The sequence below is a fragment of the Bradyrhizobium sp. F1.13.3 genome (assembly GCF_040548265.1).
GTDB lineage: Bacteria > Pseudomonadota > Alphaproteobacteria > Rhizobiales > Xanthobacteraceae > Bradyrhizobium.
In genome coordinates, this window is record NZ_JBEPRI010000006.1 from 114,528 (window position 1) to 170,876 (window position 56,349).

Here is a 56,349-nt window from a genome sequence, read left to right on the forward strand (position 1 = left end):
CGTGACGAGGCGAATAATCCGCGCCACGGCAGACGGGATCGGCGCGATGATTGGCACGGTGAACATCGGCTGAAGCTCGCGCGCGGCTTCGCCCAGCGGCCCGCCACCGATGATGACCGCCTCTGCGCCATCCTGCGCGATGCAGGCCTCGACCGCACCGGCGAGAGCCGCGCGCAGCCACGCCGGATCACGCATCAAGTCTTGCGGATCGCCCTTGGCGAAGCGGGCGCCGGTGTAATGCGATCGCAAACCCAGCGCTTCCGGCAGAGCGTCGATCTTCGCTTCCAACAGCGGTGTCGTGGTCGCCACGCCGAAGCGGCGGCCGTTCTCGGCGGCTTCCAGCATCGAGGACTCGCCGATGCCGACCGCGGGCAGTTTCATCGCGGCCTTGATCCCCGCCAATCCGGGATCGCCGAACGCCGCGACGATGATACCGTCGCATGCATGCCGGTTCGACTGCGCGATCTCGAGAACTTCGGTGGAAGCTGCATCCAGCGCATCCGGCGTCACGATCATTTGCGGCGCGCGCGTTGCGGTCGCGCCGTCGACGTCGAAGCCGTCCACGGCGGCCGACTTCGCGATGGCGACCATCATCGCTGTGGTCGCCACGGAACTGTTCGGATTGATCAGGAGAACGCGCGCGCGACGATCGGAATTTGGGCCCATCCCCTGCTATACTAGGCCGCTCGCACCCCCGCAACGAAAGCGCTGACCTCGGTTTCCAGCGATTGCAGCTTCTGCGACAGCCGGCCGCTCGATTGCAGCACGAGGCCGGCGGCCTGGCCGGTCTCCGCCGTGGCATCAGTGACGCCCGAGATGTTCTGCGAGACCTGGTCGGTGCCGGAGGCGGCCTCCCTTACGCTGTGGGCGATCGCCGCGGTCGCGGCGCCCTGCTCCTCGACGGCTGCGGCGATCGACGAGGAAATCTCGTTGACCTCCATGATGGTCTTGCGAATGCTGTCGATGTTGCCGACCACCTGGTTGGTCTCGGCCTGGATCGCGGTGATCTGCGCGCCGATCTCGTCGGTCGCCTTCGCGGTCTGGCTTGCCAGCGACTTCACTTCGCTTGCCACCACGGCAAAGCCCTTGCCAGCCTCGCCGGCGCGCGCCGCCTCGATGGTGGCGTTGAGCGCGAGCAGATTGGTCTGCGAGGCGATCTGGTTGATGAGGTCGATGACCTCGCCGATCTTGTGCGCGGCGGCGGCAAGTCCCTGCACCGTGTCGTTGGTGCGCTGACCGTCGGCGGCGGCCTTGTCGGCCACGCTTGCAGCCTGCGCGACGCGCTGGCTGATCTCGGCGATCGAGGACGACAGCTGCCCGGCGGCGGAGGCCACCGTCTGCACGTTGCTCGAAGCCTGCTGGCAGGCGGTGGCGACGAAGCTCGCACGGTCGGTCGCCTTGTTCGCGGTCTCGGACATGCCCTGCGCGGCCTGCTGCATCGCGCGCGCCTCGTTGAAGACGTCGCGGACGACGGCCTGAACGTTGGCCTCGAACTTGCCGGCGAGGTCGGTCATCGTCTTGCGCTTCTCCTCGTCGGCCTTCTGCTTCGTCTCCTGCTGTTCGGCGTGCATCCGGCCGACCGCCGACGCATTGTCCTTGAACACGGCGAGCGCCTTGGCGAGCCCGCCGATCTCGTCGCGACGATCGGTATGGGGCACATCGAACGCGCTGTCGCCGGCGGCGAGGCGCTCGGTGAGCGCAGTGATCTTCGCCAGCGGCCGGGTCACGCTGCGGCCGATCACGAAGGAGGCGCCGAGCACGAGCACGAACACGGCCAGGCACACCAGGGCGAACGTCATCGCATTCTGGCGGAAGACGGCGTCGACATCGTCGAGATAGATCCCGGTACCGATGATCCAGCCCCAGGGCGCAAAGCCCTTCACATAGGAGATTTTCCCGACCGGCTGGTCGAAGCCGGGCTTCGGCCAGAGGTAGCTGTAGAAGCCCGCGCCCTGCTTCTTGACGACGTCAACGAAGCCGACGAACAGCGCGTTGCCGGACGGATCCTTCATCCCGGCGAGATCCTTGCCGTCGAGTTCGGGCTTGATCGGATGCATGACCATCTTGGGGGTCATGTCGTTCAGCCAGAAATACTCGACCTTGTCGTAGCGCAGGCTCTTGATTTCCGCGATCGCGCCGGCCTGGGCCTGCTCGCGCGGGAGTTTTCCCTCACTCTCGAGCTTCTGGTAGTGCGCCAGGATGCCGTAGCCGACGTCGACCATGTGCTGCGTCTTGGCCTCACGGTCTGCGATCATCTGCGCGCGCAGGGTCGAAAGCGCGATCGGCGCCAGCGCGATCATGCCGAGGAGGCTGATGCCGACAATCAGGACCAGCTTGAAACTGATGCGGGAGAAAAACATAGGTGCTCGCAAGATTTGGAAGGGCTGATATGCCAGTTTATCCCGCGCCCCTTAGCAAAGCTTTAAGCATTCGGGGTCCCCGCAAAACACGCAAAACTCCGTAGGATCCTACCGGCACGCCGCGGACGGCCTCGCAGGTTCACGAGGCCAGCTGCATCCAAGATGCGATCTCTTCAAAACTAGAAGGCCTCGATATCGCCCCTCCGAGCGTTGACTTGCAGGGGGCCCTGACGGAACGATCGACGCAGATCATCAGCGCCAGCCGGGGCGTGGGCGCAGCCGGAGGCCAGAGGCTCAATGCATCAATCGACATCGACAGGATCCCTCGACCTTCCGTCGCTGAACGCGGCGGAGCGGCTCTTCATTTGGGGATTTCGGGCGAAGGCGCGCAGCGGAAGCGCCGTTCCGACCGCGGCCGACGTCCAGCAAGTGTACGACCACTTTCGCGTGGGCGATGCCGTGCCTTCGCTGGAGTCCATCATCGAGATTTTTGCCTGCACGGCGCATACGGCGATCGCGGTGCACTGCCCGACCTGCCCGCGCATGTCCGACAGCGAGCACGGCATGTTGCGGGCGATCGCCGCCGCGCAGAAAGAGCGCGATGATATCGCGCGCGAGCAGTTCGAATGCTGGCTGCCGCCTGTCGGCGCCGACTGGGCCCTCGCACCCGTGCGGGGACTTGCAACGATCTTCCGCATGGCGGGCCTCATCCTGCCCGACCGACACGTTCCGTCTTTCGACCATGACCGGACCATGGCGATGAAGAGCTGGCTGGTCGGAAGCCCCACGTTGCACTGACGGGATCGCGCGTGATGCAGGACAGTTACGGCTCTGTGTCTGTCACGGAAGCCGGCCAGGCGCGGCTCTGTCCGCTCCAGGCCGCGCTTGCGACGCGGCCTGACGTCGAGAGCTACGATGATTTTGGCCGCGTCACGCTCTCGCTGTTCCGGTTCATCGCCGCCGCCTATGCGACCGGCGCGTCCGATTGCTGGGAGGCGGCTTATCGCTTTGCCGACGAGGCGCCCGGCATCGCCGATAGCCCGCTGCTGGTCGCACGCGTTGCCGCGCTGGTCAGGATCCTGCGCAGCGGCCGGCCGTGCCAATTGTGCTTCATGCCGCCGTCGTGCCGGCGTCTGTCGAAGGACGAGGCGGAATTGATGCGGCTGCTGGCGGTGGCGCGCGGCAATCGGCCGGGTGAGCTCGAATCCGCCGTCTGCCAGTTCGTCGGCAACGAGAACTGGATCGCGACAACTAGGGCAGTCAACGCGCTCGCGTTCTGCTGATACAGTCCTTCCAGACCACCGTGTTCGCCTCGCGCAATTCGCTTGAGGCGGCAGCTTCACCGATCGGCAACGCACGTCGCCATGATCGCATCGAGCTCCGCCTTCGAGAGCACGCCTAGCTCGGCGATGAACACGATGCGCGCGGCGGGCAGGCCCGGCGTCGGCACTTCGCCTGGCACCAGCGTGGCGCGGCCGGCGGCGAATTGAAACACCATCTGGCGCCCGGGCTGCTCGACGGTCTCGAACAGGCCTTTGGCCCGCGCGAGTTTTGGCGCAAGCTGACCGATCGCCTGCTGCAGGCGGGGCAGCGAGAGCGGCTGGTCCGAGGTCCAGCTCAGCGTTTCGAAGCGTTGCTCTGCCGGACGTTTCGGTCCGGGCTCGCGCCGCGCGGGGGCGCGATCGACGGTCGCGGGAAACAGCAGCGCGGACGGAATCTCGCCATGCTGCGCATCGACCACCACAGCAGGGACGCGCTGCGCGCGGATGGCCTCGCGCATCCGCCTGCCGGCGCCCTCGTCCGCCAGATCCAGCTTGCTCAGAGCCACGATGTCGGCGACACGCAGCTGCGAACGATGCAGCGCGTCGTCGAGAGCGGCGGGGGGTGTTGCCGCGTCCATCACGCAGACCACCGTTTCCAGGGGCGCCTCGCGCAGGATCACGGGATCCATCAAATTGCGGACGATGTCGGCGGGATCGGCGACGCCGCTGGTCTCGATGACGATGTACTCGGGCTTCGGATCACGCCGCAGCAGCGTCGAAAGCGTGCGCAGCAGGTCACCTTCAAGCGAGCAGCAGATGCAGCCGTTGGCGAGGCTGACCACGCCGTCGCTGGCGCCCGCGATCAGCTCGGCATCGATGTTGATCGCACCGAAATCGTTGACTACAGCGGCGATCCGCCGCCCCTCCGCATGCGCCAGCAGATGGTTCACGACCGTGGTCTTGCCGGCCCCCAGAAAGCCCGTCACCAGGAGAATGGGGACCGGCATGTCTCAGCCCCCAACGACGGGGCGGCGCACGGGACGGCCGGGCCGCGCCGCCACGTCCAGCACGCCATCTGTGATCAGCACCTCGCCGCTGACGATCAGATGCCGCACGCCTTCGGAGGGGCGGTTCATCGCCGTGAAGGTCGCGCGGTCCGAGAGCTTCTCGTAGTCGAACACGACGATGTCGGCATCGGCGTCCTTCGCGAGCCGGCCCTTGGCGCGCATCGCGGGCGTGCTCTGCGAGAGGATCTCCGCCGGGATCAGCGCGCATTTGCGCACGCCTTCGAGCAGCGACACCGTCTTGCGCTCGCGCACCCATTCGCGGATGAACTTTGTGAAGCAGCCGGCCGAGCGCGGATGCGAGGTGGCGTCATCCGGCAGCGGCCAGGCATCGCCGGTGTAGGTCTTGCCGTCAGACGTCGTCCACGGCATCGCGTCGGAGGCGATGGCGCCGCCGGGATAGAGCACCGACATGTCGAGGAGGTCGCGGTGATGCGCATTGTTCTCGGTGTCGAGGATGTGCCACAGCACCAGCGAAGACGGCTCTTCGCCCTGCGCCTTCAAGAGCTCCTCGCGATCGCTGAAGCGGTGGCCGTCGGTGACCCGCTGCACGGAATCGTAGCCGGTGCCGTTGCGCTCGACGAATTCGGGGTCGCTGAAAAACGCGGCCGCCAGCACGGTCGATCCGGTGCCGTAGGGATAGGCCTCGACCGTGATCGGCAGGCCCTGCGCCTGCGCTTTCGCGATCAGCACACGGCAGCGCTCGACGTCAGTCTTGCTCGACGAATTGAAATGGCAGATGTGCATGTGCGCGCCGGTGGCGCCGGCATAGCCGATCAGGCGGATATAGGCCTCCGCCGCGCTCTCGGGGTCGACGCGCGACATGTAGGCGACATGCGTGAAGGTCGGCACGTCCTGCGCGGCCGCGAGCTGGCAGACCGCGGTCAGCTCCTGCACGCCGGCGCCTGGCGCATAGGCGTTCAAGATGCCGATGCCGATGCCGCCCTCATTCAGGCCGCGCGACAATCTCTCGAGGATTCCCGCAACCTCCGCATCGCTCGCCACGTTGTCCATCCAGCGGCGATCGCGCATGGCATTGCCGAACGCCTCCAGCGAGCTCTCCGCATTGGAGCCCGTCATCGCGCCGATGCGCGCGAAGGCCCAGTTGGTGGCGGCGCCGTAGTTCAGCACGCGTCCCTTCCGCGCCTGGCGCTCATACCACGACCCGACCGGCAGCACGCCGGCTTCGAGATCGAGCGTCGTCGTGACGCCATCAAACGCCTGCATGCGATCGGCGGGGAGCGACTGGCCATGCGCATGCAGGTCGATGAAGCCGGGCGCGACCACGAGGCCGGTCGCGTCGATCACCCGCTCGGCGCCGCCGAGCGAGGCGCCGACCGCGGCGACCTTGCCGTCCACCACCGCCACATCGCCAACCGCGTCCATTCCGCTGGCGGGATCCACCACCCGGCCGCCAGAGATCACCAAGCCGCTCATGTCGTCACTCCCTCACGCTGAATTCGCATCAAGGCAGATTCCCGGAGGGACGACCACCTCCACCGATGCCGACGCATCATGCTCGCAAGGGAGGCTCGAAGGCAGGCTCGAAAGGGAGGCTCGAAGGAGAGGTCAATTCACAGCAGGTCGCGGACACGCGCTCGCAGTCTCGCGGCAGGTTTGCCCGAGGTATGCTTCTCGCTTCACGCCCTCGAAGAAAGGGCGCAGGCAAGACCGGGCGCCGGCTGGCACCCATAAAGACCCCCATGCGAACTGATTGCACACGCAATGCACAGGGGAGACACAGGGCAGCCGAGACCAGGCCTTCCCTGCGCGATGGTTTGACGGCCTATGCCGCGCTCTCCCCGGAGACGAGTTCCTTCTTGCCTCCGTCACCTCCGTGAAATGCACGGCACCGCGCCGGTTGACGCGCTGACGCCTTCGCAAAGGCTTGACCGTAGCAACGACGGCCAGGACCACACGGTTTTGCCGTACGCGAGCTTCCTGCTTCGCCCAAGGCTTCGCAGGACATGGCCCTGCTTCGGCAAAAGACTTCGCAGGCATTGGGCGCCGTCCGTCGATGCGGTTCGTGCCATGCTCACGAGGTTCATCTCGCCCTGCATGCACAATCCCGCCTTTAACGCCGCCCGCGTCCACCGCAACTCCCAACCCGCGTTCGTGACGACGTACGACCGCCCCTCTTGTGGGCTGGGATGGGCGACACATACGACATTTCCGAATTTCGGTAAAGCGGAATATTTTTGCTGGCGGGGATTGACTTGCGTTTGCGGCTGTTTCGCGCGACCGCCGGAGACGACCGACGCCACGACCATGCAATGGACCGCGAAGCTGCTCCGCCGTCTTCTCGCCCCCATTGTCATTCAGGAAGTTAGATGGGGCGCTACGGTGGACAAAGTTCCCAAAGGTTTCGTGTGATCGCTCGACCTCTTCTGCAACGCGACCCTCACCATTCTATTTCGCGCCGCGCTCTCCTCGGTGGATTTATGTCGGCAGGGACCGCCATTGCGCTCGGCGGATGCGCCGGCTTGGGTGCGACCGGGGCGCGTTTCGACGCGTCATCGCTCTCCCTTGATCCCACATTGCTCGTCGCCACCACGCGCAAGCCCGTCAACGGTGGTCGCACGAAACCCTGGTTCGGGCCGGAGCGTGCAACCAACATGACGGTCGCGAGGGCGAAGCTGGTGGCGCCGGACGAGAGCCGACTTTCTCTCGCCTCGGTCGGATTTGGCGATTGGCGCCTTGATCGGCTCGAACCGGTATCGGCAGACGTTGGCGATCTGGTCGCGCAGGCCGGCGGAGGAGACGTGCTTATCTATGTGCACGGCTTCAAACAGACATTCGAGACGGCGATGCTGGATGCCGCTCATCTCTCGGATGGGATCAAGTTCCGCGGCCGAACCGTGGCGTTCTCCTGGCCTTCCAAGGCAGGGCTGTTCGACTATGCCTATGACCGCGACAGCGCGATGTGGTCCCGCGACGATTTCGAACGCGTGCTCTCTGCCCTCGTGTCCGCTCCGGGCGGCGGCCGCGTACACATCGTTGCGCACAGCATGGGAACCATGCTGACGCTCGAAAGCCTGCGTCAGCTCTATGCCCGATACGGCGACACAGTTACGAGCAAGATCGGCGCGGTTGTGTTTGCTGCGCCAGATATCGACATGGACGTGTTCACGTCGGCGGTCCACCGCATCGGTCCGCTTGCCGGCAAAATCACCGTGATCGCCGCGACGAACGATCGCGCACTGGCGCTGTCGGGACAAATCGCAGGTGGAATGACCAGGGTGGGCGCCGCCGAGAAGGCCGTCATCGCGCGGCTCGGTGTGCGCGTGGTAGATGCCTCGCAGGAAGGCTGGGGCATCATCAACCACGATCTGTTTCTGTCGAATGCAGAAGTGCAGCGGGTGATCCGCCGCTCGATCGACGGCACGATCGCGTAAGAGAGCGCCTGCGCCGAGCCGTGGAAAGCTCGCTCCTGCGCTTGCTCGTTGCGGCTTCAGGCGGGAACGGCCGGGGTTTGAAGTGCCCAGTCTCGTACGCGAATGGCGCTCCCTAGGGGAATCGAACCCCTGTTTCAGCCTTGAGAGGGCCGCGTCCTTATATGCCCCTTCCTCGACCTACCATCTAGTACCAAGATCGCCTTCCTAGAGGTAGAGCGCCAGTGCCCTCCCGTAGAGCAGCACCCACCCGAAGAAGTCGAACGGGCTCGAATTCGCCGCGTAGGCGGTTGCGGTGCCGGACATCCCGGGGCGCAACGCGGCCGGATCGATCTCCTCGGGCCGATTGATCAGCGCGGGATATTCGGCGGTCAGGGCCAACGCCGTGAGGCGGGTGAGCTCTCCGGACGCGGCGATCTGCCCCTCACCAACGCCACTGACGATCTCGCCGATCGTCGAGGTATAGAGATGGCCCGGATTGTTCGAGAGCGCGAATTGAACCCGGGTGCCCGACCTGATGGCCTGGTACCCGTTCTGTGAGAAGATGCCGACCAGTTGGACGGCGTCCGCGACGAGGAACGACAGGACCGCCTTCGAGGATGTCGCCCGGTCGCCCTTGCTCAAGGCGAGGTTCGCGACGTAGCCGTCGGCCGGAGCGACCACGGTCGTCTGCGCCAGATCGTACTTCGCCTTGTCCAGTTGGGCCTTGAGCTGGTCGACCTCGGACTGGCGCTCCTGGACGTCGAACGCCCGGCCGGAACTGCTGGCCTGCAGATCCTTCATCTGGGAAAGCCGGAGCTCCTGGAAGCCCAGTTGTGCCTCGATGATGCGGACCTGGGCGTCGTAGGGAGCGGGGTCGATCGTGAAAAGCACCGTACCCGCCTTGACCGGCGCGTTCGCCTTCACCGATATCGCGGTGATCTGGCCCGAGACGTTCGGAGTCACCTCGACCACGCGGCTGATGACGACGACCCGACCGGTGGGCGCGAGGTAGTTCAGGGCCCCTGCAAAAAGCGCTGCGATGAAGAGGCCGATCAGAACGGTTGCCGTGCCGGTGCCCCATCCCCACGAAAGCCATCTCAGCTTGGCGAAGACCAGCCAGACGACCAGCACATACAAGATCGCGATGATGGCCATTGCGGATGCCCCTACTGAAGCCGTCCTCCCTACTTCGTCAGCAGGTGCTTCGTCGGCGTAACGGCCTTCGGGGCCGCTTCCGAAATCGAAAACGTCAGCCACGTATTCCAGCCCGCGGGCCGGTTGGACTGGGCGAATTCTCCGTAGGCCTTCACCCCGAGGTAGCCCTGCATGTCGGCGACCGGAAAGACGTATCCGACCTGGGGGCCGACGCCCAGAACGCGCGACCGGAAAGCTCCCAGCACCTCCGGCTGACCGAAGTCGTGCGTGACCTGCTGATACGCGTAGCCGACGAAACCGACGAACACCTCCTTCGACAGGAACTTGGAGACCCCCCAGTCGAAGTGGAAGTCGACGCCGCTCTGGTATTGGGTGTCCGGATTCTTGAAATTGTAGGTGAAGCCGGCGACGCCGGACAGCTCGACGCCGGTGGCGGGGTTGAGGTAGGTGTAGCCGCCGCCGAGGTCGATCGCGCCGTGCCCCATCCCGACGTTGGAGAGGCGATTGGGGTTGTAGTCGCCGACCGGGATGTCGCCGGCGGCGTAGACCATGTAGTTGTTGACGCCGCTGTTCCACTTGAGCTTCAGGGTCGGATAGAGGTCGCCGTAGGAGACGAGGGCATCCTCGAGAAATCCCTGCCTGGTGGTGACGAGCGGACCGGCGGTGGCGGTCAGCGTGCCGGCGAGGCTGGCGCTGTTCCGGCCATAGATGCCCGCCATCGTCGCCGATAGCTGACCACCGAACACCGGCGTTGCGAAGGTGTAGGTCGGCGCGATCAGCATCAGATCGCCCTGGCCACTCAAAGCCAGGTTCAGGTTGACGTTCACGGTCGGGGAAAATCTGCCGATCTGGGCTTCGCGCGCTGCGGCCGCGGCTCCGGACGCGTTCACGGTGGCATGGTAGTAGATCGCGGCCGCGGACCAGCCCGGGGTCGTCGGCGTCGCCGCCAGGCTGCCGTACAATCCGGGCAGCCAGAACGAGAGCCCGCTTTCGTCCGCGCGCGATTCCTCCGGAGTACATGCGAGGGCGGCAGTCGCTGCGACGACGGCGATCCGCCAGCAAGTCGATCCCTGGAATTTCATCATCAAGCACCTTTCGGCCGGACGGCCGTGTCCAGCTCGATACATTCTACTTTTTCAACCGCATCTCTATGACGTCGATCGCAAGCAGATCGGTGTAGCGACGCTCCATTGTTTCGACGTAGTCGTCGGCGAAGTGCGGGCCGCTTTCCTGGGACATCGCCTGCCAGGCGGCTTGCTTCTCGGCGCGGCACGACAATATTGCCAGCCGTGAGACCACTTGAGCAGCTTCATTGGTCTTGGCAAATCGGACCGCTGTAGCGTCGGCACACGCCCGCCATTTCTTGATGGCGGTTTTGGAATCTTCTTCAGCCGTCGCGGCAAAGGAGACACAACATACGGCAGCAGCCAGCATCAGTCTGTTCATCGGGTTGCTCCTCAGGTTGGGGGAAGCGTCAATTGCAGTGTCACTCTCTTGTGGTCGCTGTCACTTCTCGGGCTTGAAAACCGCTCTCCAGTCCCGTTTCATGTCGACGATTGTCCAGCCCTTTGCCCTGCCTTCATCCAGCGCCTTATCGAGCTTGCCCACCTTCGACTGCCGATCATAGGCGTACTCCCGTTCGGCATCGGTATGATGGACGATGCCGGCAAAGCGCACGCCAGCGCCGGCCGTCGTCCACTGCAGCATCTGCAGGTCGCCATCTGAGTTGCCGAAGGCGAAGATCGGCCGCCGTCCGATGAAACGGTTGATTCCGACGGGCTTGCCCGGCCCCTCGTCGACGAACTCGACCTTGGGCATCTTGAGAAGGAACGGCTTGCCGCCAGGGTCCGTCCGAAACGTCACGACGCCCGACGAGCCGACCACCTGTTCGGGCGGAATGCCGTAGACTCTCTCTGTCCAGGGCCGCATGAACTCCACGCCGCCGGCGGACACGATGAAGGTCTTGAAGCCTTTGCTCCGGAGAAGCCCGACCAGTTCCAGCATCGGCTGGTAGGTCAGTTCGGTGTAGGGACGGTTGAAGCGCGGATGCCGCGCCGTCGCGAGCCACTCGACCACCGACTTCGAGAACTCGTCGGTGGTCATGCCGCTGTGGGCGACGCCGACGATCTGCATCAGGCCCTTTTCGCCCGCGCCGGCCAGCGCCTTCATGTCTCCATCGAGCACCGCCTTGAACGGCTGCGTCGTCTTCCACTCAGGATGCTGCGGAGCCATCGCCTTGACGCGGTCGAGAGCGAAGAGACCTTGGAAATAGAACGGCTGCTCTGTCCAGAGCGTGCCGTCGTTGTCGAACACGGCCACGCGCTCGGGTGCCGGCACGAACTCCGCGCCACCCTCGGCCGTGACGCGTTCTACGAATTCGGTGATCGACTTCTTGACCTGGCCGTCGTTCCAGGAAGGCAGCGGATCGGTCTGCGCCCACGCGACGCCGGCGACGAAGGAAAGAATTCCCCCGACCAGAAGGCTTGAGACGCTCTTCCAACTCATTGTGCCACCTTCGTTGCCCCGATCAGGAGGTGGCCCTATAAGCACCACCTCCATCGCTTGATTGATCACGACCTCGTCGAGGCGGACGTCAGTTTTTCGCGGCCCCCTGCTGCAGCGCCTGCAACGCCTTCTCAACGCTCAACGACCCGGAGACCTGGCTCGGTGGGTAGTCCTTGAAGGTCGCGAGGAACTGACCCATGACCGTCGTGGCGGGCATCATGACCCAGAGCTTCTTGCCCCACCATTCGCCGTAGGAGGTCGACTCGGTCTGATAGCGCTCCCACGGGTCGACGCGAAGGTTGGTCACGATCGGGACGTTGGTCGAATCCTCTTTGCCGGAGAACAGGTTTCCGACGATGGTCTTGAAGGTGATCTTCCATTCGTTGAAGCGCACCGCCATCAGATCGGCGTTGTCGCTGAAATAGAAGAACTCCCGGCGCGGACTTTCGGTGACCTTGCCTTCGAAGAACGGCATGAAGTTGTAGCCGTCGAGATGGTTCTTGAAGGTCTTCTCGCCCGCCTTGTAGCCGGTGAGCAGCTTGCTCTTCAGATCCGGATCGCCGCCGGCGGCCGCAACGAGGGTCGGCATCCAGTCTTCGGCCGACATGACGTTGTTGATGATGGTGCCCGGCTTGATGACGCCGGGCCACGTGGCCAGCATCGGTACCCGAAAGCCTCCTTCGTACACGGTGCCTTTTTCGCCGCGGAACGGATGATTGCCGCCATCGGGCCAACTGAAGATTTCGGCACCATTGTCGCTGGTGAACATCACGATCGTGTTGTCGGCCACCCCGAGTGCGTCCAGCTTGGCGAGCAGCTCGCCCACCACCCAGTCCAGTTCGGCCATCGCATCGGCAAACAGGCCGAAGCCCGTCTTGCCGTCCCACTGCTTGGAGAGGTGCGTAAAGGAGTGACAGCGCGTGGAGTTGTGCCAGAGGAAGAACGGCTTGTTGGCCTTCACCGAGCGGTCCATGAAGTCGCACGAACGCCTCACCAGGTCCGGCTCGATGTCCTCCATGCTCACCTTGGCGGCGGGATCCATGCCCGGATGCGGCGGCAGCGGACCCGCGTCCGTGATCTTCTGCTTGCCGACGCGGCCCCAGCGGGGATCCGTCGTCGGATCATCGGCGTCGGTGGCCACGCTGCTGATGATGTTCCGCGGGCCGAACCTTTCGCGGAATTTCGCGTCCTTCGGATATTGCGGGTCGTAGGGTTCCTCCAGCGCGTTGAGGTGGTAGAGGATCCCGTGGAATTCATCGAAGCCGTGAACCGTTGGCAGGTATTCGTTGCGATCCCCGAGATGGTTCTTGCCGATTTGCGCCGTCGCGTAGCCGAGCGGCTTGAGGAAATCCGCTATCGTCGGATCGGAATCCTGCAAGCCCTGTTTCGCCGCAGGCAGGCCGACCTTCAGCAGCCCTGTGCGAAACGGCGTCTGCCCGGTGATGAACGCCGCGCGTCCCGCGGTGCAGGATTGTTGTCCGTAGTAATCGGTGAACAGCGCGCCGTCGCGTGCGAGTCGGTCGATGTTCGGCGTGCTGCCGCCCATCATGCCGCGGTGGTAGGCGCTGATGTTCCAGATGCCGACATCGTCGGCCATGATCATGACGATATTCGGCTTGCGGTTGCTGGAAGCAGGTGATGGCGTGGGACTCGGCGCCGCCTTCTGCGCCTGCGCCAACGCCCCGGAAGTCATTGTCGCCGCCGCGACCAGAGCCGACGAGCCCAGCAAGATGTTGCGACGTGTATGGGCGCGATCTTCCCTCGCCTGCAACTGCGCTTCGTTCTTGTCTTGCTCCGTGGTGTCATCGGGCATCTTGGGCTCCTTCTCCACTGTGAGGACTGACGATTATTCCGCGGCCGCCGTCCTCTTCACGCAGCGGAATCCGAGGTGGCTTGTCGAGGTGTCGATGGGCTCCGCGTGACGCGCCGCCGGCCGGTAGCGCCGGCAGTAGTTCGGCGCGCACAGATGCGAGCCGCCCTTGATGACTTTGCGCGGGATCCGGATGTTTGGCTGGCTCGGGTCGAGGCTCGCTTCCTCGAGACCGCCGCGCGGATTCTCCGGAATGCAGCAGGCCTTCAGCGCATCGGCCTCATGCTTGGCGGAGTACCAGTCCGACGTCCATTCCCAGACGTTCCCGATCATGTCTTGCACGCCGAAACCGTTCGGCGGAAACGCCGTCACCGGCGAGGTGCGCTCATAGCCGTCTTCTTTCAGGTTCTGCCGCGGGAATTCGCCCTGCCACGTGTTGGCCAGGTGGACACCGCCAGGCGTGAATTCCTCGCCCCAGGCGAACTCGGCGCCATCGAGGCCGCCGCGCGGCGAACTCCCATTCCGCTTCGGTCGGCAGATCCTTGCCCGCCCAGCGCGCGTAGGCCAGCGCGTCGGCGTACGACACGTGTACGACCGGGTGGTCGTCGAGGTCCTTGATGTTGCTCTTGGGTCCGTACGGACGGCGCCAGTTGGCACCCTTCAGGAAGCTCCACCACTGGCTCCAGTCGCGTAGATTCGTCACCCGCTGCGGCGGCGAAAACACCAGCGACCCCGCGAAGATCATACCGGGAAGCGCGCCCGGATAGTCTTTGGGGTCCGGCACGATCTGGGCGGTGGTGACATGCCCGGTCGCGTTGACGAATTCCTTGAACTCGCGATTGGTGACAGGCGCGCGGTCGATCCAGAATCCGTCGACCGTCACCCGATGACTGGGGGCCTCCTCCGGATAATGATGGTCCGAGCCCATGCGGAAGGTGCCGCCGGCGAGCCAGAGCATGCCCGCGGATTCTATTGGAGGATGATCGGTCAACCGGATCGTCATCGCACCATCCCGACCGCTACCGACAATAATCCCAGAATCTCTGGGGCCGGGCTGCGAGAGGAATGGATGTGGCAGAAATCGTGGAAGCATGATGCGTTGCGATCTTCGGCATTCGGTCCTCCCGTCGTGAGCGACGTATGTTTTTTCTTTGGTCGACCGAAACCGTCCGCCGACGCTTCCGCGCCGTCGTCGTCGCGCCACCCATGAGGTGGCGGCAGATTTCTAGTCGGTTTTCGGAGCGAAGGTCAGTCTAACCGCGCGTTGATCGGCGCATTCGGATCGGTCGCCGTTCGAGCGCATCTATCGGCGTATTCTGCCTGCCTGCATCATCACCTTCTCTCTACGGCAAGCCGCTTGCGAAGGAACACGCCGACGTTGAAACGTCTGCGGAGGGGAAGGCTAGGACGATTAACTTATGTTGGCAATGCCCCGAGTGCCGGCCGGACTGAGGTGCGCTAACAAACCGCGGTCCGAACCCGCGGCCGGCGATCAATTGAGCAGGGGTGCCTCCATAGTGCCAAGATGCTCAGCAGCGGCGCGCACCCGGCCAGCGTGCTTTCGCCGCCGGTCCGCGAACTCCGCTGCGTCGATCGGCGAACGCAGCTTGTAGCCTGCCGCCTTCAGGCGGGCGCACACCCGAGGCACTGCCGCAGCAGTGGTGTCATCAGTTTTTGGCTCGAGGCCGATCAGTCCATTCAGATCGTCGATGAGACGCAGTCCTTCGCTTCGGAGCAGGATAGCCAGCGCTCGGCTCTCGCGATCCTCGATCAGCAGTTCGAAGATCAGTGCGAGGTCCATCATGGCTCCGAGCGTTGCAGGCCAGCCGGATCCCACCTAGGCGCCGCTCGATGGCGCCGAAGTATCACCGGACGCCACTTTCCGGAGGCGACCGCAAGGCCCTCGCCAAGGAGCTCGGCCGCGCCCGCGCCATGACCTCTATTCTGGCCGCGCAGTCGGCCGAAGCCCGGGCCAAGGGCGAGGCTCTGATCCGGACAGCGGACAAGCTGGCCTGTGAAAGTTATAACGAACATCTGTGGGCACTCGGTACGCCGGTCGACCCTTCGCCGATGATCGACCAGGCCATCAACGGCGGGTATCCCTGGATCGAGATCGAATGTTCGCGCTGCAGGACCAAGCGGGACGTCGACATGGCCGCGCTCCGCCATCCGCCCACCACCTTCGTCCACGACCTCGCAAGCCGTCTCCGCTGCAGTAAGTGTGCTAAGGCGGGGCGACGGCCGCCGGCCACGTTGCTGCAGCTTGCCCAACGGGCCCGCCATCCGGATCCGGAGACCTGACGACCTTGTGTAATCTCTACTCGATCACGACCAACCAGGCCGCCATCAGCGCCCTGTTCCGAGTGGTCAACCGCTACGTCGGCAACCTGCCCCCGATGCCAGGCGTGTTTCCCGACTACAAGGCGCCGATCATTCGGCCGGGCGCCGAGGGCCGCGAGCTCGCCACAGCGCGCTGGGGCATGCCGTCGTCGTCAAAGGCGCTGATGGACGCCACCAAGAAGCGCGCCGAGAAGCTGCAAGCCAAAGGCAAGACCGTCGATTTCAAGGAATTGCTCCGGATGGAGCCGGACTCCGGCACGACCAACATCCGCAACGTGCAGAGCAAACACTGGACGCGCTGGCTCGGCGTCGAGAACCGTTGCGTGGTGCCGTTCAACTCGTTCAGCGAGTTCAACAAGGCCGAAGGCGGTGACATCTGGTTCGCGCTCGACGAAAGCCGGCCCCTCGCCTGCTTCGCCGGCATCTGGACTAATTGGACGTCGGTGCGGAAGGTCAAGGAAGGCGAGACGACCAACGACCTTTACGCGTTCCTGACGACGGGGCCTAACGCAGAAGTCGGCGCAATCCACCCCAAGGCCATGCCGGTGATCCTGACGACGCCGAAAGAGGTCGAGACCTGGATGACCGCGCCTGCCGACGAAGCTTTGAAGCTGCAGCGGCCGCTTCCGGACGGAGCGCTCCAGATCGTGGCCCGCGGACTCAAGGAAGATCCGGCTGGGCCGGCGACCTGAACGGTCGCGGCCCGACCCCAGGCGAGAGGGAGTCCGGACTAGAGTGCGGCCGAACGCGCGTTGGAATCGGAAGTCGGCCAGGCAAGGGCGCGGCCTAACAAGCGTAGCCCCGCCTTGGGGGGCTTTTGGGGGGGCTGAGGCGGAGCCACGCAGGCCTCCGGATCGACCGAGGCCCATGACATCAACCGGGTCTGGCCAAGCTCGTTCCCAAAGCGGCAGCAAGCGCGCAAGTGCCAGCGCGGCTCGCGTTACTTTTCTGGTGGGCGGAGCGGGCTCTCCACCCACTTGCGTGCGGTCGGGTCGCGCAGGGGGTCGCCTTCGCACTTGGCGCAGACGTAGCGGAGCCGCCCCTTCCGAGCTTCGTCCGGAAGAGCCGTCATCGGCCTGCCGCACTCCGGGCACGCCTTGAGCAGCACCATCTGATTTTCCCCTGCAATCGCTAGTGTAGGTCCGCCGACGCAACGGACTCAAGCAGGTCGCGGAAAGTTGTCCGGGCACGCCAGCGCTTCTTGACTCCGCTGTCGCAGGCCGTTCAACTCAGGGCAGTGATGTTGCGGGGGTGCGTCATGGAGCAGGAATTCTATCAGGGTCTGGCCCAACGGGTCCGGACCATCGCCGAGAAGGCCGACCCGTTCACCAGGCGACGGCTGCTGGATCTGGCCAAGCGGTACGACGTCAAGGGAGGCTCGCGGCCTGTGAACCCCATCGAGCGCCCACTTCCGGCTCCGCGCACTACGCCCCCCGCGTCGATCTTCTCCGGACCGGGCGAGGCCTGACCGGCCGCCGACAGAGCGCCCCCTCCTCTATTGCAGTCTCAGTGAGCTTCGATCCGAAGGTTAGCGATTATGGCCGGCGACGGCCATAATGTCTCCTCTAGGGCCTCGGCGTCGATCCAACACCGGCAGATGTCGGTCCGGCCCGCCTGCCATCCGCCTGCCGTCACCCACGGCCTGGCGACCAGCTCACTTCCACCCGTCCTAAGCTCGGGCGACGAGCATGAACTATGCTGTTACAATTGCCGCGGCACAATTCGCGGGCCGTGATGTCGTGCAGGAAGGCAAATCATCAATCATGTACGCACCACCGGATCAGAACAAGGCGACGTTGCATGCGGATGCCCGCAGGCGGCGCCTCCTGTACTCGCAGAACGACCTACAGCAGGCCCTGAGCGCTTGCGAATTCCTTTACGAATGCGATGAGGATGCGAGCTATTCCAAAGTCGAACTCCGCCGCTTCCGTTGCTTCGAAACCACGCTGGTGGTCGCGTACACCAGGCCGTTCACCCAGTCGCGCGGCGGGACGATGCCGCTCACGATGAAGATGGCGGGCCTAAAGCTGTCCGACGAAAAGCGGGCGCTGCATGCGCGCCTCGTGGAGATGCGCAATACGATCATGGCCCATTCGGACGAGGAGATGATGCGAATGACGACACAGCCGTTCGACGTGTCTAACAAGGACGGCGACCCGCCCATTTATCTGATCCAAACCGTCTTTGACGAAGGCATCACCCTGACGGGGAGACTCCTCAGCGACACCAACGAACTGCTGCACGAAGTTTATCAGGCCATCGTTCATACGCTCTACAAAGAGCTGCAGGCAAAGCCCGAATCGTTCGCTCTCAGAGTCGACAGCGAAGCGGCAAAAGCGGTGCGAAACGTAAAGCCGCGGACCGACCCAACCGGTGGCGAACTAGCCGCCCGGGGCGAACGCTCGGAATAGGGCTACATGTCGGAGAGTCGGCTCTGAGGTGATCCGCGTTGCAACGCTAGATATTAGTGTACCGACCTCAAACACCTGTTGGCGAATCGGGTCGGACGTCGCGATACTGGGCGTTTCCTGAGCGAAGGGCGCCATGCCATCCCCATTTGAGAACCGATCGCCGCATATTGATGGCAACCATCGACTTCGCGACCCGCAGCGGGAGGCTTATCGGCACTTGGCCGATTTTGCCCAAGAGATATCGGACGAGCGCGAAGTCGGGATCGTTCTGCCGGTCGGCTGCGGCAAGTCCGGGACCATCGCAATTGCGCCCTTCGCCTTCCGCTCGGCCCGCACTTTAGTAGTGGCGCCGAACGTCGCCATCGCTAAACAGTTGTTCCGAGACGTCGACCCGTCCGCAAATGGCCATTTCTACCCCGCGAGAGGTGTCCTCAACGAGGGGCCATATCCAGAGCCAGTTGAAATTCGCGGCGCAACGGTGAACCGGTCGGACCTCGACGAATCGGAGATCGTGGTCACCAACATTCAGCAGCTTCAGGGCAGCGACAACCGCTGGCTACAGGACCTCCCAAGTGACTTTTTCGATCTCATCCTGTTCGACGAGGGACACCACAACGTAGCGGCGACCTGGACCACGCTGAAGGAGAAATTCCCGGCGGCCAAGATTGTCAATTTCTCGGCGACGCCACTCCGGGCCGACGGTCAACTGATGGCTGGCCGCATCCTGTATTCCTACCCGATCGTCTCCGCCATCCGGGCCGGCTACGTAAAACGCCTGAAGGCCGTGGTGCTAAATCCGCGAACGCTGCGTTACGTTCGAAACGAAGACGGACAGGAGCTCGAGGTAAGCCTGGATGAGGTGAGGCGGCTCGGCGAACAGGACGCCGACTTCCGTCGTAGCATCGTGACTTCGGCCGAAACGCTGAACACAATCGTCGACGCCTCCATCCGGGAGCTGGACCGCCTTCGCGCCGAAAGCGGCGACCGCACCCTGAAGATCATCGCCTCGGCCCTCAATTTCGCTCACTGTCACCAGATCGTCCTGGCCTACCGGGCTCGGGGCCGACGCGCGGATTTTGTCCATTCGAGAGAAGACGGCAAGGCAAACGAACAAGTCATGCGCAGGCTTGATGCCGATCAGCTTGACGTCATCGTCCAAGTGCGAAAGCTCGGCGAAGGATTCGACCACCCGAAGCTTGCGGTAGCTGCCGTGTTCAGCGTTTTTGGCAGCCTCTCGCCGTTTGTGCAGTTCGTAGGCCGTATCATGCGAGTGGTCGACCAGAATGATCCCAGTAGTCCGCGAAACCGCGGTGTAGTGGTCTTTCACGCTGGTGCCAATGTTGCCAGTCGATGGGAAGACTTCCAGCGTTACTCGCAAGCCGACCAGGAATTCTTTGACCAATTGCTGCCGGTCGAAGGTTTGGATTTCGGCGCGGGCGACGAGATCGAAATCGAACCCCAGCCACGCGATACGCTCGACGGAATGGAAGTAAGGGGGCAGACCGGCGTTCAAATGCAGGAGATTCCGCTCTTGCACGATCAGGATGCCATCGAGGCGCTCCGTCTGCTTCAAGGTAGGGGCTACACGCCGGACCAGGTTCGGGAAGCCATGCAGGAGCTTCAACCGGTTCCGGTAACGAAGCAGCGCCAGCGGCAAGCGGCTCGCACCGGGCTGGATGCTCGGGTCGCGACGGAAGCTGGACGAATATTGGCTGAAAAGGGCGTTAATCCCGAAGGTCGGACGCTGGACCGAGCCCATCGGGGCATCAGCAATTATGTGGTGCTAAAATCCGCCATCGACCGGCAGGCAAACGCGATAGCAGGTCGCGGGTCTGGTAAGCGTGGGGAATTTTCGCGCGAAGAACTCGACCGGATCGAGGCAGACTTCGATGGGGTGGTGCGTCGGGCAGTCGCGGAGGTTTTCCGTGGGTAGGGTCCGTTCACTCCTCGTCAGGGTCGAGATCGACACCGCTCAGCGAGCTCACAAGTGTCAAGCGAGCTCACGGCATCCCATTAAGAAGGGGGATACGCGGCTCAATGTCCGAGCCGGTCGAGGCTGGGACAGATACTGCATGGAATGCGCCCGAAAGATCATGGAAGGAAGCCTCGCAGCCCTCACTCTGGTCTCTCAGGCGGTCGAAACGCGAGTAGCAGTTTCGGTTGGGGACGATGAAGCGGCGCCTATGCAGGGCGATGAATCCCTGGAAAGTGAATGACTGACTCGCGCTCGCACGAACACGCTCGTCCGTCCTTGGCTGCTGGAATTCCTCAGATGTAGAACTTGAACGGGAGCGGCGCGTGCGGCGTGATAGGCCCCGCCGTCAGGATTTCGCCAACCAGATCGGCGAAGCGCAAGGTAACCGGCAGGCCGTCGCAATATTCGGCCCCGTTGAAGTTGAGCTTGGTGAGAGACATCACGTCCCTCATGACTTGCTCGATGTCGGCCGTTCCCTGCCTGATCTCCACGGTCAACGGATTCGGGACTTCCCGCCCCGGATAGGTCCTCAGCCGCGGGATATAGCCCCGGGTCCACAGATAGCCCGACATGTCCGACGTCACGACAGCGGTGCCGCGCAGGATCGCATTCGCCCCATAGCGGAAAACCTTGACGTCCGCCATGTCGCGGATCTGCACGCCGACCAATTTCGTGCTGTGGGGAACGGCACTCGCGAAGCCCGCCCATTCGTTCGAATCGAAGTTGGTCTTGCCGTGGACGAACAGCTCGGTCGGCGGCGATCCGTGGATGTCCCTGTAGGAGCGGACGATCATCTCCATCAGTTTCGCCGCCTGATCCTGGTCGAGGTGGAAGGCGTCCCGGGTCTCGGAGTACCAGGGCCCGACGGCCCCGCGGAATACAAGGCCGTCTCCGGAGCCGAGAAACATCTGCGCGCCGCAGCATGCGTTGTCGCGTCCGCTGGGCCGTTCGATCCGCTTGAAGACAAGACCGACGTAGCAGACGCCGTCGCGCAATTCCGCGAGCCGCCAAGGCTTGCCGCCGATCTTATAGAAGCTGGTCGTCGACAGATTCCAGGCTATGGTCGCGGGATCCTGCATGGAAGATCGCGCGTTCTCGGCGAGCACCGGTGGGTCCAGCGTGGCCTCCTTGACGACCTGGACGACTTGGCTGGTGTCCATCAGCCGCGCCTTGAGCTGGTTGTGGAAGTTCAATTCATATTCATACACCGCGGCGGCCGCCCTCTCCTCTTCGAACATCGACCCTTTGGTCAGGATCGAGCGGGCCGCCTTCATGCCGAGGCGTCGCGTCCCGGCTGTGCGCAGTTTCACGGGCACCGAAGATTGGGGGCGTCCGTATTTGAACACCTCGTCCGACACTACCGCGAACCATAGAGCCGGTCGGGCGTCCTCCTCGCGCAGGTACTTCCGCAGCGCTTCTTCGTACAGCGCCACGGCCGAGTAGATCGCCTGGTGCCGGTCGGCGCCCAGGATGCGGCGGCTGAGCTCGCCGGCGTCGATGAGGCATGTCGCGAAGGGTTTGCTGGGCCAGGCCGCACCGTACACCGCCTGGAAACCCGGCCAGACGAACGTGTTGGCGTCGTTCCGCTTGCGCTTGGGATTTGGCGGCGGGACGTCGATGAACCTCTCGATCGATGCCACCCATTTCGAATACTTTTCCAAGCCCGCCGGCGTCGCGATCACGCCGACGTCCATGCGCGCAGGATTCTGGTTCGACGCCACCGGTCCGAACAGAAACAGACCGTCCTTCGGGTGATCGGCGGTCTGGTCGTGACCGAAGGCGAGCCTCGGTTCGTCGATGTGGATGGCGCGCCATGATCCGGTCATTCGTCCGCCCCGCCATCCTCGTCTTCGGCGATATCGTCCTCGTCCGGCTCATCCGGTTCGGTGTCGCTATCGAGGACGCCGAGATCGAGCGGCATGCGCATCGCACCGAGCAGTTTCAGACCGTCGCCGGCGACGGCCCAGCTTCGGTGCTCGCCGAGGTCGATCCGGACCGCGTCGGCCCCGTCGCCGAAGAACTGGTAGAATGCCTGAAACAGGGGCCGCCATACGTGATTGAACCAGCTCTTGCAGAAGCGCCGGCGAAGCTTGGTCATTTCGTCGGCGTCCTTGAGCGGCTCCCTGCCGTCCCGCGAGAACACGACGAACGGGCGCAGGCGGACGGACGGCGCGTCGTCGAGCCTGATCACGGAGCGCATCGCGAGATGCCAATGAGCGTTGAGCACCTTGCTGAAACCGACCACCTGCTTGTAGGTCTGGCGGCCCTTGGCGTTGGTGTAGATCACGCGGTCGTCCGGAAGCAGATCCTTGGGGAAGAACATGACCGTGCCGGCCGAGGCTTCGTGCCGAAGCAGACCGCGGGCGGCCAAATGCGCTTCGAAGGACTCCCGCAGCATCCGGACGGCTGCGTTGTTGGCATCCCGCCGATGGGGACCGATTGGGTCCGTAAGAGACCCCCGCAGAAAGTCGGAAAACGGGACGCTGGCGCGCAGCGCCAAGGTGAACTCCGCCGGCAGATGCCCCTGAAGTTCGTGAGCAGCCGCAAAGCTCACCAGGAGACGGTTGTGCCAGGCGACCGGGTGCGGAACGCTCTTGACGGCCTCCTCGAACTTCCTGTTCTCGCCGTCGTATTCGTAGAACGAGATCTCCTCCGGAAGCCGCGCGATCGGCAGGATGCTGGTAAGCAGCGATTCTTCGCCGCGCTCGACGACCACGTCCGAGCGGACCGACGCCTGCCTCCAGCGATCGAACTCGGCGGTCAGATCGGTGACGACGCGAGGGACGCAAGCCTTCGTCAGGGTGTCCACCAGGTCCGCGAGCTTGGCTCCCCACCCGCTGGTGAAGTCGATGGTGTTGAGCTGATGTATCTGGATCGGCAGATCGCCGAACCCGACGTCGTCGATCCTCACCGGGATAATGAACTCGGGATCCTTCAGTACCTTCCTAACGGTGTCGGCCACGGAAATCTCGTTCCGGACTCCGCTGCGGTCGGGATGGCAGCTTGCCTTGGAGACCACGAAAACGACCTTGAGGGCCTTCTTCCGGATCGCGTCCTCGATACTGATCCAGAACGGGGTGCCGCCCGCCAGATCGAAGATGTCGGCCCAGACCTTGTAGCCGAGTCCCGTCAGCCTCGTTCCCAGCCAACGGACGAACTCGTTGTCGTCGGGCGTCGCATGACTGATGAAGATGACGTCGCGCTCCGACATGTCGTGTCCATCATGCCTTTCGGACGCGCGCGGGCTTGCGGCGCTGAAGAAGTTCGCGTGCCGCTTGCTCGAGTAACTCGGAGGCCGTCTTGTCCTCCTCCGCCGCCGCCACCTTGATGGCCTTGATTACATCGGCATCCATGACGGCCAGGAATTGTCGCCGGTTCTCGGCACCAGGGGGCGGCTTGCGGCCCGGCTTCTTCCTATCGATCTTTTCTTCGCTGGCTTTCGCCATCCGCGCCCTCGATCTGCGTCCCGCAGCGGCTTGTGGCCGACTCGCTTCTACAAGCCAAGGTACACGGCATGCCCGCAACCCACCAGATATCCTCGATAACCATGAATGATATATATAAATCATAGATATCGATTGACAGCGCGGAATGCGCTGTGCTTCGTTGCCGCCTTGGAACAAATCAAGAACATCGTTCGAGCGTCATGCACGGTACCGAGTTTGAGCCCAGTCACTATCCCCGCCCCGCCCGACGGCCCGTGTGTGCGTGGATCTTCTCCGATGTTCACCTCGAAACCGCGCCCGGTTGGGATCTGCCCCAGCGGGCCGCGCGGCCCCGCTGCGACCTGGTCATCGTCGCCGGTGATCTCACGCGCCCGATGTTCCGCGGCGTGCGCTGGCTGCAAACGCGCCTCTCAGAGGTCCCCGTGCTCTACATCGCCGGCAATCACGAATTCTGGAAAGGCGATCTGGACCGCGCCCTCGAGAAGGCGAACGAGGCAGCGGCAGGCTCGAACGTCCACGTGATGTCGACGGGCGATCGCTTTCATATCGGCGACGTGACGTTCATCGGCGACACGACCTGGACCGACTTCTCGTTGTTCGGCGACCGGCGCCGTGCCATGGCCGTCGCCGCCGCGCACATGAACGACTACCGGCGCATCCGGACGGCCGGCTACCGTAAGCCGTTGCGGCCCGAGCACACGCTCTTTCGGCACCTGGCGGCCCGCAAGTTCTTCGAGACCGAGATGCGTCGGCCCCGCCCGGGGCCGCTGGCCGTGGTGTCGCATCATTGCGTCCATCCCGGCCCTTACGCCCGTCGCCTGCCGGGGTCCGTGCCGCAGTCCGACGAGACGGTGCTCGCGGCCTCGTATTATTCGGAAATGAGCGATTTGATGTGGCCGCAGGCCGGCGACGACACGCGCGGGCCGCTGCGGCCGCCGGAACTCTGGGTCCATGGCCACCTCCACACTACCGCAGACGCGACGATCGGATTCACGCGGGTGGTGACCAATTGCCGGGGCTACGGGCCCGGTGGCGACAATCCCGGTTTCGACCCCTTCTTCACGGTGGAGATCTGAGACCGGGCCATCGGACGTCTGCCTTTCCCTTCGTACGGAGTTCTCGTCATGTTTCGTGCCGCCCTCGCCGCTCCCGCGAGCTTCGCCTCCGTCAAGTGCCGCGCGGCGATTCCCGGCGCCGAAGGATTGGTCAAGGACGCCCTCGTTCAGGCGAGCCTGGACCCGTGCGTCCGCGCCATCGACTACCGCGCGACGGCCGCTCTTTCGCCGACTACCGTGGTCCCGGTCGAGGCCATCGTGCTCGAGAGGGATGACGGCCGCTTCCATCTCGACATCGTCGCTGCGCGGCCTCTGCGCACCATCGAGGACGAAGGCCTGTTCCTGATCGCGCTGGAGCAACTGGGCCTGTCGTCGCTAGTCCTCTCCTCCGCACAGATCATGCAGCAGCCCCGCTTCTCGAGTTCGCGCGCTGTGTGGCGCTGCCGCAACCATCCGGTCCCGTTCTCGTTCCGGTGCCGCGTGCTGCAGCACCTCGACGAGGTCGGTCCCACCAGGCTGGGACGGCTGCTGAAGAAGCTCGGCGCCGAGCCCGACGGCGGGGCCGCGATATTCGCCCTGGCTTGCGCAAACCAGATCTGTCTCGATCTCTCCGACCAGGCGCTCGGTCCGGACACGCAGGTGGTAGCGCGCCGATGACCAACTCGTTTCGCCACACCACCGCGACATATACGGGGCCGGTCGCTGCGGACGATCAGCCGGATGTCGATCTGCCCGACAGCGAGGAGGCGTCGCTCGAGGCCCCGCCAGTTTCGGGACCGCCTCTCCCGCCGGCGGAAACCGCCCTCCTGCGGGCAGCGTTCGAAAACGCGATCACGAAGCCGCAACGCGCCCGGATCGCAGCCAGCGACCGCCTGGCGGTGGTCGTCCTGGTGCCGGACCCGGGCTGGGTGCGGGCCACGGAACGGTTCTTCATGGCCGAGTTCGGCAACGGTTGGTCTGCATTCGCCCGTGACGGCTCGCAGAAGCTTCGAGACAAATCCATCGTCGGCAACGACGAGGTCACCGCCGTCCTTACCCGTGGGCATTGCGCGGTCGGCATCGCGGCTTCGATCGAGATACTCCCGGCGGCCCTGACGACCGTCGCCGACGTAACGGTCCGGATCCCGCCCCCCACCAGCCCCGTCCTGCGACGCGCTCTGCGTCTGTTCTGTGGCTGCCCCGCACGGCTCGTCCTCCCGGACGATCTCTGCGCAGGTCTGGACTTCCACGCGATCGCCAGTTGCTTCCGCCGCGGTTCGACCGCAACCGAAGTGGCCGGCCGCCTGAGGTCTGCTTCCAGCCGGCGGACGGTCGACGCCGGAGAACGGCTTCCGGATCTCGAATCCGCGATCGAGTACGGCCCTCTTCGCACCTGGGGGCTCGAGCTCTCCCGCGACCTAAAGTTGTATAGACAAGGTCTGCTACCTTGGCAGGCACTGAGCCGCGGAATATGCGTGCACGGCGAAAGCGGGGTCGGGAAAACGGTCGGGATCCGGGCCGTCGCACTGGCCTGCCGCGTTCCGCTGATAGCGACGTCGATCGGCCAACTTTTTGCGCAATCCTCCGGCGATTTGGGGGGTGTCGTCTCGGCGTGGCGATCCACGCTGGCCTCCGCGGCGGCGGCCGGAGGGCCCTCGATCCTGCTACTCGATGAGGTCGACGGGCTGCCAAATCGCTCCAATCTTTCAGGTAGAAATTCTGACTTTTGGCAACCTGTAGTTGCAGATTTCCTCACCACCCTCGACGGGGCGATGGCGAACGCCAGGGACGGAATCGTGGTCGCCGCCACGACTAACCACATCGGTCATGTCGACCCCGCTTTGCTTCGTCCCGGACGATTGGAGCGCGTCATCGAACTCGGGCGGCCCGACCTTGCCGGCATCATCAACATCCTCGGTTATCACGTCGCCGGCGATCTCACCGTAGGCGAAATCGAGCGGGCCGCGCATCTGCTCGAGGGCACCACTCCCGCCGAAGTGATGCGCGCGGTCCGCGACGCGCGCCGGCTTGCCCGCACGGCCGAAAGGTCGCTGCGCCTCGGCGACCTCGAGACCGTGCTGGCGCCGCAGGTGGAGATTCCTCTCAGCCGCCTTTTCCGGATCGCCGTCCATGAGTGCGGGCACGCCGTGGCCGCCCTGGCCATCGGCTGGGGCACGGTACGCGGCATCGTCATCGCCGACCAGGGCGGCGCCCTTGGGCGGACGGTGATCCAACCCCCGACCGACGATCTCCCCACCCGCACTTCCGTGGAAGCCCGCGCCACGATGCTGCTGGCCGGCCGGCAGGCCGAGCGCATCTACCTCAACGAGCCGGGTATGGGTTCAGGAGGGGACGACCTGTCCGACATGGCCCTGGTGAGCCGGCTGATCGGTGGTCTGCACGTCTGCGGCCTCGGTCGTTCTCGCACCTACCTGGCGCCGTTCTCGGAAACGCTCGCGGTCCTGCGGACCGACAGGCATCTGCGACGGGTCGTCGAACGCGACATCCGGCGTCTCGAACGTCGCGCCCTCTCGATCGTCCGCGCCAACCGCGCGGCTCTGCTCGCCATGGCCGAGCGGCTGATGGAAAGCCGCCACCTCAGCGGTGCCGAAGCGCGCGAGATCTTCGAGGCCTTCGGCACGCCGGCCGAACACATCGATTCCTACAACCTTCAGACCGGGAGGACGAAGCATGCTCGCAGTTACCATTGAAATCGTTCCGGACGGCGACGAAACGCGCCGCCGCCCGGTGGCGGCGATGCGCATCGAGCAGGTGTCGACCACGCATTCGCTCTGCGAGTACGCGGTCGACACGATCGAGGACGGCGACGGCTTGATCGCGACCGCGGCCAGCTTCTCGTCCTGCGTCGTCGAGCACCTGCGGACGGAAGGCGACGTCTGGAAGGTCCTCGGGAACGCCTGCCGGGCGATCGCCGCAGCCGGAACGGACGGTCCGCCGGGCTTCGCCGAACATCTGTACGATTAACGAATCCTTGAAAAGATCAAACCAGATTCCAAGGATTCGTTTGTTATCAGGTACTTAGACCATGACCCCGATCGACTCCCGGTAATTTTCGGGCTAAGTTGCGGGGAGCGAAACCCGAAAAGAGAAAGGAGAAGACCGCCCACGAAAAAGAGCAGCCCCGTTTGCGCGGAGCTGCTCTTCCGATGGAACCGAAGGAACCCTGAGGCGCCTGCGAAACCACCCCACCCGGAGTCTATGCCTTGCGGGCTCCGGAAAGCAAGCGCCCAAGGCCGCCTTCGGCCGGTTCCATCGACATGGCAACGGCTGCCCGACGGCGGGAGCTTCCCGGCGATCGGACCGTCGTGCCTCGCCGGGCCGTCGACATGCATGGACAATTCGCGTCTCAAGGGAGCCAAAGCGTTCCCGCTCCCGCTCCATCACACCTCCACCGTCAAGGAGTTCGACGATTTGCACGCGAGCTTCACCGCGCGCGTGCTCGTGCTGCGCCGCCCCGACGGCACGGCCGAGATCTACCTGCCGTTCGTTCAGTATCAGCGGGAGTTCAGGTTGCGCTCGCGGTCGTGGCAGGACCATGCCGCCCGCGGACTCGGCCTGTTCTGGGACTTCTGCGTGGCGCACGGGGACACCGGTTGGGCACCCACCGTTCTGTTGCGCGAATTCGCCTACGCGCTGCTCGAGGGAACTCTCGACGCGAAGCACCCAGCGTCACGATCCCTGATGTGGCCTGCGGTGGGACGGGTCCGGGCGGAGGGCCTGGTCCGCCACGTCGAGGACTTCGCCGAATGGTGCTCGTCGAAGGATGACTCGACGTCTCCCGTCGCACCCACGACGACGCCGCTCGTTCCGGGCACGGGCGAGCACGCGACGCGGCTCCTCGTCTGGTCCCGGCTCCGCCGCATCTCGATGCTCCAGCACATCAAGAGGGTGCCGGTCAGCTGGAAGAAGAGCCACGTCGAGTTCGGCCGCAACGACAAGGGCAGGGAGATGCGCCCGGCGAAGCACTTCCCGCCGGCGTTCGCGGAACGGCTGCTCTGGGAGGGCCACAGGCGCCCCCGCGCCGTCGCCGGCCAGAACGTCTTCCTGGAATACTGCGCCCGCGACATCATGATCGCGCTGCTCGACGGTTGGGGCGGCTTGCGGCGCTCGGAAGGACTCCACCTGTGGGAGAGCGATGTGATCGAACACCCGGGGCAGCCCGATCACGCCTTCGTCGTGCTCAATCATCCGGAGCAGGCCTCGGTCCAGTGGATCGATCCCGTCTCGGGCTCGCGCCGCCGCGGCACGCGGCAGCACATGCTCGCCGAAACGTACGGCCTGCGTCCGCGCAACCTGGTCACTCGCGGACACTACCACGTGGGATGGAAGGGCATGGCGCTGAACGACGATCTTCAGGCCTGCATCTTCTGGATCGACCCGACCGCGGGCGCGCTCTTCTGGACCCTGTACCAGGGCTACTGCCGCTTCGTGCGGCCGTCCATCATGGCCGAACGCTTCAGGCTCGGCGGCCGGGACCATCCTTTCCTGTTCGTGTCCGAAGAGGTCAATCCGGTCACCGGACTGCCGGGCGAGCCGTATTCGGAAAGGGCCTACGAACGCAACCACGAAGCCGCCGTCCTGAGACTGGGGCTGGAGCATTCGAAGAGGGCCGGCACCACCACGCACGGCCTGCGACACCTCTACGGCCATACGATGCGGAAGCTCGGAGTGCACCCGCACGTGATCCGGCAGGGTCTGCACCACATCAACTTGCTTTCGCAGGTCATCTACACCGCTCCCTTGCCCGAGGACGTCGACGCCGCCCTGCGCCACGCCCAGCAAATGGCCGCGACCAAGCGGGTCGCGATAGCGCCGTTGGCGGAGGACACCACGCAGGAACTGATCCGGCTTCGCCTTTCGCTCTCCCACGGAGGCTCGCATGAGTGATTTCAGCTTCATCGCGGACGCGACCATCGACGACGCCTGGTTCAATCGGTCGCTGTCGCGCTTCGCCATCGTCCCGGACGTTCAGGACCCGGAGGCGGCCGCGGCATTGGTCGACGAACTCGTTCAGGCGTACCGAACGGCTTCCGAGAGAGGCGACGGCGAGACGCTGACCGAAGTTCTCGAAGAACTGTTCGAATTGCACCTGCAGCAGGTCGTTCTATTTCCCCTCGGCGTGCAGTTCGAACAGTCCGTCCTGGGAAAGGTGAACAGCAACCGGTTCAGGCAGGTGCTTCTCGAAGCGGATCCCCAACTGATCCGCGTCCGGCAGGACATCATCGAGTCCGAACCGTTCCAGAAGGCCAAATTCCTGCCGAGCCTCGTCGGGGACCGGAGCCACGAACTCTGGCGCGTGTTCGTGACCCTGAAGCTCGCCACGATCGGAGTTACCGACATCGCGGAGATCAGCCAGGAGAGGATGTTCGCGCTGGTCGACGTCAGCCGCGTCGACGGCGCCTGGGCGGACTGGACCGGGGAGTCGCAGAGGCGCACGTTGACGCGCTTCACGCGGTACATGGCCTCCCTGCTGGACGACGCGATGTACGGCGTCAGCTTCCTCAACCCGCCGCGCCGGACCAAGGTGGGGCCCCGGCTGCCTTCCGTGCTGTTGACCCATCCGCATCTCGCGTGGCTCGACCGGGCTTTCGAGCAGTTCCTGGAAGAATGCCTGACCAAGACCAAAAGTCACGGCCGCCCGGCGCTGAAGCTGCTGACCACCTTTCTCGCCACGCGCCCCGTCGATAGGACGTCGGCGGATCACGTGTTCTCGAAAGCCGGGCTCAACGAGCTGCTCGCCTATGCGCCGACTTGGAGCACGCCGCGGAGCCGCAACACGGCAGTGGCCAAATTGATGGAATTCGCCGAGTGGTACTGCCACGACTTCGCGACGAGGCAGGGCGAAGGCCAAGTCGAACTCGGCTGGACGCGCTATCAGGCGGACCTATTCCGCAGCGCTCTTCAACTACCGCCGACCAGAGCGGAGGTGGCGGCGCGCCCGATGCCGACGCACTACGTCCGTATCCTGAAGTCCATCATCGCGGACGACGATTTCGCATGGCCGAAATCCGTCACGAACAAATTCACCAAAAAACCCGAGCATTGGTTCGCCTGGACGGACCCCGAGACCGGCAAGATCGAGCACGTCTTCTGCGAGGTGCTTCCGCGCCTCCTTCTGCTGCTGTGTTGCCTGCCGTTGCGGAGCGTTCAGGCGCGGCGCCTGGACAGCGGCGAAGGCGACGAAAGGGTGTACGACGCTGCGTCGCAGACTTGGCGCGACGCCGAGGGACCGCATGCGGGTCACTGGACCGCGACGGGAGCGAAGAACGGGCTCCGAGGAGTCTTCCGCGAGATCGCGACCGACATCGGCACCATCGCGGGCTTTTGGATCAACAGCAACAAGACGCAGGACCAGGCCAGCCTTTTCGACGAGACGAGCGGCTACGAGATCCCGTGGCAGAACGACGAAGTCCTGGAGAATCTCGCGGCCATGCGGAAATGGCAGGAGAAGTACAATCCCGTGGCCTGTCCTCTGTCGTACGGCGATCTGTCGCCCCACGTGTTCAAGGAGGAGCCCAGCCGGGTGGTGCGGGCGATGCTGCCCGACATCTTCTACCTGTTCCGTTACCCCAAGACGATCGGAGTCCGCCGCGGGCGCGAGATGCCGCCCAGCTACGCCACGCTGCGCCAGTTCTTCCTGGACGCGCTGGACGAACTCGAAAGGCGCCTTCGCGCGGAAGACCCGCATTCGGCCGTGCGGATCATCACCGAGCGCGACGACAGCGAACGGCCGAGCGCGGCGATCTTCACGCTTCACGGCTTGAGGTCGTCCACCCTCACGGCGCTGCATCTGGCCGGCGTCCCGATCGGAATCCTGAGCAAGCTGGTGGCCGGTCATGCCACCATCCTCATGACGCTTCGATACACCAAGATGGATCCCGCGCACGTCAACGAGATACTCAACGGCGCGCGAACCAAGGTCCTGCTGGAGGCCAGGGAGCAGTTCGCCAACTTCCTGAAGAGCGCCAGCATGACCGAGGCGATGCGCATGACCGCCCGCCTCACGGACGACGGCCTGGGCCAGGCGAAAGGCATGTTCGACGAGCCCGGGGCATGGAGCCGGATGGACATCGGCATCTGTCCCAACGGCGCCACGCTGTGCCACGTCGGCAGAGAGGTACTCAAGGACAAGGCGGCGGCGAACGACCGCCGCATCTACGGCCGTTTGCCCGGCGGGCCCCGCAATTGCGTGCGATGCAGATTCCTCGTCACGGGGCTGCCGTTCCTGATCCCGCTCTGGGTCCATGCCATGGCCGTCCTGGCCAAGGCCGACAGCCTGTCGAAGGAGATCGACGGCATCCAAGCCGAGGCCGACGAGCTCAAAGCCGAGAGGCTGTCGCTCGACCGGGATGCGCCGAGGTCCCTGATCGATCGCATCGCGATCCTCAACGAGCTCTTCAATTCCCGCACCGACGCACGCTATGAAGCGCTGGCGGACCTGCATTCGACCGCTTTTCTGATCGAGAAGGTGCGCGCCATCGCACGCGATGGGGACGCGAACGACACCGCGTTGCTCCCGATGCTGCTGGGGGCGGACGGCCTTCCAGAGATCGCGGCCCGCCCATCCACGCGGTTCGAACTGATCGATGCCGTCGTTCAGGCCTCCCGCTGGTTCCCATCGGTCGCCTCCCGCGAATTCGAGGCGGAGCGCGACGAATTCCTCAACAGGGTGCTGCACAGCAACGGCTACGTTCCCATCACGCTTTCCGCGCTGAGTCCCTCGGAGCGCCGCAGGGCCGCCGATGCTCTCGCCGAAATGCTGCTCGTCGAAGTCGGCGCGAACGAAGCGCAGAACCTCATCGAGGGCCGCAAGACCCTCACCGATCTGGGGCTACAGGAGAAGCTGGAACGCGCGGCCGCAGCCGCCATCGGACGGCCCATACAGCGTCTGGCACCCGCCGCCGCGACGACGCGGATCATCGAGGGACGGAGGGGCAGGGGATGACAGCCTCGATCCTGAACGAATTGGCCGACACGCTCGGAGCCTATCTGAACGAACGGATCCGGGCTTGGCTGTGCCAGCCCGAGTCCGCCCGCCTGCCGACGCTGCCGGCGACAAGCGACGGCAAGGTCAACGTGCTCGCCCTCGCCGAGGCGTCCGGCATCGGCGCCGCGCGCGTGCAGCATCTGTTCAAACGACCGGAGCTCAGGTCAACGGTCAACGCCGTCGCCATCGAGCAGGGGCTCAAGCCCATCGGAGCCCGGTTGACCGTCGAGGATATGGAGAAGGAAGTCGCCGCCCGCATGCGGCGGACCGAGGCCCGCTCCAACGATCTCGAGAAGCTCGCGGCCGAACAGGCCTCCGTCATAGAACGACAGCGTCGCGAGATCGGAGCCTTGCGCGAGCAGCTCCGCATGTTCGCGGAGACGGGTCAGGTCGTCCGGACCGCGGAGTTGAAGTCTTGAGGGTGACCGTCGAGCGCATCGTCAGCGAACGTCCCTACGGCATGATCTTCGCGGGAAAGATCGTGGAGCCGGGAATTGCGGTCGAGCCGGTCAGCGTGCTGGCTAACTTCGACCGGCTTCTCGGCCTGCCGGCTCCCGGCGACACATGGGAGATCGTAGGCACCATCGCCAGTACGTCGTACGGCAGGCAGCTAACGGCAGCTTCCGGCCATCGAGTGATGCCGTCGGGCAGGATGATCTCGCGGTTCGTCGCCGAACACGTGCCCGGCATCGGCACCGAACGCGCAGACCGGCTGTGGCGGGCATTCGGAGCCAATCTGGCGGAGATCCTCTGCGACGAGGGTGCGATCGACGATATCTCGGCGGTCCTCGCACCGGAACGCCCCCTGCTCGCGAAGCGGCTCGCGGTCATGGCGGTCTCCGCCTGGCGGGCCGCCGCGGGCGAGGCTTCCCTCGTCGAATGGCTCGCGCGCCAGGGCGTGGACGATGTCGCGGTCGCGCGGCGCCTGCACCGCGTACTCGGCGACGGCGCTGTCGAGCGGCTCGCCTCGAATCCCTACACGATGGTGCCTCTGCTGTCGTGGCACCGGCTCGACCCGATCGGCCGACGGTTGCTTCGGGAGGACGGCGCGAATCCGGCCAAGGACGTAAGGCGGATCACGGGGGCCGCGGACGAGGTCGTCAAGCGGATGCTCCGTCGCGGCGACACGGCGACCCCGGTCTCCGCGTTCGGGGCAGAGATGCGGACGCTGCTCGGCGGCGCCGCGGACGAGGCGCAGTGGCTACGCATGGCATCGCTGAACGGGGCCGTGCTGCTTGCAGGCGACCTGGTCCGGGCGCCTGGTGCAGCCGGCCTCGAGGATGATCTCGTCGCCAAGCTTCACGCCCTCATCGAAGCCGGCGCACCGCCGCCGCCGATGTCCGCGAGCGGCTGGTCCGACGTCATCTCGCAGGTCGAAGATTTCAGTCGTCCCCTCTCGCCCGACCAGAGAGCCGCCGTGGCCGCCATCCTCTCGCGCCCCGTAGCCTGTCTGGCCGGCGGCGCCGGCACCGGCAAGACCGCCACGTGCAAGGTGGTGTGCGACCTGACCGTCCGAAGGGGCGGCGAGGTCGTGTTGTGCGCGCTCGCGGGCAAGGCCGCCCTGCGATTGTCTCGTTCCACCGGCCGGCTGGCGCGGACCCTCGCCCGGACGCTCGCAGAGTTGTCCGAACGCGACGAATTGGAGGGAGACCTCGACGGCGCCGACCCGGAAGATCCCGACACGGCTAAGCAACGCGCCAAGCTGGAAGGTCTCTGCCGACTGACACCGCGCACCCTGCTCGTCCTCGACGAGTCCTCGATGATCGACGTCCCGATCATGCATGCCGTCACCAGGCGACTACCGCCCGGCGGACGGGTTCTGATGGTCGGCGACGAGGCCCAGCTCCCGCCGGTCGGATTCGGACTCGCCTACCACAGGTTCGTTTCGGACCGGTCGATCACCCAGAGGCTCCATCGCATCCATCGCCAGGCGGCGGAGACCGGCATCCCCGTCGCCGCGCAGCTGATCCGGGAGGGCCGTACGCCCACGTTGGCGGCGTATCACGGCAGAACGGACGGAATCTTCATGTTCGATGCGCCCGGCCGCGAGATCGCCGCCGCGATCGACGGGCTGTGCGCGGAGTTCGGCGACGAAGGCCTGGTAGTCACATCCACCCTCGGAGGCCCCGCCGGGGTGCGCCAAGTCAACGAACGACGTCATGCCGTCGCCGCAGGTACGGATGCGGTTGTCACGCGGGGATTCTTCGGCCTGCGGTTCGGGGTCGGCGAGCCCGTGATCTACGGCCGGAACGACTACAAGCTCGGACTATTCAACGGCCTGTTCGGCCGCGTCACGGCGACGGCTCCGGACGAACGGACCGTCGACGTCCTGTTCGACGGGGACAAGGAGCCGAAGAGACTAGGCGTCGAGCAGCTCGTGGATCTCGATCACGCCTACGCAGTGACCTGCCACAAGTGCCAGGGATCGAGCGCGCCGCGAGTAATCGTGCCGATCTATCCGAACCGTCTGCTCGATCGCTCCTGGATCTACACGGCCGTGACCCGTGGAGAACGCCAGGTCGTTCTCGTCGGCGACCCGACGGTGCTCGAGGAGGCCGTGGCCCGTCTCGCGGCGGCCGACCTCCGGAGGAGTGGACTGAGATGGCCGGCCTGACGGGGAAAGCGGATGCGCCCGCTGCATCTGTTTCGATTGATCCCCGGAGCCGCCGTCGCGCGGCCCGTCCGGCGCCGGCGCGCGCAGCGCGCAAGGGCAGAAGCGAAGCGTCCCTTGCGCGAGAGCACGACGGACGCCAGGGTCGGAGCGTGACGGCGCCCGGAGGAGAGATTGATCCCTGGAAAGTCCCGAGCCGACTTTCCTTCCCCGATGCATGGAGCCTTGCATGACGAACATCGCCGTCGAAAAGCTGGCCGAAGACGCCGATCGGCATTTCGAATCCTTACTCGTCAAGGCAACGACCGAGTCGATGCGCGCGAGACTGCGCATCTTCCATCTCGTCTGCCGCAGGCTCGTGTGCAAGGCGAAAGTCGATCTGAGCATTCCCCTGGTACTGAGGCACTACAAAGCGGAAGCGACGAATGCGCAGCACCGCCTGGAGGAGCAGACCATCCGCAACAAACGTCCCGCCGGAAATCCGTACCAATCCCTGTATAGAAGGTGGAACGAGGTTGCGGTGGCCATCAAGGCTCTCGAGGCTCCGAACCGGCCGCTCGTCGACGTCGGCCACGTGCGAGAGGGGGATCTCGGGATGATCGAAAATCCGATCCTGCGCGCGCGGATGAATTTCATCGTTGCGGAGAACCGCAGTCTGAAGAGTCAGCTCGACACTCTGAAGCAGATCGAGAAGCAGACTCCTCTGCGCATCGAAGGCGCAGTTCTCGCGGCGGGAGGCGCCGATCTCGTCCTCTCGGAGGGGGAGATCGAAGCGCTCCGCGAATTCGTGGATCCACGACGGATGACCGCGAAACAGATGGATCGGACGAAGCACGACGGGGTCAAGCTGCGCGACGGACGCGTCGTCGCCGACCCGGGCTTCGTCAGCGCACTCGAGAAGATCGTCAAGAGCTACGAACGGCCCTGACCGCCATGAATGGCGCTCCGTAAGGGAATCGAACCCTTCTTTGAGCCTTGAGAGGGCCCTGTCCTAACCGATAGACGAACGGAGCTTCGGTTATTCAGCAAACCAACCGAAGTAGGCTGGTCACACTCCAGTTTGGTAGGTCTACCAGTGCTAAGCCCTTGAACTTACACACATGGTAGGTCGAGTGGGGTATATACGCCTTCTAACCGCTAGACGAAGGGAGCGTGAGGGAGAGGACATAGCCTCGAATTTTGCCGGCGGCAAGCGGGGATCGCGGGGTTTTGGAACTCTGCTTGGCGTCGTCCCGGCGGAATCCGAACCCATTAGCTCGAATGCGGATGGTTAAGCAGATCGGAGCGACGATCTCGTTCATGCAAGCGGATTCGGTGGCTATGGGTCCTGGCCTTCGCCAGGACGACGATGGCGGCGAGTTCCGGGGCCGGACTCACGGCTCATTGGCAAATTTCAGCTTTCCGGCCGGCCGCAAGGTATGGGCGTCGAAGGTACGGATCTCGGTGACGCCGCCGATGTCGAGCGTGATCACGAGGCGGTCGCCGGCGACGGCGCTCGAGACGATTTTGGCGCCCTTGGGCAGGGTGGCAATGACCTCGCCGGCCGGCTCGGGCGCCCTTCCCTCCGACTTGAAAAGGCGGTAGCCCACCGCAATCAGCACGGCGCAGATTGCCAGCGCCGTGGTCAACCCCGCGATCAGCATCATCCGCCGCACCCGCGCGAACAGCGCGGCCTGCTCGGGGCTCGGTTCGGGAACAACGGTATCAGACGTCGTCATGGAAAATTCTGGCTCTGCGCAAAGGTTGGAGGTTGTCGTCGAAGGCTCCGAGGGCTCGACCCGGCTCGACCGCGTGCTGGCGGTGCACCTTGCCGAGCTGTCGCGATCGAGGCTGAAAGCCCTGATTCTGGCGGGCGCGGTGAGCCTCAGGGACGCCGCGATCCGGGACCCCGCTTATCACGTCGCCTCCGGTGATACGATCACAATCGACGTGCCGGAAGCGGCCCCGCCGGAGCCGAAAGGCGAGGATATCGCCCTCGATATCGTGTTCGAGGACGACGACATCGTCGTCCTCAACAAGCCGAAAGGGCTGGTGGTGCATCCCGCGGCCGGCCACGAGACCGGCACGCTGGTGAACGCGCTGATCGCCCATTGCGGCTCATCGCTGTCGGGCATCGGTGGCGTCCGCCGGCCCGGCATCGTGCACCGGCTGGACAAGGACACCACCGGGCTGATGGTGGTCGCCAAGAACGACCTCGCGCATGCCTCGCTCACCGCGCAATTCGCCGATCACGGCCGCACCGGGCCGATGCGGCGCGGCTACATGGCCTTCGCCTGGGGGCTGCCGGGGCGCCATTGCGGCACCGTGGACGCGCCGATCGACCGCCACCCGCATGCGCGCGAGAAGATGGCGGTACGCCAGGGCGGCCGCGAGGCCGTGACGCATTGGGAGCTTCTGGAGAGTTTTAACGGGCGCGACGGCAAGCCGATCGCGACGCTGCTCGCCTGCGAACTCGAGACCGGGCGCACCCACCAGATACGCGTCCACCTCGCCCATATCGGCCACCCCCTGATGGGCGATGCCGTCTACGGCCCGCATTTCAAGACCAAGGCGAACCAGCTCGGCCCCGAGTCGCAGGCCGTCCTGGCCGCGCTGGGGCGGCAGGCCCTGCATGCTTACCTGCTGGTATTGGAGCACCCGAGGACTGGAGAATTACTCCACTGGGAAGCGCCTCTGCCGGAGGATTTGCTTCTCCTCCAGGGGGCCCTGAAAGCGGCGCTATGACGCAGGCCGCTTCAGAAATGCTTTACATTACAAAAAGTTATAGCTGCCACACGGGGACGTGACGTCAGCAATCCTTCCCTTTTTGCCTCCCGATGGAGTATATTGCGCTTGCGTTGAAGACCAACGCGGAACATCGCAGCACCGATCGGCTTTAACCAAGCGGTCGTCTGCCTGGCCCGCCGCTATCGGGGGCCTGAACCTGTTTGGAGGGCGCACTATGGCCCGTACAGCTACCCTGCCGGTCCTTAATGGCGAATCCGGCCTTTCCCGTTACCTCGGCGAGATCCGCAAGTTTCCGATGCTGGAACCCCAGCAGGAATACATGCTCGCCAAGCGTTGGCGCGAGCACGATGATCGTGACGCCGCGCACCAACTCGTCACCAGCCATCTCCGTCTCGTGGCCAAGATCGCCATGGGCTATCGCGGCTACGGCCTGCCGATCTCCGAGGTCGTCTCGGAAGGCAATGTCGGCCTGATGCAGGCGGTGAAGCGGTTCGAGCCCGAGAAGGGCTTCCGTCTCGCCACCTACGCGATGTGGTGGATCAAGGCGTCGATTCAAGAGTACATCCTGCGTTCGTGGTCGCTCGTGAAGATGGGCACCACCGCGAACCAGAAGAAGCTGTTCTTCAACCTGCGCAAGGCGAAGAGCAAGATTTCCGCGCTGGACGAAGGCGATCTCCGCCCCGACCAGGTGGCCATCATTGCCAAGCGTCTCGGCGTCACGGCTCAGGACGTGGTCGACATGAACCGCCGCCTCGGTGGCGACGCGTCGCTCAATGCTCCGATCCGCGACGACGGCGAAGCCGGCGAATGGCAGGACTGGCTGGTCGACAATTCGCCCAACCAGGAAGCCATGCTCGCCGAGCATGAGGAGTATGATCACCGCCGCGACGCCCTGAACGGCGCGATGGGCGTGCTCAACCCGCGCGAACGCCGCATCTTCGAGGCCCGCCGCCTCGCCGATGAGCCGATGACGCTGGAAGACCTTGCCGCCGAGTTCGGCGTGTCGCGCGAGCGCGTCCGCCAGATCGAGGTCCGCGCCTTCGAGAAGGTGCAGTCCGCGGTCAAGGGCACGATCGCAAAGGCCGAACAGGCCGCGCTGGAAGCCGCGCTCTAAGCGCGGGGTTTTTAGCGCCAGAGATTGGCGGATCGACAAGAGACAGAAAGCCGGCGGCAACGCCGGCTTTTTTGTTTGCGTGTGAGGTGCAGCATGTTGTTGGAGACGCGGGCCAGGCGTCTTGAACCCCCACTGCCGGTCGGCCGACCAAAAACATTGGACTGACAGCCTCAAGAGAACGGACACAGACCGTGTCGATCATCCTGCAATCCACCGTCGGCGGCTTCTCCGCCCAGTTCATGCGCAAGCTGCCGCTGGTCGAGCAGGCGATGCGCGAGCACGGGCTCGAGCCGTCGGAGTTCGTGATCTCGAAGGACTATGCCTCGACCGCGACGATCCCGCTGATGGGTCCGTTCTTCTTCAATTACAGCGTCTACTTCGGCGACGAGACATTCACGGTCACCGAGCCGAACGACATGGTGTTCCTGGACTACTTCTTCAAGCGCGTGCTCGCGGCGGATGACCCGCCGGAAGTGCCGCGGCGGCCGGGCTTGATCCGGCGGTTGTTCGGCTGGATGTCGGAGCCGGTGTAGTTGCTTTTCCCCTCTCCCCTTGCGGGAGAGGGTGGCTCGCGAAGCGAGACGGGTGAGGGGTCGCCTCCGCGAGCGCATCTCTCACATCGTCATTCGCGGAGACAACCCCTCATCCGGCGCTTTGCGCCACCTTCTCCCGCAAGGGGAGAAGGGAAGAGCGCACCGCCGGCGCCTCGCTAACTCTACTCCCCCCAAACCCGCGCCAGGGTCGCGAGCCAGCAGCCTTCGCAATAGCGGGCGTCCTTGTAGTCGATCCAGTTGTGCGCATAAACGCGGTCGAGCGGGATCCCGTAGCGCGCGCGCAGGATCTGGACGAGGATCTTCCACGCCGCGACCTGCGCCGCGGTCGGGCCCGTCGTGACGTCGGGATAGTTGCCGGCGAACTCGACGCCGATCGAATTGTGGCGCACCACCTGGCGATAGGTCGGCTTGTTATCGATGTACTTGTTGTCGTTGCGGTTGGCGCCGTCGCCATGGGTCGGCACCAGGTTTTCCGCCACCGCCCAATAGACGGTGCCGTCGGTCTCCACCCACAATGTGACGCCGCGACGCGTGGGATTCTTAGCCTGCTCCTGCGCACCGCCGCGCGCCGAACCTGCCGGTCCCTCGGTCTGGTGCACGATGATGTTGCGCCAGGGTTTTGCGTTGCCGACGTCCCCCCATGGCGCCAGCCACACCATCTTCAGGCCGGGGATGTCAGGCGTGCCGGAGGCGCGCGCGAGCTTTGCGAGTTCGGCGTCGGCCGCGGCGGCAGGTGCGATCAGAACGAGGGCGGCGAGAATGGTCGCGAGCAGGCGAGAGATCATCATGCGGGTCCAGTGCGGACCCGACGTTAGCACGCCCCTACGCGAATTTGCGCAAGGCCTCACCTGGATCGATCGGGTCAGGCATGAGCGGCGGCGCCGGATCGTGGACGGCAAAGTCGTTCTTGCCGTTCTTCTTGGCCGCATAAAGAGCGTGGTCGGCATGTGCGATCAGGCGATCCGGAAACTGGCCGACGCCACGGTCCCACTGCGCCACCCCGATCGAGATCGCGATGGGAATGTCGATGCCGGTGCAGTTGACGGCATCCTGGCGGCAGACCTCGAGCACGCGTCGGGCGATCGCAGCCGCTTCGCGCAAGGTCGACGACGGCAGCACGACGCAGAATTCGTCGCCACCGGTGCGGGCGAGCATGTCGCCGGGCCTCAAGCGCGTCTGCGCCATCAGGGTGAAGTGCTGCAGGCAGGCGTCGCCCGCGGCATGGCCATGGGTGTCGTTGATGGTCTTGAAGCCGTCGAGATCGATCACCAGCAGCGAGAACGGCTCGTTGCTGCGCTCCGAGCGGGCGCATTCTTCACCCAGCCGCTGCAACAGATGGCGCCGGTTGGCGACACCGGTGAGATCGTCAAGCAGCGCGAGGTCGGCAACTTCGTTGCGCAGGCGGTCCATCGCCATCAGCAGGAAGCCGAAATTGAGCGTCATCGACAGGAACAGCAGGCCCAGCACCATGACGGCATGAGACTGCCCTCCGGCGACCGACGAGAAATCGCCGCCGAGCAGATTGCCGATCGCACGGGCCGCGAAGATCGCGATGATCATGATGATCACGATGCCGGAGAGCCGGGCTCCCGGGCTGGCACGGCCTTCCGGCGGCGATAGCAGCAAACGCAGCGACAGCGCCAGCGGCAGCGCCTGGCCGAGCGAGTAGCTGAGCATGCGCAGCTGCATGTGATCGAATACGACCATGAAGAACACGACGCCGCTGAGGCTGAGAATTCCCGTCGCGGCCATGACGCGCCACGACACCGGCCGACCGTAGAAGCGCTGAATGCCCATGGCGGCAAGGCTGCTCGCCGCGATGATGCCGACGGCTCCGAGCAGCAGCGGGACAGGCGAGACGACGAAAAGGCGGATCAAGGCCGCCATCGTGCCGATCGCGCCGACGAAGCACGATGCCATCCAGAACCGCGCGGCCGCGAATTTCGGATAGGAGCGCGTCACGTAGGCCCAGATCAGACCGAGCGCCAGGAAGTTGACGACGAATACGGTCCAGAGTGTCGGCACGTTCAGCATGGCGCGCGCCACAAGCGCAGCATCGCGCCCTCCGTCCCTGCCAGCTGTCCGTTCATGACCCCGTCCCCGTTTTGTTGCGGGGACAATGCGACCGACGCGCTTAACGGAGTCTCACTGCGATCCGCGAAAACATGCCTTTGGTTTTGGATTCATGAACGGCCGGCGCATTGTCGGATCGTTAGGCATGGCCGGCGATGTGGATTCGCGAGCCAAAATCACCCGAAAATGCATCTGAGCTGTGGATAACGCGATGACACGGATGTGACAGCGCGGGGCAGAAGCGCGCGAATCTGCTGAGCTTGTCGTCGAGGATGTTGCGAGGCTGGCCCTCCGCCGAGCATCCCTCGTGTCGCGTTTCACCATTAACCCTGAAGAGGATCCTATGGCTAAGAAAGCGAAGAAGGCGAAGAAGGCGACGAAGAAGAAGGCCAAGAAGGCAGCGAAGAAGAAGTAACGAGGCTTCTTATTCTTTGCCCGGGTGGAGCTCGCTCCGCCCGGGCGTCGGGCAGGAATTGTGAGTTTGAAGACGGCGGGCGCAAGGCCCGCTCTTTTATTGGGCGGTTGCTGGAGGGGCGGAATCTTCCGCAGCGTCATGGCCGGGCTTGTCCCGGCCATCCACGCCCACGCCACGGCACGAAGAACGTGGATGCCCGGGACAAGCCCGGGCATGACGACCGCTCGAGAGGTGGAAAGCGCTACCGCTCCGCGAACGCCAGCTTGGCGCCGAGCGCGGCGAAGCCGGCGGCAAAGCTGCGGCGCAGCCAGGCCATGACACGCGGGCGGGAGATGACGCGCTCCCGCACCGAGGCTGCGCAGAGGCCGTAGACCACGAACACCGCAAACGTCATCGCCATGAAGGCGCCGCTCAATTCCAGCATCCGCGCCAGCACATGGGCTTCGTCCGCGGCGATGAACTGCGGCAGGAAGGCGAGGAAGAAGATCGACAGCTTCGGATTGAGGATGTTGATCAGGAAGCCGGTCACGATCACCCGGCCAGCCGAACGCTCGCGGATCTCGCCGTCGACCGCCAGTGCCCCGGTCTCGCGCAGCGCCTGCCATGACATGTAGAGCAGATAGGCGACGCCGCACCATTTCAGCGCGGCGAAGGCGAGCGCGCTGGTGTGGAGCACGGCGGCGAGCCCCAGCATCGCGGCCGTCATGTGCGGCACGATCCCGAGCGTGCAGCCGAACGCGGCCGCGATGCTCGCGCGCGAGCCACGGGTCAGCGCTGCCGCCAGCGTGTAGAGCACGCCGGTACCGGGCGAGGCGACGACGATCAGCGAGGTGAGCAGGAAGGACAAGGTCATGGACCGACCTTATCACCGCGCCGCGGACCGTGAAAGCCGGCCTGCCAGATCGACCGTCAGGACAGCTGCGCGATCTCGGCCTCGCGGAGCACGTCGAGCGGCGCCCAGGGCTTGGCCCAGAACTTTGCGCCGTTCGGCAAGGGCTGCATCAAGGGGCGGCCGGAGGTGACGACGATGTCGAGCTTCGGGTTGCGGTCCTTGGCGACATGCGCGAGCTCGACGCCGTTCATGCGGCCGGCAAGCTGCACGTCCGTCATCATCAGGCAAAGCGCCCCGGCGCTCTTCTCCAGCACCAGCTCGGCCGCCTCGGCGCTCTCGCACTGAATGACGTCATAGCCGCTTTCTTCGAGAAGAAGGCTGAGCATCTCCCTCTGCATGAGGTCGTCTTCAACGATCAGTGCGGTGGCTCGAAACGGCTTTGCTTGTCCCATCGGCGGCTCCCAATGCTGCCTGTCTTCATGAAGTAACGTACGTTAAGGTGGGAACAGCGATGCGGTTCGGTTCCAATATGAAAAAATGTAAAGCATAGTTCCGCTCGAAGGCTTGACGGGGGATATCATGACATCGATCCGCGGCGCCGCCGCCATCAGCGGAGCGGCAAGCGGCATCGGCCGGGCGCTCGCGAGCGAGCTTGCGCGGCGCGGCTGCGATCTCGCGCTCGCCGATCGCGACGAGTCCGGGCTGAAGACGCTCGCGGCCGAGATCGGAGCCGCGCGCAAGGTCAGCCTGCATCGCGTCGACGTCAGCGAGCCCGACGACATCGCGCAGTTCGCGCGTGAGGCGACCACCACGCATCCCGCGCTCGGCATCGTCGTCAACAATGCCGGCGTGGCGCTGATGGGCTCGTTCGAGGAGATCGACCAGGCACAGATGGACTGGCTGTTCGACATCAATTTCTGGGGCGTGGTGCACGGCACGCGCGCCTTCCTGCCGCATCTGAAGACGATGGGCGAGGCGCACATCGTCAACCTGTCCTCGATCTTCGGCATCATCGCCCCGCCGGGACAGTCGGCCTATGCCGCGGCGAAATTCGCGGTGCGCGGCTTTTCCGAGAGCGTGCGGCACGAGCTTGCCATGGCGGGCAGCCCCGTCAGGCTGTCGGTCGTGCATCCCGGCGGCGTCGCCACCGCCATCGCCCGCAATTCGCGCACCGGGACCGGCGTCACCGATAATGCGCGCCGGTCGCAATCGATCGAGCGGTTCGAGAACGCAGCAAAGACCACGCCGCGAGATGCCGCGCTGCGCATCATCAGGGGCATCGAGAGAAACGAGCCGCGCATCCTGATCGGCAACGACGCCCGCTTCATGGATCTCCTGCAGCGCTTCCGCCCGGCAACGTACTGGGCCCCGTTGCAGCGCAAGCTGGAGAGGATGGCGAAGGGGACGAAGTGAGGGGCGCCGTCGAATTGCACGATGCCAGGCGCCACACCCGCCGCTGTCGTCCTGGCGAAAGCCAGGACCCATAGCCACCGAATTCAGTTTGGCGAAGACTGGCAGTTACTCAGCACGTGACTGCGAGTCGTTGTAACGATTCCCGCCTGGGGTAATGGGTCCTGGCGTTCGCCAGGACGACGGCGGAGAGGCATCACGCCCCTCACTGCCCCGCCAGCCGATCGGCAAAATACCCGATCGTCTTGCGATAGATCACCGCCCTGTTCCATTCGCGCATGGCCTCGAAATTGGCGGTGCCTTCGCCGTAGGGTTGGCCCATCTTGAAGCCGCTGGTGTGGAGCAGGTTCGCGGTCGAGGCGAGCACGTCGGGGACGCTGTGGCGGAGATCGACGTGGCCGTCGCCGTCGAAATCAACGCCATACTTGATGTAGGACGACGGCAGGAACTGAGTCTGGCCGATCTCGCCGGCAAAGGCGCCGATCAGGTCGCGCAGCGGCAGGTCGCCGCGCTGTACGATCTTCAGCGCGGCGAGCAGCTCGCCCTGGAACAGCTCCGTGCGGCGGCAATCATGCGCGAGCGTTGCCAGCGTGCGGATCACCGGCATCTTGCCGATGTCGCCCTTGCCGAAATCGCTCTCCAGCCCCCAGATCGCAACCAGGATATAGCGGGGCACGCCGAACTGCTGCTCGATGCGCGAGAGCAGCGCGGCGTGGCGCTGCAACATCGCACGGCCGCCATTGATGCGGCCGGGGCCGACGCGAGTCGAGACGTACTGCTCAAAGCTCTTGTTGAAGGTGTAGCGCTGGCGCCGGTCGAAGGCGAGCACCGCGCCGTCCTGCTGCACACCGCTGAGCGCCGCGCTGGTCACGCCCGCCGAGACGCCGGCGGCTTGCGCTTCCGAGGCCATGCTGGCGACAAAGCTATTGAAGTCGCCGCCGCAGCGCGCGGCCTGCGCCGATCCACTGGCCAGACAGGCGATGAAGGCGATGGCCAGGGCGTATCGCAGCATATGGGGAAATCCTTTGAACAATGAGCGGGGGGAAGCAGCGCGCGATCATGCCCGGGAACCGGATTCGCGTCAAAGCGGCAAATCCTCGCCAGAACCGATCGCTGCCTGCCTGCGACAAATCAAATGCGCTCGCCCCCTCCCCAACCGATCGAGATGTCCATGACCATGTCGCGCCGGGTGCTCGCCGCCCTCGCCTTGCTCTCCCTCACCGTGATGGCCGCTTCCGCACAGACGCGCGATGTCGCCGGCAGCCGCGACTATCCCGGCATCGGCCGGTTCGCCGGCAGCGTCATCACCGGCTATGTGATGAAGGATTTTGACGCGGCGCGGATGCAGGCGGCTCCCTTCAAGGACGGCCAGCCCGTCGATGCGCGGCGGCTCGAGGGCCGCATTGTCCGCATCGCCTATCGCACCAATCCCGGCCCCTCGATCCCGGAAGTGTCGCGAATTTCGAGACGCAGCTTGCCAAAGCCGGTTTCGAGACCCTGCCCGCCTGCGACACCGATTCCTGCGGGGCCATTTCTTTTACCGAAGCCATCGACACGCTGCCGGTGCCGCAGATGTGGGTCGATGGTTTCAACTATCGTTACTACGCCGGCCGCAAGATCGAGGGCGGGCGCGAGACCTTTGCCAGCGTCCTCGTCAGCCAGAACAATCAGGACATCACCGCGCAGGTCACCGTCGCCGAGCTCGGCGCCATCGCGAACAAGATGGTGGACGCCGCCGCGATGGCGAAGGGACTTGGCGAGACCGGCCACATCGCGCTCTACGGCATCTATTTCGACACCGACAAGGCCGTGCTCAAACCGGAAAGCCGGCCGACGCTGGAGCAGATCGCAAAGCTGCTGACGAGCCAGCCGCAGCTCAACGTCTTCATCGTCGGCCACACCGACAGCCAGGGCGCCTATGAGTACAATCTCGACCTGTCGAAGCGCCGAGCCGAAGCCGTCGCCGCCGAGCTGGTGAAGAGTTTTCGAATTGTGCAAACGAGGCTGCGCACCGCTGGCGTCGGCTTGCTGGCGCCGGTCGGATCCAACACATCGGACGCCGGCCGTGCGTTGAACCGCCGGGTGGAGCTGGTGGCGCCGTGAGAACGGCGCGTGCGATGGTGATGGGACAGCGTGAAGTGCGGAACGGATTAACATATGTTAGTCAGCGCAACTTCTGCACGCATGCGGGAATACGTGCAGGGAAACGCGCTTTCTGACAAGGTGGGTACCGGTCGCTGCATTGCGAGAGCAGGAAATATCCAAGCAATTGCTTTGCAAAACGCGATGTCGCGACCACTGCATATCTGACGCGCTCGCTGCGACATCGCAGCGTCAACGATTTGCCTTGCCACGGCATGGCGCGAGTTATAATCTTCTATTCTAGGTTGTCGCCCCGCCAGCCCCGGGCGACGCTGAAGACCAAAATAAACGGCGGGCTTCGCGGCCCGCCGTTTGTTGAGGCAAGGGTGAGGTAAGGGTCTCCTCGAAGGAGCGCATCGGGTTTTACGAAGCGTTGGACGCTTCCGCCCGACATCCAGGCGCCTCGCAAACGGGTTCGTCGATCGATCGCGCAGCCGGTTCTGCCGCTGCAGGGCGCGCAACCGGCCACCGGAAACCTGCCAAAGTCATTTGACTATGGCCCCCTGATCGACGAAAAGCCGGCCATGGCCAAAAAACCCGGAACCAATCCCAAGGGCGAATTCGCCTTTTTCAACGTCTTCTATGAAGACGGCTCCCAACGCTCAAACCGGCGCGTGCCCGCCGAATTGCTCGGCGGCCTCGACGGCGACGAGCCGGCCCGCGCCTTCATCATGGAGCAGGACCGCGAGATCGCCGAAAAATCCGGCCGCCCGCCGATGGAAATCAAGAACCTCGAGCGAGTCGGCGCGAAGAAGAAGTAAGTTTCAGCCCTATCCACGTCATTGCGAGCGGAGCGAAGCAATCCACGTCTCCACATGCCGCGCGATGGATTGCTTCGCTCCGCTCGCAATGACGGGGCGAGAGCTGAAGCTAAAACAAAAACGGCGGGCCTTGGGCCCGCCGTTTTGCTTTGGATCGATGTTCGCGCTCAGTTATCCAAAAAGCTTCGCAGCTTCCGCGACCTGCTCGGATGCTTCAGCTTCCGCAGTGCCTTCGCTTCGATCTGACGAATACGCTCTCTCGTCACCGAAAACTGCTGGCCGACTTCTTCCAGCGTGTGGTCGGTGTTCATGCCGATGCCGAAGCGCATGCGCAGCACGCGCTCTTCGCGAGGGGTGAGCGAGGCCAGCACGCGCGTGGTGGTTTCGCGCAGATTCGACTGGATCGCGGCGTCGATCGGCAGGATCGCGTTCTTGTCCTCGATGAAATCACCGAGGTGTGAATCCTCTTCGTCACCGACGGGCGTCTCCAGCGAGAGCGGCTCCTTGGCGATCTTGAGGACTTTTCGCACTTTCTCCAGCGGCATGCCGAGCTTTTCGGCCAATTCCTCAGGAGTGGGCTCGCGGCCGATCTCGTTGAGCATCTGGCGCGAGGTGCGCACGATCTTGTTGATCGTCTCGATCATGTGCACGGGAATGCGGATGGTGCGCGCCTGGTCGGCGATCGATCGGGTGATCGCCTGCCGGATCCACCACGTGGCGTAGGTCGAGAACTTGTAGCCGCGGCGGTACTCGAACTTGTCGACCGCCTTCATCAGGCCGATGTTGCCTTCCTGGATCAGGTCGAGGAACTGCAGGCCACGGTTGGTGTATTTCTTGGCGATCGAGATCACGAGACGGAGGTTGGCTTCCACCATCTCCTTCTTGGCCTGGCGGGCCTCGCGCTCGCCCTTCTGCACCGAGTGCACGATCTTGCGGAACTCGATGATCTCCAGGCCGGTCAGCGCCGCGAGCTGATGCACCTCGTGGCGGAGGTCCTTGATGCGGTCCTTCTCGTGATGGACGAAGTTCTTCCAGCCCTTGGCCGACAGCTTCGAGACACGGTTGAGCCAGCGCGGATCGAGCTCCGAGCCGGTGTAGTTGCGCAGGAAGTCTTCGCGCGCGACGCCGTGGCTGTCGGCAAGGCGCATCAGGCGGCCCTCATGCGAGACGAGGCGCTTGTTGATGTCGTAGAGCTGCTCGACCAGTGAGTCGATACGCGCCTGGTTGAGGCGCAGCGACTTCACCTCGACGATGATCTCGTCCTTGAGCTTGCGGTACTTGCGCTCCTGGTGCGGCGAGAGCGAGGGGCCGTGCGAGGTGCTCTCGAGCTGGTTCTGGATGTCCTGCTCTTGCAGCTTGCGCAGCTTCTTGTAGCTGTCGGCGATCTTGTCGAAGATCTCGACGACCTTCGGCTTGAGCTCGGCCTCGATCGCCGCAAGCGACATCTGGTTCTCGAACTCGTCGTCTTCGTCCATGTCCGCTTCGGCGGCGGACTCCGCGGGATCCTTCGCGGCCTCGCCGGCATTGCCGGGCGCAGGCGCGGCGCGGAACGGGGTCGGCGCCGGCGGTGCTGCGGGCGGCGCGACATGCGCGGGCGCAGCGCCGGTGACCTGGCCGCCTTCGGCCGCCGCTTCACCGTTCTCGCCGTTGGGACCCGCGATCATTGCATTGTTCATGCCGGCCTTGGCGTCGGGCCCGGCATAGGTGGCTTCGAGATCGATGATGTCACGAAGGAAGATCTTTCCTTCGTTGAGCTCGTCGCGCCAGATGATGATGGCCTGGAAGGTCAGCGGGCTTTCGCACAGACCTGCGATCATCGCCTCGCGGCCGGCCTCGATGCGCTTCGCAATCGCGATTTCGCCTTCGCGCGACAGCAGCTCGACGGTGCCCATCTCGCGCAGATACATGCGCACGGGATCGTCGGTGCGCTCGCCCGGCTCGCTCTTCTTGACCTCGGTGACGGCCTTCTGGGTGACTTCGACGAGCTCGTTGTCGGTCTCGTCCTCGCCGCTCTCGTCCTTGTCCTCCTCGCCTTCGCTATCGTCGGCTTCGGTGACGTTGATGCCCATGTCCGAGAGCATGGACATGATGTCCTCGATCTGCTCGGGAGAGGTCTGGTCGGACGGCAAAACTTCGTTGAGCTGATCGAAGGTCACGAAGCCGCGCTTCTTGGCCTGCTTGATCATCTTCTTCACGGCCGCGTCGGACAGATCGAGCAACGGCGAGGGCGCGTCCTGGGAGTCCTTCTCCGGCGCGTCCGCTGCCTTGTCGTCTTTTTCCTTGTCCTTCGCCTGCAGCGTCTTTGCCTTGGTGGCCATCCATTGCTCCTAAACGCGTTTCACACAGACGTTCGCCCGTTCGCCGCGCCCGCGTGAAATCACTTGAACCTGTTGCTCGATGCTCTCGCTTCGTCAGATCTCGACACGGAAAGGGCGGCGCGGACCTCTTGTCGCCACCCCCGACCTTTCACTCGCCGGATTTGCCTAACGCTTCGTAGAGCCTCTTTGTCGCAGCGGATGCAGGTGTAGTGCCAACAGCAATTGCGCGGATTCATTCCTGACGCGTCTGTTCTGCCTGCGGCCGCCTGGTGGCCAAAGTGCTACAAGACCGTTAAGCCTCGATTAACCCTGTTTTTGCCGCCAAACCTCGGATTTGGCGAGTCTTTTAGCGGTTCCGGTCCCGGCCGTCCGCATGATTCTTTCATCACACGCTCTTCTGGAACCGGCCCGACAGCTCGCCAAAACCCTCGATCAGGGCCTCGGTGCCATCGACTTCGCCTATCCGAGCCTTGACGTCGCGCAGCCACGCCATGTTCGCCTCGCTGGGATCCTCCCCCAAGGCCATCTCGGCGTCTTTCAGCTCTCTAAGTAGTGAATGGTACTGCCGATGCAAGGCGACCAGCTGATGCCAGGTGGAGAGAACGTCGTCCCGCGCGGCGCCCTCGCGGGCGCCCCACACCGCCGCGGTCGTGATGCCGCCATCAACCCTTTGAAGAGCCTGCGAAAATCCGCCCTTCTCGAGGTCGCCGCGCATCTTCTCGGCGAGCTCACCGGGGTCCGGCGAATGGTGATGGTCGTTGGCAAAGGCCGCGATGATGCCGGCCCGGAGCTTGTGGACCTCGGGATGGGCGAGCTCCAGGGCCGCGACTTCCTCGAGATGATCGTGCAGCAGCCATGGGTGGTTGATCAGGATTTGCAGGATCAGGGCCTCGCGGCGGGAGATAGCGCTGCGCTGGCCGCGCATGATCGGGCTTGCCGCCAGCTGCGCGCTCGCCGCCTGGTAGGGCCCGGAGGGCAGCTGGATCGGACCGGGCGGGCCGCGGCGGCCACCAAATCCCTGACCGCCGAATCGATTCGCGCCTCCCCCACCGCGGGGCTGGAACTGGCGACCGACGGGCCCGGGGCGGAAATTGCCCCGGCCGCCGCCAAAGCCGCCGCGCCCGCCTTCGGGGGCAAAGGCGCGCTGAAGCCGCTCGGCAAGATCCTGCCGATAATAGCGCCGCACCACCTCGTCGCGGATGCCGTTGGAGAGCTCCTTGATGCGCGCCTCCAGCGCGGCGCGGCGCTCGGGCGTGGCGAAATTGCCGCCTTCGAGCTCGCGCGACCAGATCATCTCGGCGAGCGGACGCGCCGCCGCGATCACCTCCTCGATCGCGCCGCGACCGCCGGAGCGCACGAGATCGTCCGGGTCCTGCCCTTCCGGCAGCAGCGCGAAACGAAGACTCTTGCCCGGCGCGAGGAAGGGCAAGGCGAGGTCCGCGGCACGATACGCCGCCTTCTGGCCGGCGCGGTCGCCGTCGAAGCAGAGGATCGGCTCGTCCGCCATCTTCCAGAGCAGCGCGAGCTGGTTTTCGGTGAGCGCGGTGCCGAGCGGCGCCACGCTGCCGGCAAAGCCCGCGGTGACCATGGCGATGACGTCGACATAGCCTTCGACCACGACCAGGGCGCTGCCGTCATGGGTGGCTTTGCGCGCCGTCTGGTGGTTGTAGAGATTGTCGCCCTTGTGGAAGAGCGGCGTCTCCGGCGAGTTCAGGTATTTGGCCGGAACGTCCTTTTCCAGCGCGCGCCCGCCGAAGGCGATGACGCGACCGCGCAAATCCGTGATCGGAAACATCACGCGATCGCGGAAGCGATCATAGGGCACCGGGATGTCGTTGCCGGCCACCAGCATGCCGGTCTCGACCATGTCGTCGACGGAGACGCCGAGCTTGCCGAGATGCTCTTTCAGCGCGAAGCGATCGGGCGGCGCATAGCCCAGCCGAAACTGCAATTGCGTCGCCGGCGAGATGGCGCGATCGGCGAGATAGCCGCGCGCCTTGGCGCCGACGCGCGAGGCCAGCGTCTCGGCGAAGAACTTCGCGGCGAGATCCATCACGTCATGCAGCGAGCGGCGCCGCTGCTCCTGACGCGCCGCATCCGGCGTCACCGCCGGCAGCGGCAGGCCCGCCATATTGGCGAGCCGCTCCACGGCCTCCGCGAACGGCAGGCCATCGGTCTCCATCATGAAGCTGATGATGTCGCCGTGCTTGCCCGAGGAGAAGTCGTGGTAAAAGCCCTTCTGGTCGTTGACGTAGAAGGACGGCGTCTTTTCCTGCTGGAACGGCGACAGCCCCTTCCATTCCCGCCCCGCCTTCTTCAGCTTGACGCGCTTGCCCACGACCTCGGAAACCGAAAGCCGGGCACGCAGCTCGTCGAGGAATTGGGGCGTGAAGCGCATGGGCTCTGTGTAACGCGAAACCGTGTGAGTCGGGCGAAGGGATCAGGGATATAGGGACGACCCGTCCAGAAGTCAGGTTTGTCAGGCTTATACGCGCTGTTCACAGCCCTTCCGTCATTCCAGGGCGGGCGGAGCCTGAGCCCGGAGTGACAGAGGCCTTGAACCCGCCCCGGTTCCACGCTTCCATGGGCCATGTTCAGGACCTTCCGAGGCGGCCAGAGCGGGGGTTGGCGCATCACCTCGATTTCGCCCGTGACGGGCGAACCCCTCCCCTTCATGCCGGCGCTGTCGGTCACCGACAGCGAGGCCATCGCGCTGCCGCTGGTGCCCTCGCGCAATGCCTGGCGGCTCGTCGGTGTCGCGAGCAGCTTGCGCTACACCGAGCGCACCGAGAAGCAGCAACTCACGGCCGTGCAGGCCGGCCTCGGCCGGCTGGAAGCAACCAGCGCGGCGCTGATCCCGATCCGCAAGTCGCAGGCCTGGTGGGATCTGACCCAGGAGGAGCGCCGCAGGATCTTCGAGGACAAATCGCATCACATCGCGAGCAGCCTGCGCTTCCTGCCCGCGATCGCGCGCCAGCTCTATCATTGCCGCGACCTCGGCGGGCCCTTCGATTTCCTGACCTGGTTCGAATTCGCGCCCGCGCACGCCTCGCTGTTCGAGGAGCTGGTGGCGATGCTCAGGCGGACCGAGGAGTGGAGCTATGTCGAGCGCGAGGTGGACGTACGCGCGGTGAAGGAAGTGCTGTCGGCCTAGTGATCGAGGAAGCGGCCGGATTCGATGCGCGGCAGATCGGTGACCGGCCAGTTGTAGATGTAAGTCCAGGCCGGTGCCGTCGCGCCGTCCGCCCCTGTCACGTCGACCAGCTGGCGCAGATATTCGGTCGGCTCCGGAAAGCCCTCACCGCAGGCCTCGTACATGTCGAGCTCGCGCAGGAGCTCGTCCGGCACGCGCAGCTGGAAGAGTTCGCCGTGGACGCGGTCGGACGGCACATCGGAGAGCAGCAGCCCCGGATAATGCTTCACCAGAACGAGCCGGCCGCGGCAGGTCGCTTCACCGAGAAAATCCGCGTGGCCCGCAAGCAGCCGCGCCATCGGATGGTCGAAGCCGCGCATCAGCGTGCCGTAGACGAAGAGACGATTGGAGGTCATGGCCTTCTATAACCGTCAATCAGCAGCGCGCAAATCGCGGCCGATCTACGAAACCTCCGCCTCCAGCTCCTCGTCGCTGCGTTGCTCGTCCGACACCACCCTGATGGTCACGTCCATGGCCTCGAACGCGCCCGCAGGGCCGATATAGACGCCGTGCAGCGGGATCGCCTGGCGCGGATCGCGGGCGACCGCGACGCGGATGAGGTCGCGGGTGCCGACGATGCCGTTGGTCGGATCGAACTCGATCCAGCCCGCGCTCGGCAGATAGACCTGCACCCAGGCATGCGTCGAACCACCGCCGACATGGCGCTGCGCGATATCCTCCGGCAGGAAGATGTAGCCGGATACGAATCGTGCGGCGAAGCCGAGATGGCGCAGCGCCTCGATCATGAACAGCGCGTAGTCGCGGCAGGTTCCGGTGCCGGACTGCAAGGTGTCGAGCGGATGCTGCGTGCCCAGTTCGTGGCGCTTGCGATACTTGAACCGCTCGCGGATGCCGTGGGTCATGCCGCTCAGGATCTTGAAGGTCGGCGTCGGCGCGTCCTCGTCGAGAAAGCCGCGCGCCCATTCCGCGATCTCGCCCTCGGGATCGGTATATTGCGGCGTGATGTACTGGACGAGGTCGGGAAATTCCTCGTCCTCATAGGCGAACGGATAGAAATAGGCCGAATCGTCCGGCGTCAGCGCGAACTCCTCGACCGGATTGTGCTCGACGGTGACGTGCCAGTCGAACACCAGCGCGGCCGCGCGCTCGTCGAAATTCGCGATCGCGACGGAATTGCCGAACACGTCGTGGATCCAGTGCAGCGACATCGGCTCGGGCGAAATCTCGAGCCTGGAGTCGAGCACCCGCAGATCATGCCCGTCGCGCGGACGCAGCATGATCCTGTGTTCGCCGAACGCCACGGGGCGGATGTAGCGATATTCGGTCTTGTGATGAATCGTCAGCAGCGGCATCGTCAGGCAATCATGGTGATGTCGGGCGGACCAATCTATAGCAATCCCGCCCGATTCTTCGGGTGACTGCTGTTTCATTAGGCAATCAGGATGGCTTTAGACACAATCGAGGCGACCAATCAACTCCTCAGCGAGGGTGACGTCCCTCCGGTGCACGAGGTGAATGCGCAAGGGACGTCGCCTTTTTTGCTCACCTCGGACCACTACGGACGGGTGCTGCCGCGTACGCTGGGCGATCTCGGCGTCGCGGGAGGCGAGCTGACGCGGCACATCGCCTGGGACATCGGCATCGCGGGTGTCGCCGACCGGCTGGCCGAGATGCTGGGCGCGCATCTGATCGCCCAGCGCTATTCGCGGCTTGTGATCGACTGCAACCGCCCGCCCGCCGCCGTGAGCTCGATTCCCGTGATTTCCGAAGCAACCGCGATCCCGCGCAACGAGGGGATTTCGGAGCAGGAGCGCAAAGCGCGCAGGCGCGAGATTTTCGAGCCCTATCACCGCCGTATCGATGCAGCGATCGGCCGCCGCGTGCACGACAAGCGGCCCACGGTGCTGGTGTCGCTGCACAGCTTCACCCCCGTTTACGCCGGCGTCGCGCGTCCCTGGCACATCGGCGCGCTCTACAATCGCGACACCGTGCTGCCGCAGCTGTTGCTCAGGCATCTGCGCAGAGAGAGCGATCTCGTCGTCGGCGACAACGAGCCCTACGCGGTGAACGACCTCACCGACTACACTATTCCCGTCCACGGCGAAGCCCGCGGCCTCGTCAACACAGGCATCGAGATCCGCCAGGATCTGATCGCCGACCAGTCCGGCCAACAGCAATGGGCCGAGCGGCTGGCGCGGATTTTTGCGGAGATCGAGCTGGAGCTGCGGGCGGCGAGGCTGGTCGACTAGCTCAACGCCGGTTATTTCGCCCTGGTCAGCGCCAGCCAGATGCCGCCGCCGATCATGAAGCCGCCTGAGATGCGCGACATCATGCGGGTGCGGCGAGCCGAAAAGAACTTACGGGCGCGCCCGGCCGCGATGGCGTAGAGCGCGTCCGTCATCACCGCAGTGACCATGAAGGTGGCCCCCAGCAGCGCGACCTGCGGGAAGTGGTCGCGGTTCATGTCCATGAACTGCGGGATGAAGGCGCCAAAGAACACCAGCACCTTCGGGTTCGACAGCAGCACCAGGAAACCTTGCAGGAAGAATCCGCCACGCGGCGGCGCTGGCGGCTCGTCCACATTGACGCCCTCGACCGGCGCCCAGATCAGCTTGATGCCGAGCCAGACCAGATAGGCGGCGCCGGCAAAGCGCACCCAGTCGAACCAGTAGCCCATGGTCGCCATCAGCGAGGTCAGGCCGACCGCGACGATGCCGATGACGATGGCGAGGCCGGCCTGCGCACCGGCCACGTTGGTCAGCGCCGCACGCGTGCCGTGGCGCAGCCCGTTGGCGATGACGAGAGTGACGATCGGCCCCGGCAGCAGCGCCAGCGCGATGCAGGCGGCAAGGAAGGCGAGATAGGCTTGCAGAGACATCATGGGGAGGACTCGCTGAGAGCGGTTCGGAGCATTAATGCATGACACTCAATGTCCGTCCAGCGCCGCAGCCCCACGTCTTCATCTCCGGCGTCTGCAGGAACACGAGCATCGCGCGCCGCACCACCATCTTGACATGCAACCATATGGTTGCATATTATCGTCGCCATGGATGAGGTCTTCAAAGCGCTCGCCGATGCGTCACGACGGTCGCTGCTCGACAGGCTTCACGCCAGGAACGGCCAGACGCTGAACGAGCTCTGCGAAGGTCTCGCGATGACGCGCCAGGCGGTGACCAAGCACCTTGCCATTCTGGAACAGGCCAATCTGGTCACTACGCTCAGGCACGGCCGCGAGAAGCTGCACTATCTCAATCCGGTTCCGATCCATCAGATCGGCGAACGCTGGATCAAGAAATTCGAGCGCGGCAAGCTCGCCGCACTCGGCGAGTTGAAACGCCGGTTGGAGAAGCGCGATGAGTAAGCCGCAATTCGTCTATGTCACCTACATCGAGACCACGCCAGAGAGGCTGTGGGAGGCGCTGACATCAAGCGAGTTCAGCAAGCAATACTGGTTCGGCGCCGAGGTCAGATCCGACTGGAAAATCGGCTCCCCT

Annotated in this window: 50 protein-coding genes, 2 tRNA genes and 2 pseudogenes (2 of these 54 running past the window's edge); 27 read left to right on the forward strand and 27 right to left on the reverse strand. The window is 64.6% G+C overall.

The features are described 5' to 3' along the window. Window positions 1-666, reverse strand: partial view of an aspartate/glutamate racemase family protein gene (locus tag ABIB66_RS17950; protein ID WP_354208064.1) — the 5' portion only. 18 nt of this gene lie to the left of the window's left edge; the window shows 666 of its 684 coding nt (coding positions 1-666); the start codon lies at window positions 664-666; its stop codon lies off the left edge, out of view. A gap of 11 nt (window positions 667-677) precedes the next feature. Beyond that, entirely contained in the window at window positions 678-2,360 is a 1,683-nt protein-coding gene (locus ABIB66_RS17955; RefSeq protein ID WP_354255098.1) for a methyl-accepting chemotaxis protein, read from the reverse strand. A gap of 297 nt (window positions 2,361-2,657) precedes the next feature. On the opposite strand from ABIB66_RS17955, the gene ABIB66_RS17960 reads away from it, so the two are divergent. Together ABIB66_RS17960 and ABIB66_RS17965 are read left to right on the forward strand one after the other, a co-directional pair. Further along, window positions 2,658-3,158 (forward strand): hypothetical protein, encoded by a 501-nt coding sequence (locus tag ABIB66_RS17960; RefSeq protein ID WP_354208068.1) that lies wholly within the window; start codon window positions 2,658-2,660, stop codon window positions 3,156-3,158. Window positions 3,159-3,169: 11 nt separating this feature from the next. Beyond that, the gene (locus ABIB66_RS17965; protein WP_354208070.1) at window positions 3,170-3,643 is read left to right on the forward strand and encodes a hypothetical protein; all 474 of its coding nucleotides are present in this window, start codon (window positions 3,170-3,172) and stop codon (window positions 3,641-3,643) included. 56 nt (window positions 3,644-3,699) lie between these two features. Here the strand turns inward: ABIB66_RS17965 and ABIB66_RS17970 are convergent, their stop codons facing one another. After that, on the reverse strand, window positions 3,700-4,629 hold the full coding sequence (locus ABIB66_RS17970) for a CobW family GTP-binding protein (RefSeq protein WP_354255099.1): 930 nt from the start codon (window positions 4,627-4,629) through the stop codon (window positions 3,700-3,702). Between the two features lie 3 nt (window positions 4,630-4,632). Continuing rightward, window positions 4,633-6,123: an amidohydrolase family protein gene (locus ABIB66_RS17975; protein ID WP_354208073.1), complete on the reverse strand. Its 1,491-nt coding sequence runs from the start codon at window positions 6,121-6,123 to the stop codon at window positions 4,633-4,635. A gap of 1,004 nt (window positions 6,124-7,127) precedes the next feature. Between ABIB66_RS17975 and ABIB66_RS17980 the strand changes: the two genes are divergently transcribed. Next, complete coding sequence (locus ABIB66_RS17980; RefSeq protein WP_275173662.1) at window positions 7,128-8,081, forward strand: alpha/beta hydrolase; 954 nt, start codon at window positions 7,128-7,130, stop codon at window positions 8,079-8,081. 103 nt (window positions 8,082-8,184) lie between these two features. Here ABIB66_RS17980 and ABIB66_RS17985 read toward each other — a convergent pair. The 8 genes and pseudogenes from ABIB66_RS17985 to ABIB66_RS18020 all read right to left on the reverse strand — a co-directional run bounded on the left by ABIB66_RS17985 (window position 8,185) and on the right by ABIB66_RS18020 (window position 15,331). Then, window positions 8,185-8,275 (reverse strand) — tRNA-Glu (locus tag ABIB66_RS17985). A gap of 10 nt (window positions 8,276-8,285) precedes the next feature. Beyond that, on the reverse strand, window positions 8,286-9,215 hold the full coding sequence (locus ABIB66_RS17990) for an HlyD family secretion protein (RefSeq protein WP_354255100.1): 930 nt from the start codon (window positions 9,213-9,215) through the stop codon (window positions 8,286-8,288). A gap of 29 nt (window positions 9,216-9,244) precedes the next feature. Continuing rightward, the gene (locus tag ABIB66_RS17995) at window positions 9,245-10,300 is read right to left on the reverse strand and encodes a SphA family protein (RefSeq protein WP_354255251.1); all 1,056 of its coding nucleotides are present in this window, start codon (window positions 10,298-10,300) and stop codon (window positions 9,245-9,247) included. A gap of 43 nt (window positions 10,301-10,343) precedes the next feature. Beyond that, entirely contained in the window at window positions 10,344-10,661 is a 318-nt protein-coding gene (locus ABIB66_RS18000) for a hypothetical protein (protein ID WP_354255101.1), read from the reverse strand. A gap of 60 nt (window positions 10,662-10,721) precedes the next feature. Next, window positions 10,722-11,720, reverse strand: coding sequence for an HAD family hydrolase (locus tag ABIB66_RS18005; protein ID WP_354255102.1), 999 nt, complete (start codon window positions 11,718-11,720; stop codon window positions 10,722-10,724). An 88-nt stretch (window positions 11,721-11,808) separates the two neighbouring features. Beyond that, window positions 11,809-13,533, reverse strand: a complete 1,725-nt coding sequence (locus ABIB66_RS18010; protein ID WP_502918326.1) for an arylsulfatase — start codon at window positions 13,531-13,533, stop codon at window positions 11,809-11,811. Between the two features lie 33 nt (window positions 13,534-13,566). Continuing rightward, window positions 13,567-14,488 (reverse strand): annotated as a pseudogene (locus ABIB66_RS18015) (formylglycine-generating enzyme family protein). 534 nt (window positions 14,489-15,022) lie between these two features. Then, window positions 15,023-15,331 (reverse strand): hypothetical protein, encoded by a 309-nt coding sequence (locus ABIB66_RS18020; RefSeq protein WP_354255104.1) that lies wholly within the window; start codon window positions 15,329-15,331, stop codon window positions 15,023-15,025. 50 nt (window positions 15,332-15,381) lie between these two features. On the opposite strand from ABIB66_RS18020, the gene ABIB66_RS18025 reads away from it, so the two are divergent. The 5 genes from ABIB66_RS18025 to ABIB66_RS18045 all read left to right on the forward strand — a co-directional run bounded on the left by ABIB66_RS18025 (window position 15,382) and on the right by ABIB66_RS18045 (window position 20,214). After that, window positions 15,382-15,831 (forward strand): hypothetical protein, encoded by a 450-nt coding sequence (locus ABIB66_RS18025; protein ID WP_354255106.1) that lies wholly within the window; start codon window positions 15,382-15,384, stop codon window positions 15,829-15,831. 5 nt (window positions 15,832-15,836) lie between these two features. Next, window positions 15,837-16,562: an SOS response-associated peptidase gene (locus tag ABIB66_RS18030; protein WP_354255109.1), complete on the forward strand. Its 726-nt coding sequence runs from the start codon at window positions 15,837-15,839 to the stop codon at window positions 16,560-16,562. 566 nt (window positions 16,563-17,128) lie between these two features. Next, window positions 17,129-17,338 (forward strand): hypothetical protein, encoded by a 210-nt coding sequence (locus ABIB66_RS18035; RefSeq protein WP_354255112.1) that lies wholly within the window; start codon window positions 17,129-17,131, stop codon window positions 17,336-17,338. A 220-nt stretch (window positions 17,339-17,558) separates the two neighbouring features. Beyond that, window positions 17,559-18,281, forward strand: a complete 723-nt coding sequence (locus ABIB66_RS18040) for a hypothetical protein (protein WP_354255115.1) — start codon at window positions 17,559-17,561, stop codon at window positions 18,279-18,281. A 133-nt stretch (window positions 18,282-18,414) separates the two neighbouring features. Continuing rightward, window positions 18,415-20,214, forward strand: a complete 1,800-nt coding sequence (locus tag ABIB66_RS18045; RefSeq protein WP_354255118.1) for a DEAD/DEAH box helicase — start codon at window positions 18,415-18,417, stop codon at window positions 20,212-20,214. A 335-nt stretch (window positions 20,215-20,549) separates the two neighbouring features. Here ABIB66_RS18045 and ABIB66_RS18050 read toward each other — a convergent pair whose 3' ends face one another. From ABIB66_RS18050 to ABIB66_RS18060, 3 genes are read right to left on the reverse strand one after another with little or no spacing between them, the layout of a single operon-like run. After that, the gene (locus ABIB66_RS18050) at window positions 20,550-22,082 is read right to left on the reverse strand and encodes an argonaute/piwi family protein (protein ID WP_354255121.1); all 1,533 of its coding nucleotides are present in this window, start codon (window positions 22,080-22,082) and stop codon (window positions 20,550-20,552) included. Next, window positions 22,079-23,467 (reverse strand): toll/interleukin-1 receptor domain-containing protein, encoded by a 1,389-nt coding sequence (locus tag ABIB66_RS18055; RefSeq protein ID WP_354255124.1) that lies wholly within the window; start codon window positions 23,465-23,467, stop codon window positions 22,079-22,081. The genes ABIB66_RS18050 and ABIB66_RS18055 overlap by 4 nt, the downstream gene beginning before the upstream one ends. A 10-nt stretch (window positions 23,468-23,477) precedes the next feature. Then, entirely contained in the window at window positions 23,478-23,702 is a 225-nt protein-coding gene (locus ABIB66_RS18060; protein WP_354255127.1) for a hypothetical protein, read from the reverse strand. Between the two features lie 254 nt (window positions 23,703-23,956). On the opposite strand from ABIB66_RS18060, the gene ABIB66_RS18065 reads away from it, so the two are divergent. The 9 genes from ABIB66_RS18065 to gmtX all read left to right on the forward strand — a co-directional run bounded on the left by ABIB66_RS18065 (window position 23,957) and on the right by gmtX (window position 36,283). Next, the gene (locus ABIB66_RS18065; RefSeq protein WP_354255129.1) at window positions 23,957-24,778 is read left to right on the forward strand and encodes a metallophosphoesterase; all 822 of its coding nucleotides are present in this window, start codon (window positions 23,957-23,959) and stop codon (window positions 24,776-24,778) included. A 48-nt stretch (window positions 24,779-24,826) separates the two neighbouring features. Beyond that, window positions 24,827-25,414 carry a hypothetical protein gene (locus ABIB66_RS18070; RefSeq protein WP_354255132.1) on the forward strand — a complete coding sequence of 196 codons (588 nt, stop codon included), beginning with the start codon at window positions 24,827-24,829 and terminating at the stop codon, window positions 25,412-25,414. Then, complete coding sequence (locus ABIB66_RS18075; protein WP_354255135.1) at window positions 25,411-27,447, forward strand: AAA family ATPase; 2,037 nt, start codon at window positions 25,411-25,413, stop codon at window positions 27,445-27,447. The genes ABIB66_RS18070 and ABIB66_RS18075 overlap by 4 nt, the downstream gene beginning before the upstream one ends. Beyond that, window positions 27,428-27,721 carry a hypothetical protein gene (locus ABIB66_RS18080; RefSeq protein ID WP_354255138.1) on the forward strand — a complete coding sequence of 98 codons (294 nt, stop codon included), beginning with the start codon at window positions 27,428-27,430 and terminating at the stop codon, window positions 27,719-27,721. The genes ABIB66_RS18075 and ABIB66_RS18080 overlap by 20 nt, the downstream gene beginning before the upstream one ends. A 366-nt stretch (window positions 27,722-28,087) precedes the next feature. Further along, window positions 28,088-29,644 (forward strand): hypothetical protein, encoded by a 1,557-nt coding sequence (locus ABIB66_RS18085; RefSeq protein ID WP_354255141.1) that lies wholly within the window; start codon window positions 28,088-28,090, stop codon window positions 29,642-29,644. After that, window positions 29,637-32,702, forward strand: a complete 3,066-nt coding sequence (locus ABIB66_RS18090; protein WP_354255143.1) for a VPA1269 family protein — start codon at window positions 29,637-29,639, stop codon at window positions 32,700-32,702. Before ABIB66_RS18085 ends, ABIB66_RS18090 begins: the two co-directional genes overlap by 8 nt. Further along, window positions 32,699-33,163, forward strand: a complete 465-nt coding sequence (locus ABIB66_RS18095; protein ID WP_354255146.1) for a hypothetical protein — start codon at window positions 32,699-32,701, stop codon at window positions 33,161-33,163. The genes ABIB66_RS18090 and ABIB66_RS18095 overlap by 4 nt, the downstream gene beginning before the upstream one ends. A 2-nt stretch (window positions 33,164-33,165) precedes the next feature. Next, a complete protein-coding gene (locus ABIB66_RS18100; protein ID WP_354255257.1) occupies window positions 33,166-35,358 on the forward strand; it encodes an AAA family ATPase in 2,193 nt (730 codons plus the stop codon). A gap of 226 nt (window positions 35,359-35,584) precedes the next feature. Continuing rightward, window positions 35,585-36,283 (forward strand): gamma-mobile-trio protein GmtX, encoded by a 699-nt coding sequence (gene gmtX, locus ABIB66_RS18105; protein WP_354255149.1) that lies wholly within the window; start codon window positions 35,585-35,587, stop codon window positions 36,281-36,283. Between the two features lie 10 nt (window positions 36,284-36,293). Here gmtX and ABIB66_RS18110 read toward each other — a convergent pair. Together ABIB66_RS18110 and ABIB66_RS18115 are read right to left on the reverse strand one after the other, a co-directional pair. Next, window positions 36,294-36,368: transfer RNA gene (locus tag ABIB66_RS18110), tRNA-Glu, on the reverse strand. A gap of 360 nt (window positions 36,369-36,728) precedes the next feature. Beyond that, the gene (locus ABIB66_RS18115; protein ID WP_354208075.1) at window positions 36,729-37,073 is read right to left on the reverse strand and encodes a hypothetical protein; all 345 of its coding nucleotides are present in this window, start codon (window positions 37,071-37,073) and stop codon (window positions 36,729-36,731) included. Here ABIB66_RS18115 and ABIB66_RS18120 point away from each other — a divergent pair. The 3 genes from ABIB66_RS18120 (at window position 37,072) to ABIB66_RS18130 (ending at window position 39,729) form a co-directional block, all read left to right on the forward strand. Continuing rightward, a complete protein-coding gene (locus ABIB66_RS18120) occupies window positions 37,072-38,079 on the forward strand; it encodes an RluA family pseudouridine synthase (protein WP_354208077.1) in 1,008 nt (335 codons plus the stop codon). The genes ABIB66_RS18115 and ABIB66_RS18120 overlap by 2 nt on opposite strands. A 217-nt stretch (window positions 38,080-38,296) precedes the next feature. Then, complete coding sequence (gene rpoH / locus ABIB66_RS18125) at window positions 38,297-39,196, forward strand: RNA polymerase sigma factor RpoH (RefSeq protein ID WP_007596598.1); 900 nt, start codon at window positions 38,297-38,299, stop codon at window positions 39,194-39,196. A 191-nt stretch (window positions 39,197-39,387) separates the two neighbouring features. Next, window positions 39,388-39,729: a hypothetical protein gene (locus ABIB66_RS18130; protein WP_275173591.1), complete on the forward strand. Its 342-nt coding sequence runs from the start codon at window positions 39,388-39,390 to the stop codon at window positions 39,727-39,729. 182 nt (window positions 39,730-39,911) lie between these two features. On the opposite strand, the gene ABIB66_RS18135 is transcribed toward ABIB66_RS18130, so the two are convergent. The 4 genes from ABIB66_RS18135 to ABIB66_RS18150 form a co-directional block, all read right to left on the reverse strand. Continuing rightward, window positions 39,912-40,538 carry a peptidoglycan recognition protein family protein gene (locus ABIB66_RS18135; RefSeq protein WP_354061728.1) on the reverse strand — a complete coding sequence of 209 codons (627 nt, stop codon included), beginning with the start codon at window positions 40,536-40,538 and terminating at the stop codon, window positions 39,912-39,914. 34 nt (window positions 40,539-40,572) lie between these two features. Continuing rightward, window positions 40,573-41,784, reverse strand: a complete 1,212-nt coding sequence (locus ABIB66_RS18140) for a GGDEF domain-containing protein (protein WP_354061726.1) — start codon at window positions 41,782-41,784, stop codon at window positions 40,573-40,575. Between the two features lie 695 nt (window positions 41,785-42,479). Next, window positions 42,480-43,091 (reverse strand): LysE family translocator, encoded by a 612-nt coding sequence (locus ABIB66_RS18145; protein ID WP_354061724.1) that lies wholly within the window; start codon window positions 43,089-43,091, stop codon window positions 42,480-42,482. 56 nt (window positions 43,092-43,147) lie between these two features. Next, a complete protein-coding gene (locus ABIB66_RS18150; protein ID WP_275173588.1) occupies window positions 43,148-43,522 on the reverse strand; it encodes a response regulator in 375 nt (124 codons plus the stop codon). A 127-nt stretch (window positions 43,523-43,649) separates the two neighbouring features. Between ABIB66_RS18150 and ABIB66_RS18155 the strand changes: the two genes are divergently transcribed. Beyond that, the gene (locus ABIB66_RS18155) at window positions 43,650-44,483 is read left to right on the forward strand and encodes an SDR family NAD(P)-dependent oxidoreductase (protein ID WP_354208082.1); all 834 of its coding nucleotides are present in this window, start codon (window positions 43,650-43,652) and stop codon (window positions 44,481-44,483) included. Window positions 44,484-44,685: 202 nt separating this feature from the next. Here the strand turns inward: ABIB66_RS18155 and ABIB66_RS18160 are convergent, their stop codons facing one another. Continuing rightward, window positions 44,686-45,492 carry a lytic murein transglycosylase gene (locus ABIB66_RS18160; RefSeq protein WP_354208084.1) on the reverse strand — a complete coding sequence of 269 codons (807 nt, stop codon included), beginning with the start codon at window positions 45,490-45,492 and terminating at the stop codon, window positions 44,686-44,688. Window positions 45,493-45,645: 153 nt separating this feature from the next. Here ABIB66_RS18160 and ABIB66_RS18165 point away from each other — a divergent pair. Beyond that, window positions 45,646-46,583 (forward strand): annotated as a pseudogene (locus ABIB66_RS18165) (OmpA family protein). 563 nt (window positions 46,584-47,146) lie between these two features. Next, complete coding sequence (locus ABIB66_RS18170) at window positions 47,147-47,383, forward strand: hypothetical protein (protein ID WP_275173584.1); 237 nt, start codon at window positions 47,147-47,149, stop codon at window positions 47,381-47,383. A gap of 167 nt (window positions 47,384-47,550) precedes the next feature. On the opposite strand, the gene rpoD is transcribed toward ABIB66_RS18170, so the two are convergent. Together rpoD and dnaG are read right to left on the reverse strand one after the other, a co-directional pair. After that, window positions 47,551-49,701, reverse strand: coding sequence for an RNA polymerase sigma factor RpoD (rpoD, locus tag ABIB66_RS18175; RefSeq protein ID WP_354208086.1), 2,151 nt, complete (start codon window positions 49,699-49,701; stop codon window positions 47,551-47,553). Between the two features lie 385 nt (window positions 49,702-50,086). Further along, window positions 50,087-52,099, reverse strand: a complete 2,013-nt coding sequence (gene dnaG / locus ABIB66_RS18180) for a DNA primase (protein WP_354208088.1) — start codon at window positions 52,097-52,099, stop codon at window positions 50,087-50,089. A gap of 192 nt (window positions 52,100-52,291) precedes the next feature. On the opposite strand from dnaG, the gene ABIB66_RS18185 reads away from it, so the two are divergent. Continuing rightward, on the forward strand, window positions 52,292-52,855 hold the full coding sequence (locus tag ABIB66_RS18185) for a chlorite dismutase family protein (RefSeq protein ID WP_354255153.1): 564 nt from the start codon (window positions 52,292-52,294) through the stop codon (window positions 52,853-52,855). Here the strand turns inward: ABIB66_RS18185 and ABIB66_RS18190 are convergent. Continuing rightward, window positions 52,852-53,250, reverse strand: coding sequence for a gamma-glutamylcyclotransferase family protein (locus tag ABIB66_RS18190; RefSeq protein WP_354208092.1), 399 nt, complete (start codon window positions 53,248-53,250; stop codon window positions 52,852-52,854). The two genes, ABIB66_RS18185 and ABIB66_RS18190, sit on opposite strands and share 4 nt — an antisense overlap. A 45-nt stretch (window positions 53,251-53,295) precedes the next feature. After that, a complete protein-coding gene (locus ABIB66_RS18195) occupies window positions 53,296-54,207 on the reverse strand; it encodes a transglutaminase family protein (protein WP_354208094.1) in 912 nt (303 codons plus the stop codon). Between the two features lie 90 nt (window positions 54,208-54,297). On the opposite strand from ABIB66_RS18195, the gene ABIB66_RS18200 reads away from it, so the two are divergent. Continuing rightward, on the forward strand, window positions 54,298-55,104 hold the full coding sequence (locus ABIB66_RS18200) for an N-formylglutamate amidohydrolase (protein WP_354208096.1): 807 nt from the start codon (window positions 54,298-54,300) through the stop codon (window positions 55,102-55,104). 11 nt (window positions 55,105-55,115) lie between these two features. On the opposite strand, the gene ABIB66_RS18205 is transcribed toward ABIB66_RS18200, so the two are convergent. Continuing rightward, window positions 55,116-55,736, reverse strand: coding sequence for a LysE family translocator (locus ABIB66_RS18205; protein WP_085384410.1), 621 nt, complete (start codon window positions 55,734-55,736; stop codon window positions 55,116-55,118). 165 nt (window positions 55,737-55,901) lie between these two features. On the opposite strand from ABIB66_RS18205, the gene ABIB66_RS18210 reads away from it, so the two are divergent. Continuing rightward, entirely contained in the window at window positions 55,902-56,216 is a 315-nt protein-coding gene (locus ABIB66_RS18210; protein ID WP_354208098.1) for an ArsR/SmtB family transcription factor, read from the forward strand. After that, window positions 56,209-56,349, forward strand: the 5' portion of a protein-coding gene (locus ABIB66_RS18215; protein WP_275173576.1) for an SRPBCC family protein. Its footprint extends 330 nt past the window's final position; only the first 141 of its 471 coding nucleotides appear in the window; it begins with the start codon at window positions 56,209-56,211; its stop codon lies off the right edge, out of view. The genes ABIB66_RS18210 and ABIB66_RS18215 overlap by 8 nt, the downstream gene beginning before the upstream one ends.

Bases quoted from the DNA above. Each gene is read 5' to 3' on its own strand.
- ABIB66_RS18060 (WP_354255127.1), bottom strand. From the start codon at position 23,702: ATGGCGAAAGCCAGCGAAGAAAAGATCGATAGGAAGAAGCCGGGCCGC.
- ABIB66_RS17955 (WP_354255098.1), bottom strand. From the start codon at position 2,360: ATGTTTTTCTCCCGCATCAGTTTCAAGCTGGTCCTGATTGTCGGCATC.
- ABIB66_RS18055 (WP_354255124.1), bottom strand. From the start codon at position 23,467: ATGTCGGAGCGCGACGTCATCTTCATCAGTCATGCGACGCCCGACGAC.
- ABIB66_RS18135 (WP_354061728.1), bottom strand. From the start codon at position 40,538: ATGATGATCTCTCGCCTGCTCGCGACCATTCTCGCCGCCCTCGTTCTG.
- ABIB66_RS18170 (WP_275173584.1), top strand. From the start codon at position 47,147: ATGGCCAAAAAACCCGGAACCAATCCCAAGGGCGAATTCGCCTTTTTC.
- ABIB66_RS18050 (WP_354255121.1), bottom strand. From the start codon at position 22,082: ATGACCGGATCATGGCGCGCCATCCACATCGACGAACCGAGGCTCGCC.
- ABIB66_RS18045 (WP_354255118.1), top strand. From the start codon at position 18,415: ATGCCATCCCCATTTGAGAACCGATCGCCGCATATTGATGGCAACCAT.
- gmtX (WP_354255149.1), top strand. From the start codon at position 35,585: ATGACGAACATCGCCGTCGAAAAGCTGGCCGAAGACGCCGATCGGCAT.
- ABIB66_RS18010 (WP_502918326.1), bottom strand. From the start codon at position 13,533: ATGCCCGATGACACCACGGAGCAAGACAAGAACGAAGCGCAGTTGCAG.
- ABIB66_RS18020 (WP_354255104.1), bottom strand. From the start codon at position 15,331: ATGGACCTCGCACTGATCTTCGAACTGCTGATCGAGGATCGCGAGAGC.
- ABIB66_RS18185 (WP_354255153.1), top strand. From the start codon at position 52,292: ATGTTCAGGACCTTCCGAGGCGGCCAGAGCGGGGGTTGGCGCATCACC.
- ABIB66_RS18145 (WP_354061724.1), bottom strand. From the start codon at position 43,091: ATGACCTTGTCCTTCCTGCTCACCTCGCTGATCGTCGTCGCCTCGCCC.
- rpoH (WP_007596598.1), top strand. From the start codon at position 38,297: ATGGCCCGTACAGCTACCCTGCCGGTCCTTAATGGCGAATCCGGCCTT.
- ABIB66_RS18200 (WP_354208096.1), top strand. From the start codon at position 54,298: ATGGCTTTAGACACAATCGAGGCGACCAATCAACTCCTCAGCGAGGGT.
- ABIB66_RS18115 (WP_354208075.1), bottom strand. From the start codon at position 37,073: ATGACGACGTCTGATACCGTTGTTCCCGAACCGAGCCCCGAGCAGGCC.
- ABIB66_RS18075 (WP_354255135.1), top strand. From the start codon at position 25,411: ATGACCAACTCGTTTCGCCACACCACCGCGACATATACGGGGCCGGTC.
- ABIB66_RS17995 (WP_354255251.1), bottom strand. From the start codon at position 10,300: ATGATGAAATTCCAGGGATCGACTTGCTGGCGGATCGCCGTCGTCGCA.
- ABIB66_RS18120 (WP_354208077.1), top strand. From the start codon at position 37,072: ATGGAAAATTCTGGCTCTGCGCAAAGGTTGGAGGTTGTCGTCGAAGGC.
- rpoD (WP_354208086.1), bottom strand. From the start codon at position 49,701: ATGGCCACCAAGGCAAAGACGCTGCAGGCGAAGGACAAGGAAAAAGAC.
- ABIB66_RS18155 (WP_354208082.1), top strand. From the start codon at position 43,650: ATGACATCGATCCGCGGCGCCGCCGCCATCAGCGGAGCGGCAAGCGGC.
- ABIB66_RS18070 (WP_354255132.1), top strand. From the start codon at position 24,827: ATGTTTCGTGCCGCCCTCGCCGCTCCCGCGAGCTTCGCCTCCGTCAAG.
- ABIB66_RS18210 (WP_354208098.1), top strand. From the start codon at position 55,902: ATGGATGAGGTCTTCAAAGCGCTCGCCGATGCGTCACGACGGTCGCTG.
- ABIB66_RS18095 (WP_354255146.1), top strand. From the start codon at position 32,699: ATGACAGCCTCGATCCTGAACGAATTGGCCGACACGCTCGGAGCCTAT.
- ABIB66_RS18080 (WP_354255138.1), top strand. From the start codon at position 27,428: ATGCTCGCAGTTACCATTGAAATCGTTCCGGACGGCGACGAAACGCGC.
- ABIB66_RS18150 (WP_275173588.1), bottom strand. From the start codon at position 43,522: ATGGGACAAGCAAAGCCGTTTCGAGCCACCGCACTGATCGTTGAAGAC.
- ABIB66_RS17975 (WP_354208073.1), bottom strand. From the start codon at position 6,123: ATGAGCGGCTTGGTGATCTCTGGCGGCCGGGTGGTGGATCCCGCCAGC.
- ABIB66_RS18000 (WP_354255101.1), bottom strand. From the start codon at position 10,661: ATGAACAGACTGATGCTGGCTGCTGCCGTATGTTGTGTCTCCTTTGCC.
- ABIB66_RS18085 (WP_354255141.1), top strand. From the start codon at position 28,088: ATGGACAATTCGCGTCTCAAGGGAGCCAAAGCGTTCCCGCTCCCGCTC.
- ABIB66_RS18035 (WP_354255112.1), top strand. From the start codon at position 17,129: ATGGAGCAGGAATTCTATCAGGGTCTGGCCCAACGGGTCCGGACCATC.
- ABIB66_RS18190 (WP_354208092.1), bottom strand. From the start codon at position 53,250: ATGACCTCCAATCGTCTCTTCGTCTACGGCACGCTGATGCGCGGCTTC.
- ABIB66_RS17990 (WP_354255100.1), bottom strand. From the start codon at position 9,215: ATGGCCATCATCGCGATCTTGTATGTGCTGGTCGTCTGGCTGGTCTTC.
- ABIB66_RS18140 (WP_354061726.1), bottom strand. From the start codon at position 41,784: ATGCTGAACGTGCCGACACTCTGGACCGTATTCGTCGTCAACTTCCTG.
- ABIB66_RS18025 (WP_354255106.1), top strand. From the start codon at position 15,382: ATGGCGCCGAAGTATCACCGGACGCCACTTTCCGGAGGCGACCGCAAG.
- ABIB66_RS18160 (WP_354208084.1), bottom strand. From the start codon at position 45,492: ATGCTGCGATACGCCCTGGCCATCGCCTTCATCGCCTGTCTGGCCAGT.
- ABIB66_RS18005 (WP_354255102.1), bottom strand. From the start codon at position 11,720: ATGAGTTGGAAGAGCGTCTCAAGCCTTCTGGTCGGGGGAATTCTTTCC.
- ABIB66_RS18195 (WP_354208094.1), bottom strand. From the start codon at position 54,207: ATGCCGCTGCTGACGATTCATCACAAGACCGAATATCGCTACATCCGC.
- ABIB66_RS18090 (WP_354255143.1), top strand. From the start codon at position 29,637: ATGAGTGATTTCAGCTTCATCGCGGACGCGACCATCGACGACGCCTGG.
- ABIB66_RS17970 (WP_354255099.1), bottom strand. From the start codon at position 4,629: ATGCCGGTCCCCATTCTCCTGGTGACGGGCTTTCTGGGGGCCGGCAAG.
- ABIB66_RS18205 (WP_085384410.1), bottom strand. From the start codon at position 55,736: ATGATGTCTCTGCAAGCCTATCTCGCCTTCCTTGCCGCCTGCATCGCG.
- ABIB66_RS17980 (WP_275173662.1), top strand. From the start codon at position 7,128: ATGTCGGCAGGGACCGCCATTGCGCTCGGCGGATGCGCCGGCTTGGGT.
- ABIB66_RS17960 (WP_354208068.1), top strand. From the start codon at position 2,658: ATGCATCAATCGACATCGACAGGATCCCTCGACCTTCCGTCGCTGAAC.
- ABIB66_RS18040 (WP_354255115.1), top strand. From the start codon at position 17,559: ATGAACTATGCTGTTACAATTGCCGCGGCACAATTCGCGGGCCGTGAT.
- dnaG (WP_354208088.1), bottom strand. From the start codon at position 52,099: ATGCGCTTCACGCCCCAATTCCTCGACGAGCTGCGTGCCCGGCTTTCG.